Here is a 56,081-nt window from a genome sequence, read left to right as displayed (position 1 = left end):
TGAAGCGGTCCTCGGCGGGCGGCTGGCCCTCGGCCGGCGGCGGCGGATCGGTCACCTCGACGGAGATCTCGGCCGGCGAGCGGCCCGAGCGGGTCTCCTTGGCGACCACCCGGTACGGCCCGAGCATCGCCTGCGGCACGTCGGACTTGCCGTTGCCCTGATCGCGAGCACCGCCGAGCCGCACCACGTAACAGTTGCCGCCGCCGTTGAGGAAGTAGCCGTACACGGCGTGGGCCAGGTAGCAGCCCTCGACGAAGTCGCCGAACTGCTCGGTGAACTGGCTCCAGTTGGAGACCAGCGTCGGCGTGTTGAACGGCCCTTGTGACGCGAACCCGATGAAGCCGGCGACGGCCGTGCCGACCCCTTCGATCGGCCGCGAGCCGGAGCTGACCTCCTCGACGTACACGCCGGGGGACAGGTAGGTGGGCATGGCGCCTCCAGGTCTGGGCTGGTTCTCTCGATGGTTTCGCCGAATCCGGGGCTGCGGCATGGCCGTCGGGCCGCCCGTGAGTGCACATGCGGTGCCCGTTGGGGCAGGCGGTCAGCACACGACCTGGAGGTGGAACGGGGCGTCGGCGAGCGCGGGGACTCCCGTGCCGGGGTCGAGCTTGCGGGTGTGGATCTGCACGCTGCTCGGGCGGGACCCGCTCGCCGCGTAGACCACTCCGCCGAGGTCGGCCGCTCCGAGCGAGGCGGCGTAGGAGCACCTCGACACGTCGCGGTTGAAGTTGACCTCCCACACGCCCTGGTTGCCCCGGACCACCTCGTCGACCCCGCGGTCCAGCACCGTCCGGCCGTCGGCGTCGACAGTGACGAAGAGTCCCGAGCACCGGCTCTGCAGATGGAACGGCATGTCGGCGCGTTGCCCGTCACGGGTCCTGGTCTCGACGAGGATGGCCTTCTCGTTCTGCCGCCCGGCACCGACCGTGATGAGCCCGGTCGGTGGGTCGCCGGTGCCCGGATCGCCGATCGTGGCGACGTACGAGCACTCCCGCATGTCGCGGTTGAAGCGGACCTCCCACTGCCCGTCCTCGGTCTGCTCGACTCTCTGCCGGTCCGTGCCGCGGACCGCCCGGTCGCCGGAAACCACCGCGGTCTGGCCGACGGTACAGCGGACCTGCAGATGGAACGGGTGGGCGGCAGGCGTGCCGTCGATGTTGCGGGTCTGCACGAGCACGCTGTTGCGGTTGCTGCCGCTCGCGGTGAAGACCAGACCGCTTTCCGGTACGGGCTGACCACCGGACGCCGCCACGGTGCCCAGGAAGACGCAGCCGTCGACGGCCCGGTCGAAGGTGACCTCGAACCGCCCGGTGCCCAGCGGCGTGACGGTCGTGTCGCCCTGGGCGGACACCAGGGCGCCGCTGCCGTCGACGACAGCCCACGGTGTGTCGCTCTTCTTCGCCGGCGCCGATGTGGCCGGCTGTGACTGCTTGGCGGGGCCGGAACCGACAACGGGCGGGATCTGGGGCGCGCTGGTGACGGCCTGAGTGACGGCGGCCGTGGCCCCGGCCGGATTCGCCGAGGCCCCGCCTCCAGCGGAGGCCCCATCCCCGGAGGATCTGGCGAACAGCGCGATGGCCGCGGCGGCGATGCCCAGGGCCAGCAGCCCGGTGGCCACCTTGGGGATCCAGCCGGCGATCAGCGGCACGACCTCCCGGGTGCCGTCGAGGCGTACCGGGGTGACCGGCGGCCGCGGCGTCCCGATCACCTGGAAGGGCAGGCCGGCCGGCCGGCCGAAGAAACGCCACGGCGGCCGGACCGACATGTCGATGCTCTGCGACCCGGGCGGCACCGGCAGCTCGCCGGCGGGCAGCGAGAACTTGATCCGCCCGGCCGGGTCGGTCGCCTTGAGCTGTACGGGCTCGACGACGTTGCCCTCGTTGGTGAGCTGGATCCGGTGGCTGGTCTGCCAGCGGCCGGAGGTGGTCTGCGGGGTCAGCGTGGCCGTCAGGGCCCGGAACTCGGCGACGTCCAGCACGCCGGTCGCGTGCACCTGCAGCCCGCGGTGCAGGATCGACGCGGCCCGTACGGTGAACGGCGCCCGGCCCGCCGCGGTGCTCGCCTGCCGCGGCGGTGACCAGCGGATCACGGCCTCGGCGCGGGCGTCGGGGTAGACCGCGAGCACCGCCGGCTCGATCTCGGCCCAGCCGGCCGTCGGCCCGAGGACCGTGACGGCGAACTGCTCGACCTGCCCGCCGCCGTTGTGCACCGACACCGTGGTGCTGACCGTCTCGCCGGGCGTGACGGCCAGGGTCGCGTCGGTCAGCGTCATGCTGGCGGCCACGTCGCTGTGGCCGTCCACGCTCGCTCCCCAGCGGGTGGCGTCACCTTGCCGGGGCAGCGGCCGGGCCGGTTCCGGGCGCGGCGGCTGGACCGGCGCTCCGGCGTTCGGATCGGTCCAGGCCAGGAAGGCCCCGCAGTCGCGGTTGGTGCAGAAGCGCGAGCCGTCCGGGTTCCGGTGCCCGCACTGAGCGCAGATGATTGCCATGGTCAACTCCCGCCACGCAGTTCACGGACCACGCTGTCCCGGGCGGGACCGGCCCGGCAGGGCGGACCGTGCCCTCGGGCAGGCAGTCGACGGTGCCCCATCGGGCAACGGGCTACGGCGCCTGGTCCTCCTGCTCCTCCTCCTCCTCGCGCTGGACGAAGGTCTGCGCCGGCGCTTCTTCCTCCTCCGGCGGCGCCTCGTCGCGCTGGACGGTCGCCGTGCCGGTCGGGGCATCCGTGGTCCGCTGGGCCGCGGGCGCCGCGGGCTGGGCCATGGCCCGCTCCGCGTTGGCGACCGCCGCGCGTTCGAAGCGGTCGGACGGGTCGCTCACCCGTACGCCGGTGCCGGTGTCGGTGCCGTCCACCGGTCCGCTGCGCTGCTGCACCACGTGGGTCAGCTCGTGCGCGAGCATGAGGCGGCCGTCGGCCGACGCCGGGTCGTACCGGTCGCGCTGGAACACCACACTCGAGCCGACCGTGTACGCCTGCGCGTTCATGGCCCGCGCCGAGTCGTGCGCCGCCTGGTCGGTGTGCACCCGCACGTCACCGAAGTCGGCGCCGAGCCGGCCCTCCATGTCGGCGCGGGTGCCGGCGTCCAGCGGGCTGCCCCCGCCGGAACCGACGACCGCGCCGACGCCGGCGTTGCCCACGGTCCGTTGCAGATCCAGCAGCCCGCCGGCGCCCAGCGCCTCGGTGCGGCCGGCCGCCGCCGCTCGGTAGGTCAGGTCCTCGCGGCCCGGGCCGACCCGGTCGCCCCGGGGCCGCAGGCCGGCATCGGTGTCGCTCTCGTGGTCGTGCGCGCGCATGACCGCCCCCTTCCGGACAGCTCCAGGATCGCGGCGCCGGCCCGGGCCGGGAAGCATCGCGGGCACCGCCGTGAGTGCAGAGCTGCTGCCCTATCGGGCATGCGTGAGGTACGGGCCGAACTCCCGTTCCAGGCAGAGCCGGCCCAGTTTGCGGTACTCACTGGCCACGGCCGCGACGACGTCGGTCATGGTCACCGCCCGCTCGCCGTCGGCCGCCCGGTAGGCCGCGGTGACCGCCGCCGAGCGGATGTGGCCGCCGGACAGCTCGAAGGCCGCCGCGAGGAAGCCGAGGTCGACGTCCGGGTCGCGCGGCAGCAGCCGGCCCAGGCAGCGGTCCCAGAGCGTACGGCGCAGCGCCTCGTCCGGCGTGGGGAAGTCGACCACGGTGTCGAGCCGGCGGGTGAACGCCTCGTCCAGATTGGCCCGCAGGTTCGTGGCGAGGATGGCCAGCCCGTCGAAGGTCTCCATCCGCTGCAACAGGTACGCGCTCTCGATGTTGGCGTACCGGTCGTGGGCGTCGCGCACCTCGGAGCGTTTGCCGAAGATGGCGTCCGCCTCGTCGAACAGCAGCACCCCGTTGACCCCGGCGGCCTCGGCGAAGATCCGTTCGAGGTTCTTCTCGGTCTCGCCGACGTACTTGTCCACCACGGTGGCCAGGTTGACCGTGTAGAGGTCGAGACCGAGCTCGGCCGCGATCACCTCGGCCGACATGGTCTTGCCGGTGCCGGAGTCCCCGGCGAACAGCCCGGTGATGCCGCGTCCCCGGCCGCCGCCCGGGCGCATCCGCCAGTCGTCGAGCACCAGGTGCCGGTGCCGGGCCCGCGCCGCGAACTCGCGCAGCTGCCCGAGCACGACCGGCGGGAGCACCAGGTCGGGCCAGTCGACGCCGGGCTGGATCCGGCGGGCGAGTCGCTCCAGCCCGGCCGCGTTCTGGCTGCGCGCGCCGCGGCGCAGGTGGGCGGCGCTGATCGTGCCGCCGTCGGAGAGCGCGTCCAGCGCCGCGGCGTCGGCCGCCCGGCGTACCTGCACCGGGTCCAGGACGAAGTGGGCGGTGACCGCGGCCGCGTCGGTGGTCACCGCCGGCCGGCCGGCGAGGGCCGCCTGCCACAGCGCCGCTCGCTGTCCGGCGGCCATCGGCACGGCGTCGAGCAGCAGGGCGGGCCGCCGGCTCCACGACGGGTCCCAGCCGGCCGCGCCGAACAGCACGACCGAGGGCACCTCGGCGAGCGCGTCCAGCCAGGCGCCCGGCCCGTCCGCGCCGACCGGGCCGAGCACGAGGCCGGCGCCGGTCAGCACCGCCTCGCGGACCAGCGCGCGGGCCAGCTCGGCCCGCTCGGTGGCGGCGGCGAAGCGGGTGGCGTCCACTCCCAGCGCGGGCCGGTCGAGCAGGGCCAGGCCGGCCAGCCCGGTGGCGAGCCCGCCGGCGCCGGGCCGCTCCCGCAGGTAGATCAGCTCGGCCCCGGCGGCGAGCGCCCGGGCCAGCCGGTCGGCGCCGGGCGGGACCGGCATGCCGGTGAGGTCCGGCCGGGCGAGGATCTCCGCGAGCGCCGGGTCGGCCCGGTCGTCGCCGAGCAGATGGGCCACCACCCGATCCGGTACGCGCAACGTGCGCGACAGCAACGGCCGGTCCGCGTGCTCCACGGTCACCAGGCAGCACCGGACGAGCGGCGCCGCCGCGTCCAGCCGGGCCCGCCCTGCCGCGGAGGCCTCCCTGACACCGCACAATCGCAGCGCCAGGCTCACGGTCGCGCGCCGCCGCGTCACGTCGTCGTTGAGGTAGCCGTAGAACTGCTCGAAGCGCCCGTCGACATCCGGCGCGAGGGCGACCAGGAGCAGTTCCTCGTCCAGCGGCGTGAGCCGGGCGGCCTGCGCCGGCGCCCCGAGCCGGGAGCCGCCGGTGGGTGCGGCGAACGGCGTACGCGGCTCGTCCAGCAGCGCCGCGATCGCCTCGTCGGAGAGGTAGAGCCCACGGAACGGGTCGTCCGGGTTCGGATCGAGCGCCCGCCGGTCGGCCACCGCGGTCCGGATCCGCCCCTCCAGCGCGGCCAGCCCGTCCAGGACGGCCGCCGGCGGGCGCGTCACGTCCGGGGCTCCGCGACCCGGCGGATGCTCACCCGGGACGGCCCGGCCGGCTCCTCGGCGACGCCCACGTGGTGCGCGACCGCGGCGTCGTCGCCGACAGTGATGCGCATGCCCTCGGTCGCGGGTGGCCCGGCCGGGAAGCGGCGGCCGGCGTCGACCGGCGCGCAGACCACGACGTCCAGCGACGGCTTCAGCTCGCCGCCGAGCGCGGTCCACACGTCGGCGAAGGCCCGGTCCTCCGGCGGCGGCAGCGCGATCGTCATCGGCACCGGCAGCCCGAGCGCGGCGAGCGACCCGGTCAGCAGGTCCACCGGCATGGCTTCATTGGCCAGGATGTTGAGCAACAGCTCGGACAGCAGCCGGTGCTCGTCCTCGGGCCGCTGGGTCCATGCGGTGATCAGGTAGGACAGCTTGATGTGCCGGGGCGGTACGTGCCGGGCCGCCACACTGCCGTCACTGGCGTACTCGTTGAGCAGGCCGCGCTGCCGCCGGCGCAGGTCCTCGCGGATGTCGTACAGGTAGAGGTTGACCGTCGGCGCGTTGCGCCGCGCCGCCCAGTCCTTGGTCGGCGCCTCGAAAGCGATCTCCACGTCGGTGCCGTGCAGCGCCTGTTCCTTGACCAGGCGCCGCAGCGCCTCGTCGACCTCGTGAATCACCGCGGGCGCCCGTCAGATCAGGCCGTTGCGCAACGCGTACGCGACGGCGTGCGACCGGTTGCGCAGCTGCAGCCGGCTGGTCACCTCGTGCAGCACGTTCTTGATCGTGCGCTCCGAGTAGGACAGCGAGACGGCGATCTCCGAGGTGTCCAGTCCCTCGGCGACCAGCTTGAGGACCTTGACCTCGCGGTCCGACAGGCCGGAGAAGGTCAGGCCGCGCGGGCCCAGCACCTGCTGCTGGAGCTGGCCGACCTGGGCGAGCAGCCGGCCGAGCAGGTCCGGCGGCACCGAGCCCTCACCGGCCGCCGCCGACCGGATCACCGTCACCAGGCGGTCGGCGGTCGCGTCGGCCCGGCGGACGAACCCGGCCACGCCGACCTCCATGAGCGCCACCAGGTCGGCGTCGTCGATCTGGCCCGCCACCACGATCAGCCGGTTGATGCCGGCGCACCGCATCGTGCGCAGGGCCCGCATCGACTCGTCGGCGATCGTGTCGGTGACCACCACGCCGACCTCGGCCCGGTCGCGTTCCCCGTCGTCGAGCACCAGCACCTCGGGCCGTGGCCGCAGCTGGCTGGCCAGCCCGGCCCGGCAGATCGGGTCGCCGGCATCCAGGTAGACCGGTATCCGTGTCATCTCCGCCTCCAAGATCGACGCCGCTGCGGGACAGCCGGACCAGGATGCGCGGCGCGACTCCGCGTGCAGTAAACGTGCACTCAACGTCAGCGAGGGCTGCCCGAAAGGCCCGAACGGCAGTGCCTGATCGGCCGACCCCGCGGGCCGTGAGCCCGGCCGCGGGTTTACAACCCGCCGCGTGGTGACGGACAGTTTTCCGGAGGCGTCACCGAGGGAGGCCGGCGTGACACAGAGCGCAGCGGTGACGCGCTCGCTGGCCGATCTCGGCGAGGTGCGCCGGATGGCCGAGCAGGCGCACCGCGGCGACCTGGTGGCCCGGCTGGACCAGCTCAGCGCCCGGCTGACCGGCGCGGACGTGCCGATCGCGGTGGTCGGTGAGTTCAAGCAGGGCAAGAGCACCCTGATCAACGCGCTGCTGCGGACCGACGTGTGCCCGGTCGACGCCGACGTGGTCACCGCGGTGCCGACCATCGTGCGGTACGGGACGCCACCCTCGGCCGCGGCGTTCGTGGGCGCCGAGGGAGAGACCCCGTCGCGGGTCGCGGTGCCCTTCGACCGGCTGCGGGAGGTCGTCGCCGGCGGCCACAACGGTCAGCCCGTCCGTACCGTCGAGGTCCGCCTCGACCGCCGGCTGCTGCGCGGCGGGATGACGTTCGTCGACACCCCCGGTGTCGGCGGCCTGGACTCGGCGCACGGCAATCTGACCCTGGGCGTGCTGCCGCTGGCCCGGGCGGCCCTTTTCGTCACCGACGCCGCGCAGGAGCTCACCGAGCCGGAGCTCGACTTCCTGCGGCGTACCGTGCAGGGCTGCCCCGCGGTCGTGTGCGTCATGACCAAGACCGACCTGCACCGGCAGTGGCGCCGGATCGCCGAGCTCAACCGCGCCCACCTCGCCCGGGCCGGCCTGCCGCTGCGCATCGTCGCGGTCTCGTCGTTCCTGCGGCTGCACGCCGGCCGCAGCGGCGACGTCGCCCTCAACGACGAGTCCGGCTTCCCCGCCCTGCTGGGGATCCTCGCCCGGGAGGTCCTCGCCGGCGCCGAGACCGCCACCGTGGCCGCGACCCGGCGCGACGTCGCGTTCGTCCTCGGCCAGCTGCGCGACCAGGTCGCCGTCGAACGCACGGCCGTGCACCACCCGGAGGCGTCCGCGGAGATCGCCGACCGGCTGGCCGAGAAGGTCCGTCGCAGCGCGCGCCTGGCCGGCCCCGCGGCCTCCTGGCAGACCGCGCTCAACGACGGCATCCAGGACCTCGGCACCCAGGTCGACCAGGACCTGCGGGAACGGTTGCGGTCCATGCAGCGGCGCGGCGAGGCGCTGCTCGAGCTGGGCGACCCCAAGGACACCTGGGCGGACTTCGAGGCCTGGGCGGCCAAGGAGGCCACCGCGGTCGCCGTCGACAACCTGTACGCGCTGGTCGCCCGGGCCGACGAGCTCGCCCGCGATGTCGCCGAGCACTTCGACCACGAGTACGGCGCCCTCGACCTGGACCTGCCCGCCCTGGCCGGCGCCCTGTCCACGGTCGACGGCCCGCGGATGCGCGAGGACCGGACGGCCGGCCGGTGGCTGGGCATGTTCACCGCGGCCCGGCTCGCCGTCGGCGGGGTGGTCGTCGCGCACGCGGTCGGCACACTGGTGGAGATGACGTTCCTCGGCCCGGTCGGCGCGGTCGCGGGCCTCGTGGTCGGCCACCGGCTGCTCAAGATCGAGCGCGGCCGCCAGGTCGAGCAGCGCCGGCAGCTGGCCCGCCAGGAGCTGCGCCGCTACGTCGACGAGGTCGGCTTCGTGGTCGGCAACGACTCCCGCGACGCCGTCCGCCGGGCGCAGCGCTACCTGCGCGACGAGTTCGCGTCCCGGGCCCTGGCCGCGCAGCGGTCGTCGGCTCAGGCCCTGGCGGCGGTCCAGGAGGCCGGGGACCTGCCCGAGGCGGAACGCGCCGGCCGGGCCCGGGAGCTGGACGGGCGGGCCCGCGCCCTCGACCGGGTCGGCGAGAGCCTCTCCCGCGGCGGCGGCCGGTCATGACGCAGCAGCTGCTGGAACGGGTCCGGGAGCTGCTCCTGCTGGCCGGCCGCGACATCGACGAGCCGGCGGCCCGCGCGGTGGTCGGCGCGGCGCTGCGCCGGCTGGACGAGCCGCTGCGGGTGGCCATCGCCGGCAAGGTCAAGGCGGGCAAGTCGACGCTGCTCAACGCGATGGTGGGGGAGGAGCTGGCGCCCACCGACGCCGGGGAGTGCACCAAGATCGTCACCTGGTACCGGAACGGGCCGGCGTACCGGGTGATCGTGCACCTCACCGGCGGGCCGGCGGAGCAGCGGCCGTTCCGGCGGCAGTCCGGGGCGATCCGGGTGGACCTGGGGTATCCGGCCGATCGGGTGGACCGGCTCGACGTCGAGGTGCCCAGCCGGCGGCTGCGTGAGCACACGCTGATCGACACCCCCGGCCTCGCGTCCATCTCGGCCGAGGTGTCGGTCCGGACGCTGGCCCACCTCGGCGCCGACGACGAGCACCACGCCCAGGCCGACGCGGTCGTCTACCTGCTGCGCCACATGCACAGCACCGACATCCGCTTCCTGGAGGCCTTCCGCGGCGACGACCTCGCGCGCGGCTCACCGATCAACGCGGTCGGGGTGCTGTCGCGGGCCGACGAGGTCGGTGGCTGCCGGCTGGACGCGATGACCACGGCCGGGACCGTCGCGGCCCGCTACCAGGCGGACGAACGGCTGCGCCGGCTCTGCCCGATCGTCGTACCAGTCGCCGGCCTGCTCGGCGCGGCCGGGGCCACCCTGCGCGAGGAGGAGTTCCGGACGCTGCAGGTGATCGCCGAGGCGCCGGGCCCGGACCTGGTCGCGATGCTGCTGACCGCCGACCGGTTCGTCGCGCCCCGGGCGGGTGTCGCGGCGACCGGGCCGGCCCGCGAGCAGGTCCTGGACCGGCTGGGCCTGTTCGGCGTACGGCTCGGCGTCCAGCTGATCCGCGAGGGAGCCGTCCGCAGCGCCGACGGGCTGGCGCGCGAGCTGACCGTACGCAGCGGCCTGGACCGGTTGCAGGCGATCCTCGCGGCGCAGTTCCTCGGGCGGCGCGAGGTGCTCAAGGCCCGCTCCGCGCTGACCACCCTGGACGACCTGCTGCGCGGCCACCGCTACGACGCGGCCGGTGACCTGGCCGCCCGGGCCGAGGAGATCCGGGCCGGGGCTCACGAGTTCGTCGAGATCCGGCTGCTGCACCTGCTGAGCTCCGGCCGGCTGCCGGGGGCCCCGGACCGGCTGGCGGAGATGCAACGGCTGCTGGGCGGCGCCGGGGCCGAGCCGGCGATCCGGCTCGGGCAGCCGCCGGACGCGCCGGCTGACCTGCTGCTGGCCGAGGCCGGTGCGGCTCTGCGGCGCTGGCGGCGGATCGCCGAGCATCCCATGTCCGTGCACGAGATGCGGGCCGCGGCCCGGGCAACCGTCCGCACCTGCGAAGGCATCCTGGCCGGCTTGAAAGCACCGCGGCCGGGTTAGGGCCGTCGCGCCGGGCCCAGCCCCCGCGTCGCGGCGCCCGGCGTGTGGACGGGTGCTCGGCGCCGGTCAGCCGCCGTCGCCGTCGCCGTCGCCGTCCGGTGGTGTGGTCAGTGTCGTGGAATCCACCGGCGGCCGTGTGGAGGGTGGCCCGGTGGTGGGCGGCTCGGTCGTCCTGGGCGGGCGTGTCGTCCTGGTCGGCTTCTTCGTCGGGCTGGTCGTCTGGCGTCCCGGCTCGGTCCGGGCCGGCGTCGGCGCCCGCTGCGGCGTACGGGTCGGCGTCGGCACGGTCGCCACCGGCCGCGACGGTGCCAGAGTCGGCAGAACGGCACCCGGCGGCGCGACCCGGAACGCGTACAGGAGCTTGCCGGCCGTGCCGAGGTACAGCACCCCGTCGGCCAGCAGCGGCGGTGCGGGCTCGCCCTTGAGGTCGTACGTCCACAGCCGGCGCCCGGTAGCCGCGTCCAGCGCGTAGAGCCGCCCGGTGGACGCCGCGACATAACTGACCCCGGCCGCCACTGTCGGGGAGCCGAACTCCTCGCCGGCCGCCCCGGGGAACCGCCAGCGCTCGTTGCCGGTCGCCGCGTCGATCGCGTAGACGATCCCGTCCTGCCCGCCGACGTGGACCAGCGCACCGGCGGCCGTGGGCGTGGACACCACCGGCGCGCCGGTCGCGAAGGTCCAGTCGGTCTCGCCGGTACGCGCGTCGACGGCGTGCACCCGCTTGTCATCACTGCCCACGTAGACCCGGCCGCCGGCCACGACGGGCGCGGTCGACGGTTTCAGCTCGGTGCTCCATCGACGGTCACCGCTCTCGTCGTCGAACGCGTACAGGGAGCCGTCGCCGCTGCCGGCCACCACCAGGCCGGCGGCGACGGCGGGTGGCTGGGAGACCGCGTTGCCGGTCTGGAACCGCCACTGCGAGCTGCGGTCGGCGGCCCGGATCTTGCGGACCGAGCCCCCCGACGTGCCGAAGTAGACGGCGTCTCCGGCGGCGCTGGGCGGGCCCGGGTCGCGGGTGCCGGTACTGATCCGGGCCCGCTGTTCCCCGTCGGCGGCGTCCACGGCGTAGAGGTGCTGGTCGTCGCCGGGCACGTACAGGGTGTCGCCGGCCAGCTGGGGTGCCGCCACGATCGCGGCCGGCGCGGTGAACGGTCGCGCCCAGGCCGGCCTGCCGTCGGCGCGCCGGAGCGCCTGGATGGTCCGGCCGGTGGTGACGAAGATCCGCTGGGCGTCGGCGGTGGCGGCCGTGCCGATCGGGCCGGGCAGCGTCGCCGCGAAGAGCTGGACCGGGCCGGCCGACGCCGACGGGGACGGCACCGGTGGCGGGGTGACGTCGGCGTCGGCCTCGGGCCACCACAGCAGGGCCGCGACGACCGCGGCGGCTGTCACGCCACCGGCGCCCGCCGCCAGCCCGCCGCGCCGGGTCGTGAGGGTGGCCCCGGTCCGGCCGGCGGCTTTGCGCAGCGAGTCCCGCCACCGTCCGCGGCGCTTGACCGGAGCGGCGACCACCACCGGTATCGACGCGGTCCCCACCGCGGGCGCCGGGGTGGGCGCGGGCGCGGCCGCCGGCACAGGAGCCGGGCCGGTGGTCAGAGCGGCCCCGAGCGCGACGCTGTGCTCCGGATGCGCGTCCAGCACCAGCGGCCGGTCGAACGCCGCGGCCAGCAGCTGTCCGACCAGCGGAGTGCGGGCGGCGCCGCCGGCCAGCAGGATGCACCGCAGCTCCTCCGGCGCGACACCGGCCGAGCGCAGGGCCCGGCGCATCGCCGCCACCGTCTGCTCCAGCGGCGGGCCGATCCGGGCCTCGAACTCCGAGCGGTTCAGCCGGACCCGCTGGTGCAGCCCCGGCAACGCCACCTGCACGCTGGTCTCGGTGTCCGCGGACAGGTTCTCCTTGGCCCGTACGCAGTCGCGGCGCAGCCGGGCCAGCCCGACCACCACGTCGTCGTCATCGAGATCCAGCTCCGCGAACGGGCCGCCGAGGATGGTCGTCACGTGATCGAGCACGGCCTCGTCGAAGTCGCCGCCGCCCAGGTGCTCGATGCCCTCCGGCTCGCCCAGCAGCTCGAAGCCGGTGGCGCGGCGGCGCAGCACCGCGGCGTCGAACGTGCCGCCGCCCAGGTCGTAGACGGCCAGCGTCTCGCCGGTGCCGAGCTGCTCGGCCGCCGCGTACTGCAGGGCCGCCGCCTCCGGCTCGGTACGGAACGCGACGTCGTCCAGCTCGGCGAGGTGCGCGGCCTGGCTCAGGAAGTCCCGTTTGAACCGGGTCCAGTTGGCCGGGTGGGCGACGGTGATGCTGCTCGGCCGCTGCTGCCGCTGCTGGGTGACGGTGTCGACGACGTGCCGGAGCAGCCGGGCGGTCAGCATGTGGGCCGAGTACGGCGACCCGGCCACCATGATCGGCACCGGGTCGCCCATCCGGCGCTTGAACTCGCGCACCAGCCGGTCCGGCTCGGCGTCACCGCGCCAGTCGGCGGCGTCGCCGATCAGCATCTCGCCGTCGGCCTTGACGAACACCATCGACGGGATCTCCGGGCGCCGGGTGCCCAGCTGGACGATCTCCAGGCGTTCCCCCACCCGCACCGCGGCCGCGGTGCAGGTGGTTCCGAGGTCGACACCCAGGCCGTACTCCACGAGGTCCTCCCGAAGCGTGCTCTTGACGGTAGGGCGTTCGCCGGGCGGCCGAAGATGGCCGGACGTGCGGCCTCGCGGGCGCGTCCGCTGCCCGATCGGGCACGACGGCGGCCCCTCAGCGGACGACCTCGCACTGCGGTGTCACCCCTCGGTAGCGGGCGCAGAAGGCATCGGCCTCCTCGGCGGAGCCGAAGCCGTCGCGCAGCACCACCCAGAAGCCGTTGGTCCCGTCGGCGATCTCGTCGGACGTCTTGCTGTCGACCAGGCGCACCGGCAACCCGACGGCGGTGAGCTGGGTCAAGGTCGCCTCGGCGGCGGTCCGGTCGGTGGGGGCGAGCTGGGGGCGGGAGTCGACCATCACGTACGGCCGGCGTACCGTGCCCGCGGGCGGGGCGGCGGTGCCGGTGGCCGGGCCGGCCTGGCGGTCGAGGAACGGGAGCCGGCCGGGGGCGAGCCAGGCGGTCAGCGCGCCGGCGGCCACGAGCACGGTCAGGACCGCCAGGACCACTGCGACACCGGTACGGGCCGGAGCCGCGCCGTCAGCCCGTACGGTCAGCACCTGCCGGCCGTCACCACCGCCGGAGAGGTCCCGGCCCGCCACCGTGACCCCGTAGGACCGGGGCCGCCCGGCCAGGCGCCGCCGCGGCCGGGTGGTGACCCGGGCGGTCGCGGTGCCGCCCGGGCTGAGCTCCACGACGGCCGGCTCCACCGTGGCCCGGCCGGTGTCCGGCTCCAGCCGCGCCGCCAGCCCGAGACTGACCGCCTTCGTGCCGCGGTTCTGCAGCCAGAGCGCGTACCGGCCGACCGCCGCCGTGCCGACCTCCGCGCTCAGCGTCGCGGTGAGGTCGTCGCGGCCGGTCAACCGCACGAGCCCGGTCGCCGAACCCACCCGGGCGTCGTCGACGGCGTCGGTCGCCCGCACGGTGAACGGCAGCAGGGCGGCGTCGGTCGCGGTGCCGGCCGGCGGGTCGAACACCACGTCGACGTCGGTGTGCCCGCCCGGGGCCAGGTCGGCGGTCGCCGGTTCGACGAGTGCCCAGTCGCCCACCCGGCCCCGGGCGACCGACAACCGCAGGCTGACCGCCGTACCGGAAGGGTTGTGCAGCTCGGCCGGCACCGTCGTGCGCGTGCCGGGCACGAGGTCGGCCGGCACGTGCGGGAGCACGATCTCGACGTGCATCCGGGAGCCTCCCTGCTCAGCCGACCGGGAAGTCGTAGGGATCGTCCAGCGGGCCGGTCGTGCCCCGGGCGTCGGTGGGGCCGAGCCGGCCCGGAGGGCCGAGGGGATCCTGGGGGGCGAGCGGGCTGCCGGGCGGGTCGGCCCCGGGGTCCGGGCCGCTCTGCAGCTCCAGCTTGTCGGCGATGCCGTCGTTGTCGCTGTCGGCCCGGGCCGGATCGAGCCCGCTGATCTGCTCCAGCCGGTTGTCGAGGCCGTCCCGGTCGTCGTCGCGCCAGTCGGCCGCGAAACTGCCGTCGAGGTGGCCGTCGCGGTCGGTGTCCGGCGAGTTCGGGTCGAGCCCGCTGGGGATCTCGAACGCGTCCGAGAGCCCGTCGGCGTCGCTGTCCGCGAGCAGCGGGTTGGTGCGGATCACCACGGCCTCGTAGCCGTCGGGCAGGTTGTCGCGGTCGGTGTCCCGGTTCGCCGGGTCGAAGCCGGCCTGCTGCTCGTAGGCGTCGCTCAGGCCGTCCGCGTCGGTGTCCGGGCCGCCGAGCAGGGGTGGCGGCTCGACCGGCGGCAGGGCGACCGGGGCCGGGACGGTGGCCTCGCCGTCGGAGATGCCGGGGATGACCGCGGCGTACTGGAAGCGGTCGCCGGAGGTGAACTGGCCGACGCCGTCGCGCGAGTTGCGGGCCTCCACGGTGGCGCCGTCACCGAGGCTGATCGCGACGTGCGCGCCCGGGGTACGGCCGTCGCCCAGGCGCGGCTCGCGGTCGAAGGAGAACAGCAGGGCGCCGGGGATGTCCTTGGCCTCCTCGACCGGCACCAGCACCCCGAGCTTCTTCAGGTGCAGGTACTGCTGGGTGGCGCCGTCGGGCAAAGTCACCCCGGCCTGGCTCGCGGCCCACTGGGTGAGCTCGGAACAGTCGAAGACCTCCGGGTCGGCGTCGTCGAGGTCGGCCTCGGAGCCGAAGACGTACCGGTCACCGATCTGGTTGCGGGCGACCTCGAGGAAACGGTCGAGGGCCGCGTTGTCGCCGGTGGCACCCTGGGCGAAGGCCGCGCCGCCGCCACCACCTGCGCCGCCGCCGGGTGCGAGCGGGTGCCCGTACCCCGGGGTGCCGGTCCAGACGCCCAGGCCGGACGGCTGGCCGGCCGCGACGGCAGCCCCCTGGGCCTCGTCCTGGTACTGCAGGTACCGCGCGGAGGAACCACCGTGGGTGACCGTCCACGGCGAGACGTCGGCCCCGCCGCCGGACACCTCGAAGGCGGCCCGGGCGTTGTGGACCGGGTCGTAGAGGTCGTAGCGGCGGGCCAGGTCCGGGTGCGCCGCCGCGTTGATCTGCCACAGCCCCCGGGAGTCCTCACCGGTCGAGTTGTGCGCGCCGGTGTTGCCCCGCGACTCGGCCAGGGCGATCGCGGTCATGGTGGCGGCCGCGTCGGGGGAGAACCCGGCGCTCAGCGCGAAGCCGTAGATCTGCTCGGCCGAATACGTCCGCATGGGGCCTCACTTCTCCACCGGGGAAAGGTCGCTGGCCGCGATCCCGCCACGATAGGAAGGGCCGGGGTGCCGGTGGCGGGCGGATCAGGCACGGCCCGGGGTGCCGATCGCTGCCCGATCGGGCAGCGCGCCGCCGGCCAGGTTCACCCCTTCGTCCTATATTGACGCACCACTTTGCCGAGGGCCGGGAGCGGTGCCGCGGGCCATTGTGGAGATCGACCGCGCGCCGCGAACAGGGAGGCTCCACCGTGACCGGACCGTCCGACTGGGTTCCAGCCGGCATCGACGTCGATCGGCCCAGCGCCGCGCGGGTCTACGACTACTTCCTCGGCGGGGCGCACAACTTCGCGGTCGACCGGGCGCTGGCTCAGCAGATCGCCGCGATGACGCCGAACATCGGCGAGACCATGCGGTCCAACCGGGTCTTCCTGCGCCGGGCCGTGCGCTACCTGGTCGAGCAGGGCGTACGCCAGTTCCTCGACATCGGCTCGGGCATCCCGACCGCCGGCAACGTGCACGAGATCGCCCTGGCCGCCGCCCCGGACGCGGCCGTGGTCTACGTCGACATCGACCCGGTCGCGGTCGAGCACAGCCGGGCGATCCTGAACGGGGTGGACCGGGCCGGCGTGATCTGCGCGGACGTCCGCGACGTCGACCGGGTGCTCGGCGAGGCCGGCAAGCTGGGCCTGCTCGACTTCGACGCGCCGATCGCCGTGCTGCTGGCCGGGGTGCTGCACTTCGTGCCGGACAGCGACGAGCCGGCTGCGACCGTGGCGGCGCTGCGGGAGGCCATGGCCCCCGGCAGCTACCTGCTCGTGTCGCACGCCACGGCCGACGGGCAGCCCAGCGAGGTGGTGGAGGCGCAACGGCTCTCCGGCCGTACCGCGACCGAGATCGTGCTGCGCACGCGGGCCGAGATCGCGGCCTACTTCGACGGGTTCTCCCTGGTCGATCCCGGTCTGGTGTTCATACCGCAGTGGCGGCCGGACCCCGGTGATCCGGCTGACGAGCACCCCGAGCAGGTCGGTGCCTACGCCGGCGTCGGCAGAAAAGACTGAACGGGATGGGCTCGCAGGGCGGGCTGACGGACTTCGCGGCGTGCTGGCGCCGGCTGGTGGCCCACGAGGGCTTCGTGCCGATGGATCTCGGTGGACTCGACGCTCTGCTGGGGAGCTTGACCGACCGGCTGGCCGAGGCGGCGCGGGCCGAGCCGTTCGACCCCGAGACGGTCGGCGCGGTCGGCTCCGCGCTGGTCGAGGCGCATCTGACCGAGCCCGCCGTGCTCGCCGCCACTGTCTCCCTGATCGGCACCCACCTGGCCGCGGCCGCCGGAGCCGGACCGGACCGGATCGTGGAGATCCAGGCCGCCCTGGCCGCCGGCTACGCGGCGGCGATCCGCGACGCCACCATGGCCGAGCAGGAGCTGCTCGGCCGGTCGGTGCTCAGCGCGCACGCCTCCGCCGAGCGTGCGCTGCGCTCCAGCGAGGCGCGGCTGCGGGCGGTCTTCCACGGCGCGGCGATCGGCATCGGCGTGAGCACCATGGACGGCCGCATCGTGCAGGTCAACCAGGCGTTCGCCGACCTGCTCGGCTACACCGCCGAGGAGATGTGCAGCCTGCTGGTGCCGCAGCTCAACCATCCCGACGACCCGCCCGAGATGTGGAAGATGTACGAGGCGCTGATCGGCGGCGAGCACGATCACGTACGGATGGAGAAGGCCTACTACCGCAAGGACCGCGCGGTCGTCTGGACCGATCTGACGGTGTCCCTGATCCGCGACGACGCCGGTGCCCCGGAGCTCACCATCGCCATGGTGCAGGACATCACCGACCGTCGCCGGCTCAAGCACCGGCTGGAGTACCAGGCCACGCACGACCCGCTGACCGGCCTGCCGAACCGCACGATGGTCGGCGACCAGCTCCAGCGCATCTTCGACACCGGCGACCCGGACGCCCGGGTCGGGCTGTGCTACCTGGACCTGGACGGCTTCAAACGGGTCAACGACACCCTGGGTCACCAGGTCGGCGACGAGCTGCTGGTGGCGGTGGCCCAGCGGCTGCGCGCGTGCGCGGCGGACTTCGGGCAACTCGCCGGCCGGATGAGCGGCGACGAGTTCGTGCTGCTGATCGAGAACTCGAGCGGGCCGGCCGAGCTGACGGCGCTGGCCGAGCGGACCCTCGCCGCGCTGGCCGAGCCGTACCAGCTGGGCCAGCACCGGATGCGCGTGTCGGCCAGCATCGGCGTGGTGGAGAGCAACGTCCACGCGACCAATCCGGCCGAGCTGATGAAGGCGGCCGACCTCACCCTGTACGTGGCCAAGTCCGAGGGCCGCAGCCGCTTCGTGATGTACGACGCCGACCGCAACGCCCGCCAGGCGGCCCGGTACGCGCTCGCCGCGGCGCTGCCCGACGCCCTCGACCGCGGCGAGTTCACCCTGGTCTACCAGCCGCTGGTGAGCCTGGCCGACCAGCGCCTGATCGGCGTCGAGGCGCTGCTGCGCTGGCAGCATCCCCAGCTCGGCGAGCTGACCCCGGACTCGTTCATCACCCTGGCCGAGGAGACGGGCATCATCGTGCCGCTGGGCCGCTGGGTCCTCGAGCAGGCGTGTGGCCAGGCGGCCGACTGGTCCCGCCGCTTCCCCCGGGTACGCATCTCGGTCAGCGTCAACATCACGGTCTCGCAGGCCCACGAGCCGACGCTGCCGGCGGAGGTGGAGAGCATCCTCACGCGTACCGGGCTGGACCCGTCGCTGCTGGTCCTGGAGCTGACCGAGAGCGCGATCATGGACACCAACGGCCCGCTGCAGGCGCTGTCCAGCCTGGCCGAGCGCGGCATCCGCATCGCGATCGACGACTTCGGCACCGGATACTCGAACTTCGCGTACCTGCGCCGGCTGCCGGTGCACACGCTGAAACTGGCCGGCCCGTTCGTCGACGGCCTGCGCGACCCGGCGGGCGGCGACTCGGTGGACGAACGCATCGTGGAGACGATCATCCGGCTGGCCCACGCGATCGGCATCAGCGTGACGGCCGAAGCGGTCGAGACCCGGCTGCAGGCGGACCGGTTGCGGGCGCTGGGCTGCGACACCGGCCAGGGCTGGCTGTTCGCCCGCCCGATGCTCCCGGCCGGCGTGGCGGACCTGCTGCGCGAGGAACCCGTCAGCTGAACGCGGCGCGGTGTTCGCTCACCCAGCGGGCGAAGGTGCGGCCCGGACGCCCGGTCACCTCCGGGACGGTGGTCGTGACCGTGGTCTCGTCGACGATGCCGTCCGCGAAGAACGCCTCGAAGGCCGCGGCGTACTCGGCGGGCAGGGTCGCGTACAGCTCGTCATGGGTCTGCTCCCGGGTCTGGCCGACCGCCCGCAGCGGCCGGCCGAGCACCTCGGCGAGAACACCGACCCGGTCGGCGGGGGTGAGGGCCTGCGGCCCGGTGAGCCGGTAACGCCGCCCGGCGTGGCCGGGCTCGGTGAAAGCCCGGACGGCGACATCGGCGATGTCCCGGGGATCGATGGTGGACACCGCGACGTCGGGGAATTGCGTGCTGATGGTGTCGCCCCGGTCGAGCTGGTCCTTCCACTGCAGGGTGTTGGTCATGAAGCCGTTCGGCCGCAGGAAGGTCCAGGGAATGCCACTGCCGGCGACGGCCCGCTCGGCGGCGAGGTGGTAGCGCGCCACCGCGTTGTCTGTGTCGGTGGCGAGGACGGAGCTGCTCGACAGCAGGATGACGTGCCCGACGCCTGCGGCTCTGGCGTCAGCCAGGAGTTGTTCGACGTTGTCGTAGCCGCTGAGGAGGAAGAGGCCGTCGATGCCGGGGAGGGCGGGGGCCACGGATCCGGGATCGTTGAGGTCGCCGGTGGCCAGGTCGGTGCCCGGGGGTAGGCGGTCGGCGGCCTTGGCGGGATCACGGACGAGGGCGCGGACCGGTACGCCGGTGTCGTGCAGGGCCTGGACCACCGCGCTGCCGATGGTGCCGGTCGCCCCCGTAACCAGAATCATGCCGTTCCTCTCGGTCGGGTGTTCGTGGTGCCACCGACTACTCTGGCGGAACTCCCGGGGGAAGGGCAGCCATGCCGAGGACCGATGGCCGATAACCCGCTGATCGCGGCGCCGTCGGCGCAGGGCCCGAGCCCGTGGGCGGGCGTCTGGATCGCCGAGGACGTCGAGCAGATCATCTCCGGCGTGCAGAACGGCTCCTGGATCGACGGCACGCTCGGGGTGGTCGGTGCGGGGCTGGACGGGCTGGCCCTGGTGTCGGATCCGGTGGGGGCGTTGCTGCAGTACGGGATCGCGTGGCTGATCGAGCATGTGAAGCCGTTGTCCGAGGCTCTGGATTGGCTGGCGGGAGATCCGGCCCAGATCGCGGCGCACGCGCAGACCTGGCGCAATGTCGCCGCCGGTCTACGCGACGAGGCCGATGAGCTGGTGCGCTCGGTTCGCTGGGACGTCGAGGGGTGGACGGGCGCGGCCGGCGACGCGTATCGCGGTCACGCTGATCGCCGGGCGAAGAACCTGGGAACCCTCGGCCTGGCGGCCGACGGGATGGCCCTGATGACCGAAGCCGCCGGAACTCTGATCGGCACCGTACGGATCATGGTCCGCGACGCCGTCGCGACCGTCGTGTCGCGGTTGATCGTCTATGCGGGCGAGCTGATCGCCACGGCGGGCCTGGCGACGCCGCTGGTGGTGGAGCAGGTGACCACGCTGTGTGCCGCGTGGGGCGCGCGTATCGCCCGATGGCTCAAGGGCCTGATCGCCAGCCTGCGCAAGCTCGGCGACGCGATGCGCCGGCTCGGCGACCGTGTCCACGACCTCAAGGTCAACAGGGCCGACGCGTCCGCGGGCAAGGGCGAGCAGGGCACCGGTGCCGGATCCACCGGCTCGTCCTCAGGTGCCGCCGTTCCGCCTCCGGGACCACCATGGCCCGTTCGCGATGACGTCCCTGGCGCTGCGCGCGGCAAGGACCTCAAGCCGCCGAACAAGCGCCACACAGTGACCGGCGCCGCGCACGGCGAGGTCAGAGGCGACAACAGCGTGATCCTGCGCGGGAACGAGGGCCCGATCCGCGACGACATCGCGCAGATCGCCGCCGGCCGGGCCGAGTGGCTTCCCGAGATCAACCGGTACGAGATCAACGGCCGAACTTACGGCATCGAGCAGAGTGGCACCGTGTTCCCGGACTCCGGCCCTGGCATTGTGAAACTGGACCGCAACGAGTTCGCGGCGTTGAAGGAGATCGCTCGGGCGGGAGGCGACGTGGACAGCGTGCGTGTCTTCACCCGTGACCCCCGTTACGTCAGCCATCCCGAAGCCATCGCCAAGGCGAAGTCCATCTACGACGGGACCTACCCGGAATGACCTACGACCTGCTCCTGGCCGGTGACCTCGACACAGCCCGGCTCAGCGCGGCGCTCGCCGGCCTGGCCTCCGTCCCGCTGGAGTCGGTGGACGTCGCCGCCGCGGAGGCTGAGGAGCGCGACTGGGACGCGGCTGTCCTGTGCACCTATCGAGCTGTGCAGGGTGATCTCTCCTGGTCCTTGGATGTCTACCTGGCCGTTCCTGAGCCGCCGGGTGCGGTGCAAGCCGCGGAATCGCTCGCCGTGTCCCTGGGGCTCCCGGTGTTGTACCCGGCCGAGCCGTTGCCGCCCAGCGCGTACTGGATGGCACTGCCGGACGGCTCCCGGACCCGGGCCCGCGTCTACGAGCAGGACAAGGAAGGCGAGACGGTGCTCGTTATCGATGCCGTGGCGAAGCCGGTCGCGTGGCTGCCGGGGATCCGGGTCGAGGCGCAGCCGGAGGTGATCCGGGAGCATCGGATGCCGACCCCGGTCACGGCCGAGTTCGAGGGCTGGCTGGCTTGCGAGATGATGATTCCCGAGCGGGAGGACGTGCTGCGGTCCGCGTGTGGTCGGCTCGCGGCCTGGGAGGCGCTGACCGTACGGATGGAGTCGGGCTGGCCGCCGGACGGTTGGTATCCGGAGGCCTACTACCAGGAGGATCTGGCGAACCGGGACGACCTGGCCACCGACGCCGACCGGATCCCGCCTGCGGTTCAGGGCCACTTCACCGAGGCGCTCACCCGGGTCGACGACGCGTTTCGCGCCGCCACCCGTGACCAGCCGGTTGCGGCCGAGGGGCGGGCCTGGTGGTGGCAACGGGTGCCGGACCCCGTGCCGTGGCCCAGCGCCGGTTGACCCGGTCACAAGTGGCATATGTCGATAGATCTTGGTGGTGCGGGGGTTCTAGGCTGCCCGCATGCATAACGGGGACCTTCATCGATTCACCTGGCGCCGGCGGGTCATCGTCGGCGTTCTGACCCTTTCCGTAGCCGGCCTCACCGCCGCCTGCAAGACTCCCACCGCCGAGCCCGCCTCGGTCGCCGGTGCCGGACCGGCCGCCTCCAGTGCGCCGGCCGTCAAGTACTTCGGCCCGGATTCCTTCGGCAAGCTGACCATCACCATGTCCGAGAAGGACGCCCTCGCCACCGGGGAGTTGCAGACCGAGCCCGTCTCGACCGTGCTCGGCAAGAACGTGTACTCGTTCGTCGGTGGCCCGAAGCCTGATCCCAAGCGGATGGCCGCTGACGAGAAGCTCGAGAAGGCTGTCGAGAAGGCCGACGCGGGCACCGACACTTCCGCGGCCGGTTCGGCCCGGGCCGCCAAGGCGTACGCCGATTCCACGCAGCGCATGGTGGAGCGGCTGGAGGCGTACCTCAGAGCCGGGGGTGCCTCCTTCCGGGACGGCAAGCTCAGCTCCATCGCCGCGCCGAAGGATGCCGTGACGCCGGCCGGGATCAAGCGGGGTTCGTCGGTGGCCGAGCTGAAGGCGGCCTATGACGGCAAGGGGCTCAAGAACACTTCCAAGACCGCGTACGAGCTGCCGGTCGAAGGCCACACCGGCTGGACCATCCTCTTCGAGCTCAAGGGCGACACGGTGCAGTACATGTCGATCGGCAAAGCGGGCTAGTTCAACGGTACGGTGGAGCGACGCTCATCGATCAACGTCGATCAGGGGGAACCCGGATGAAGTCGCTCACCGCCGCCGTGACCGCTGTCCTGCTCAGCACCACTCTGCTGGCCGCTCCTGCCCGGGCGGGCACCTCCGCGCCTGCCGCACCGGCCGGCGTGGCGGAGGTGCCCGCCCGGCTCATCCCGGCGCGGCCCAGCCCGGACGAGGTCCGTCGCTCCCTCGCACGCATCGCCCGGGACAGTGACGGCCGGGTCCGGCTCGGCGTCATCGGCCGCAGCAACGAGGGCCGGGCGTTGCGCCTGGCCAGCGTCGGCCACGGCCCCACCCGGCTGCTCTACGTCACCCAGCAGCACGGCGACGAGCCGCTGGGCACGCCTGCCGCCGTACGCCTGTTGTGGTCTCTCGGGGTGCCCCGCACGGCCTGGCACCGCTGGCTGCTCTGCCGGGTCACCATCGATGTCGTGGTGCAGGCCAACCCGGACGGCGCGGTACGCAACCAGCGCTACAACCACGACCCGGCCGCCACCGGTGACTACACCGAGCCGGGCGTCGGGTACGACATCAACCGCTTCCACAACCCGCTCACGCCCATCGGGGACAACCCGGTGCCCGAGTCGCGCGCGATCCTGCGGCTGTGGCGGGCCACCCGGCCGCAGGTCGTGATCGACTACCACATGCAGGGCCGCTACCTGCAGCCCGACGGCCGGGAGACCACCGCGTCGATCCTGTGGCCGACCAGCCCGCTGGCCCCGGCTCCGGCGGTCACCGCGGCGCGCCGGCTCGCGGTGGTCAACGACACCGCGATGACCCGGGTGGCCGGGGCCAACGTGACGCGCTATCCCGGTGGCGACTACGAGGGCATCGCGCGCAACGCGTACGGGATCCTGGGCAGTGCGTCGCTGCTCGTGGAGCTCTCCGATCTGCCCGCCGAGCAGGTGGAGTTCCAGATCCGCACCGCGTTCGTGTCGATGATCGCCACCGCGCAGGCGGCGGCGGACGGATCACTGCGGCAGGCCGATCCGGCGCGGGCGGACGCGATCCCGGCCCGTGGCCCCGCCCTGCCGGGTGTCCTGTCCCCGCTGGCACGCGTCGACGCCGCCTGACCCGAACCGGGTTCCACCGGCGGCCCGGCCGGGCCGCCGGTGGAGCTCAGTTGTAGAACGCCAGGACCTGGTCGGCGATGCAGGCCGGCTTGGTCTGCCCCTCGACCTCAGCCGTGATCCGGATGGTCGCCAGCGCCGACCCGGCCATCCGCCGCGACGTGAGCAGCGTCGCGGTGCCGCGCAGCCGCGAGCCCACCGGCACCGGCGCGCGGAAGCGGACCCGGTCGAAGCCCACGTTGATCGCCCGGGTCACGTCGCGGACCTGGACGATCTCGGTGATGAACGCCGCGCACAGCGACAGAGTCAGCGCGCCGTGCGCGACCGTGCCGCCGAACGGGCCTTCCTTCGCGGCCCGTTCCGGATCGACGTGGATCCACTGGTGGTCGCCGGTGAGGTCGGCGAACGTGTCGATCCGGGCCTGGTCGATCAGCTGCCAGCCGGAGGTTCCGAGCTCGTCGCGGGCGAGCAGGTCGTCGATGCTGTCGAAGGCGGTCATCCGGTCAGTGTGACCGGTACGCCCTCGGCAGGCGCATGCCGCGCGCGGCCATCAGGTCGCGGACCCGGTTCGGATAGTTGGTGATGATGCCGTCCACGCCGAGGTCCATCAGCGCCGCGACGGTTGCCGGGTCGTCGCAGGTCCACGGGATCAGCTTCAGGCCGCGCTCGTGGGCCCGGCGCACCATCGCCGCGTCCGGGTAGAAGCGGAAGCCGGGGTCGCCCAGCTTGCCGTTCTGCGGGAAGCCGTACACGGGGGACAGTGCCGTCACGCCCGGGATCGCGTCCGCCGCCCGGACGAAGTCGCCGGCGTAGTCGTCGGCGTCGAGACCGCCCAGCCAGGGTGAGGCGCCCGGCAGGCCCACCTGCAAGAAGTCGTGGTTGGTCAGCGCGACCAGCGGCCAGCGGGGCGCCAGCCGGTGCATCTCACGCAGGGCGCCCCAGTCGAAGGACTGGATCGTCACCTGCCGTTCCAGGCCGGACCGGCGGATCTCCTCGAAGACGCGGCGGACGAACAGCTCCCGGGGCGCGGTCTGCTCGGGGGCGCCCGCCTCCACCTTGGTCTCGATGTTCAGCTTCACGCCGTGGGCCCGGTAGCGCTTGACGAGGTTGAACACCTGGCGCAGCTCGACCATCCGCAGGCCCTTGATCTGCTCCTGCTCCGGGAAGCCGGGCAGCCGCTGGAAGCCGCAGTCCATCGTCCTGAGCTGCGCCAGCGTCAGGTCCTTGACGTACCGGCCGACGTACGGGAACTGCGGGTCGCCCGGCGTGACCGGCGCGGTGTCGCGGCACTTCTGCGCGCTCACCTGCCGGTCGTGGGTGACCACGACCCGGCGGTCGCGGGTGAGCTGGGTGTCCAGCTCCAGCGTGCTGACCCCCAGCCGCAGCGCCTTGCCGAAGCCCTCGAGGGACTCCTCGGTGGTCATGCCGATGCCGCCGCGGTGCGCCTGCAGGTCGAAGCGGGCGGCGGGGGAGGCCTGGGCGGCTCCGGGCACGGCCAGCACCGGTACGAATGCCAGGGCGGCGAGCAGATGGCGCAGTGGCATCGGGGCCTCCGCCTTTCCGGGATTTGAGCCTGCGACGCTAAGCCGCGGTGGTTACCGGACCGTAAACGTAACGGGAATGCATTCTCGGGCACCAGTGAACGGCCGGGCCCCGATTCGGCCGGCCGTTTTCGCGTTTCCCGGGCGGAGAGGTTCGTCAATGGTCGCCGCGCCGTCGTGTGACCGGAAAAGCCTGTCCCAACGGTGGATACGGCCATGGCCCGATCGACCTCTAAACCCGTGAATTTTCGGTGGCTGATCACCCCTAGTTGATCATCTGAGGGGTGCGGACGCTCAGCGGGCCATGATCCACTGCGCCCCGTCACGCTTCCGCTACATGTCTGGTTTATTACGCCTTCATTAAGATCACTTAAGGGAATCCCCATGTCAGTCGATGCTTAACAGTTCAGTCAGTAATGTAGACGGACGTGAAAACAGCGCCGATAAATTGACGGCGCTAGCACTCCTACGTGGACCGGTCAACGGCCGAACCGGGTCAGCCACGGGACATCGAATGTCCCGACGATCGTTGCTACCGTCCATCGTGGCTTCATCGTGGGCCACCTCCGGGATCGCTCTGTGTCAATTTCCTTAACGGCACCTGTGGTGATCCTTCCCTGCTCTGGAGGTACTGGATGGTCCCCACTCGTCCCGCGCGCCGTCGACCGACGCGCATCGCCCTGGTCGCGACGGCAGTCGTGACAGTGCTGCTCGGCGCCTCGAGCCCGGCCGCCGCCCAGGCGACCGGCGCGCTCGGCAAGCCCGCCGTTCAACCGCCGAACGTGCCCGGTCTGGCCCAGGTCGCCCGGCCCGTCGAGGCGCGTCCCGCCCCGCTGCCCAAGCGCACCGGCAGCGTCAAGGTCGTCAAGCCGGCCAAGCCGGCCCGGGCCGCCGCCGCGGCGGCCGGTCTCAACGACCAGGTCGCGCTGCGCGCGCTGGTCATCGGCACCGACGCCAACGACTTCGGCGTCGCCACCTGGAAGACCACCTTGGACCGTGTCGGCGCGTCCTACGACGTGCTCTACGACGCCACCACGCCGCTGACCACCAGCACCCTCGTGCGTCCCGACGGCGTCGGCCGCTACAACGCGATCCTGCTCACCAACAGCATGCAGGTGTACGAGTCCAACGGCAGTTACCTCAGCGGCCTCGACCCCGCGGAGTGGAACATCCTCTGGGCGTACGAGCGCAACTTCGGGGTCCGCCAGGCCGCTCTCTACACCAGCTACGGCACCTGGCCGGAGAACTACTGCCTCACCTCCAACGGTGAGACCGGCGTCGGCAGCACCCCGATCAACCTGTCGCTCACCGCGACCGGCGCGGGCGTCTTCGACTACCTGAAGAGCACCGCCCAGATCCCGCTGGTGCAGTCGTACGTCTACCGCACCGCGATCACCCCGGGCTGCGGCGCCGAGGCCACCATCACCAACGGCTCGGACGTGCTCGGCGTGCGCACCACCTCCACCGACGGCCGGGAGCGGCTCGCGCTGACGTTCACCTCGAACCAGTACCTGACGCACTCCGACCTGCTGGTCTACGGCATGCTGCGGTGGGCGAGCAAGGGCATGTTCCTCGGTGAGCAGCGCCACCACCTCAACGTCGACATCGACGACTGGTTCAACACCTCGGACCACTACTACCCGGACGGCCACGTCGAGTACACGCCGGGCTTCCAGGTCAGCGGGCACGACACCGTCAACCTCGACAACCAGCAGACCGCGCTGCGCGCCGCGCACCCGCAGGCCGCCGACTTCAAGCTCAACATCGCGTACAACGGCGCCGACATCGACCCGTTCGCCGGCAGCGCCTGCAGCCCGAACGGCGGCATCGCCGAACTGACCGCGACCACCAAGTGCCTCAAGGACAACTTCCGCTGGGTCAACCACACGCTGAACCACCCGGAGCTGAACAACACCAGCTACGCCACGTCGTACGCGGAGATCAACGACAACCGGGCGGCGGGCAACGCGATCGGCCTGAACGCTCCCGACAGCGTGCTCAAGACCCCGGAGTACTCCGGCCTGGGCGTCTACAACCCGAACCCGGACGACGACACCAGCCCGCCGGTCGACCACGGCCTCGCCGGCTCCAACCCGGAGCTGCTGCGCGCGGCCAAGGACCTGAACGTCCGGTACCTGCACGGCAACATGTCGTTCGCCAGCCACGTGCCGGCCAACCTCAACGCCGCCAAGGTGCACCCGCTGGAGCCGAGCATCTCGGTGGTGCCGGACTGGCCGACCAACATCGCCTACTTCGTCACCACCCCGCAGGAGGAGACGGCGTTCTACAACTCCTTCTACGGCCCGAACGGGCGCTTCCCGTACTGGCCGGCCAACCTCACGTACGAGCAGATCATCGACTACGAGGCCGGCGTGGCCCTCGGGCACGTGTCGTCGGGCGCGATCTACTCGCACACCTTCCACATCGGCAACGTCCGGGACTACGGCGCCGGCAAGACGCTGCTGACCGACTGGATCGACGCCGTGATGACCAAGTACGAGGGGTTCTACTCCGTACCGCTGCTCAACCAGGACTGGCCGGCGCTGGCGGCGTACACCTCGACCCGGACCGCGCACTTCGCGCAGCTCGGCGCCGGCGTGGACCCCGTCTACGACCGGTCCACCGGCACCATCACGGTCACCTCGCCCGCCGCCGGCACCGTGCAGATCAGCGGCGCCCAGGGCACCGGGGCCGGCACCTACGGCACCGATGTGACGACGACGCTCGCCCTCGCGGCGAACACCGCCGTCACGGTCACCGCAGTCCCGCACCTGTGACGAGCAGGACCTGGTAGAGGGGGGCCGGTGAAGATCGCGCTGGTGTCGGAGGGCACCTACCCGTACGCGATGGGCGGCGTCAGCGTCTGGTGCGAGCAGCTCATCAAGGGCATGCCCGACTACCGCTGGGATGTCGTCGCGCTCACCGTCGACGGCGCCGAGCAGTCCGTCTTCCCGGCCCCCACCAACCTCGGCCAGGTCCACTCGATCCCGCTGTGGGGTGCGCGGCCGCCCGGCCGCCGCTCCCGGCGGGGGCCGGGCCGCCGGCCCGGAGCCACCTTCACCGAGTCGTACGAGGTGTTCCTGCGGGCGCTCGTGACCCCGCTGGAAGCCACCCGTTCCGAGCAGAGCGCCGTCAGCCGCAGCATGTTCCTGCTCGCCCTGCGCGGCATGTTCGAGTACGCCAGCGACGGCGGCGACCTGAGCGGGGCGCTGCTGTCCAACCAGGCCCTGACGATGATGCTCGACGCCTGGCGTGACCTGCGCGTCGACGAGATCGGGCCGGCGCCCACGGTGGCCGACGCCGTCGAGGCGGCCTGGCTCATCGAGCACATGCTGCGCCCGCTGAGCGCCACCCCGGTCCAGGCCGACATCGTGCACTCCTCGATGAACGGGCTGGCCACGCTCGTCGGCATGACCGCCAAGTGGAAGCACGGCACCCCGCTGGTCATGTCCGAGCACGGCATCTACCTGCGCGAGCGCTACATCGCCCACCTGCACGACGACGCGTCGCACCCGGTGCGGGTGCTGGTGCTCAGCTTCTTCCGGCAACTGGCCGGCGCCGCGTACCTGATCACCGACGTGCTCGCACCGCACTCCATGTACAACCGGCGCTGGCAGCTGCACAACGGCGCCGACCCGGAACGCATGTGGACCATGTACAACGGCGTCGAGCCGGAGGAGTTCCCGGCCGCCACCACCGAGCCCGAGCTGCCCACGATCTCGTACATGGGCCGGGTCGACCCGCTCAAGGACCTGCACACCCTGATCCGGGCGTTCGCGCTGGTCCGGGCCGAGATCCCGGAGGCCCGGCTGCGCATCTTCGGTGGCACCCCGGCGGTCAACCGGATCTATCACGAGAGCTGCGAGCGGCTCATCGAGGAGCTCGGTCTCACCGGCGCCGCCGTGCTGGAGGGCCGGGTCGGCAACGCCGTCGACGCGTACCACGCGGGCAGCATCGTCGCGCTGACCAGCATCTCCGAGGGCTTCCCGTACACGGTGGTGGAGGCCATGGCGTGCGGGCGCCCGACCGTGTGCACCAACGTCGGCGGGGTCGCGGAGGCGGTGGGGGACACCGGCTTCGTCGTCCCGCCCCGCGACTATGCGGCCGTGGCCGAGGCGTGCGTGAAGCTGTTGCGCGACAACGAGATGCGCCGCCGGCTCGGCATCATGGCCCGGGCCCGGGTGCTCGAGCACTTCACCCTGCGGCGCTCGCTGGAGATGTACCGCAACGTCTACGAAGGGCTGGCCACGCCGCTCAAGGCCTCCCCGCCGCCGCGGCACCTGCGCGGTCAGGCCCAGGGCCGGGTGGCCGTCCCGGCCCAGCGCGCCGCCGAGCAGCAACTGCAGCTGGACGGTGAGTCCAGGTGAGTCTGGACAGCGAGCTCGATCCGAACCGGCAGCGGCTCGGCTCGATCATGGCGGCCGCGGCGAAGAACCGCGCCGCCGGGCCGGGCGAGCACACCGTGCTGCTGCCCAGGATCTCCACGGATCCGCTGGACGACCTGGTGGAACGGGTACGCCCCCAGCTCGGCCAGGCGGTCGACTCGCTGCACGTGGCCGCCGCCCTCGAAGCCGACGGGCTCACCGACCGCGGCGCCCGCGTCGAGTACGGCTACCACGACGTCTTCGCCCTGGCCACCGAGGTGTTCCGCCGGCTCGGCCCGCAGCTGCCCAAGCCCCGCGAAGCGACCGCCCGCGACCCCAGGGCCTGGCGGGAGAGCCTGCGCCTGATCGCCCACGGCCCGCTGTACGTGCTGCCGAGCACCGCGTTCCCGGCGGTGCTGGCGATCGTCGGGCGGCGGTCGCTGGTGCTGGGCCTGGTCCTGGCCAGCACGCTCGGCTGGGTGTGGGCCGGTGCCGCCGCGCACGGGGCGTACCGGATGCTCGGTCTCGGCCGGCCCCGCTCCGCCGCCCGGATCCTCACCGTGGCCGCGGGGTCCGCGCCGGTCGCCGGCGCCCTCGCCGGCGGCGCGCTGGTCTGGTTCACCGGCGGCGGCCCCGCGCTGATCGCCATGATCACCTGTCAGGTGGCCTACCAGCTCACCAGCACCGTGCTGGTCTTCTACCGCCGGGAACGGTGGCTGGCCCTGGCCATGACGCCGGCCTTCCTGGTCGGCGCGGCCTACCTGGTCCTCGGGTCGGGGCTCAAGCTCTGGTCGGTGGGCGTGGCAGCCGGGTGTGTGCTGGCCGGGTTCCTGATCGCGATGCTGCTCGCCGTGCACCACGGCCGGGTGCCGGCCGTGCAGGAGCCCTCGCTACGGGTCGCGCTGCGCCCGGAGGTGCCGGCACTGATCGGGGTGAGCGCGTACGGGCTGTGCTCGGCGGCCCTGCTGCTGCACGCCGAGGCGCCGTATCTGCTGGGCCGGCTCGACATCGCCATCGCCGCCGCGCCGCTGATCCTGACCATGGGCGTGGTCGAGTGGCGTGCGGAGCGGTTCCGGCCGCAGGCGGTCGCCCTCGTGCGGCGGGTCGAGCGGCCCCGGGAGTTCGTCCGCGGCGTGTGGCTGCTGCTGGCCCGGGAGGTCGCGATCTGCCTGCTCGCACCCGCGCTCCCGGCGGCGGCGATGGTGGCAGTGCTGTTCTGGACCGGTCTGTTGTCCAGCGCGGGGGTCGTCATGACGGCCGCCCACGTCGCGCTCGGCGGCGCGTACCTGCTGGCCTTCCTGCTCGCCGGGCGCGAGCGCTTCGGCTGGCTGTGCGCCTCGATGCTCGCCGCGATCACCGTCCACGTCGGCCTGGGCGCGCTGCTCGGCGCCGCGCCGCTGCTGGGCCGCCCCGGCTCCGCGCTCGTGGACACCTCGCTCTACCTGGGCAGCGTGCTGCTGCTCCAGGCGCTCTTTGTGCTCGGCCTGGCCCCGATCCTCGGCCAGGCCCGGCACTACCGGTAGTTCCGACACGTGGGGAGGCAGGTCAGCGATGCACGCAGTGATCCTTGCCGGCGGCAAAGGCGTCCGGCTGCGGCCGTACACGACGGCGTTGCCCAAGCCGCTGATGCCGATCGGTGACAACCATTCGATCCTGCAGATCGTGCTGGATCAGCTCGCGTCGTTCGGCTTCACGTCCGTGACGCTGGCGATCAACCACCTCGGCCCGCTGATCAGGGCGTTCGTCGGGGACGGGGCGCGCTGGGGGCTGCGCATCGACTACGTCGAGGAGAACGTGCCGCTGTCCACCATCGGGCCGCTGTTCGGCATCAAGCACACGCTGCCCGACCACTTCCTGGTGATGAACGGCGACATCCTGACCGACCTCGACTACGCCGCGCTGCTCACCGAGCACATGCTCGGCGGCGGCTCGCTGACGGTGGCCACCGCCGCGCAGACCCACAAGATCGACTTCGGGGTGCTGGACGTGGAGGAGGGGCGCATCGTCGGCTTCCGGGAGAAGCCGGTGCTCAGTTATCCGGTGAGCATGGGCGTCTACGGCATGTCCCGCAAGGCGCTCACGCCGTACCCTCCGGGTCTGCCGTTCGGGTTCGACCAGTTGGTGCTCGACCTGCTGGACCGCGGTGACCACCCGGCCACCTATGCCTTCGACGGCTTCTGGCTCGACATCGGCCGGCCCGAGGACTACGACGAGGCCAACCGCACCTGCGACACCCTGCTGCCGATCCTGCTCCCGCGCTCCAAGGAACCCGTATGAGTCAGCGGGTCGTCCTGTTCGGTGCCTCCGGCTTCATCGGCGGGCACGTGCGCGCCGCGCTGGAGGCCGATCCTCAGGTCAGCGCGGTGATCTGCCCCGGCCGCCGGGACCACGACCTGATCGACGGCGACCACCGCGGACTGGTCCGGGTCATCCTCGACGCCGCACCCACCGCGATCGTCAGCTGCGTCGGCCGCCTCGGCGGCACCGACTCCGAGCTCATCCGGGGCAACACCCTGGTCGCGACCAGACTGCTGGAAGCGGTCGCCGCGGCCCGGCCCGGCGTGCGGCTGGTCCGGCTCGGCTCCGCCGGGGAGTACGGCGTGGTCCCGCACGGGCATGCCGTCACCGAGGACGATCCACTGCAACCGGTGGCCGCGTACGGCGTCAGCCACCTCGCCGGGACCCGGCTGTTCCAGCTCGCCGGGGAGAACGGCCTGGTCGACGCGGTGTCGCTGCGCGTGTTCAACCCGATCGGCCCCGGCATGTCGGCGGAGAACATGCTCGGCCGCGCCGCCGAACGGATCCGGGCCGCGCTGGCCACCGGGGCGGCCGGGATCACCATGGGACCGCTGTCGGCGTACCGGGACTTCGTCGACGTCCGCGACCTCGCCGCGATGGTCCCGGCCGTGCTGCGCCCGCCGCAGCTGCGGCACCGGGTCTTCAACGTGGGCAGCGGCCGCGCCGTTCGCTCGCGGGCCGCCGTGCAGCTGCTGGCCGAGACGGCCGGCTACCGCGGCGAGATCCGCGAGCAGGGCTCCGGGCCGCAGCGGTCGGCGGCGGTGGACTGGATCCAGGCGGACGTGCGCCGGGCCCGCGAGGAGCTGGGCTGGGCGCCGGGCCGTGACCTGGCCACCTCGATCAAGGACATCTGGGCGGCGGGTGAGGCCGGATGACCCGCCGGCGGCGCGGGATCGTGCTCGCGGCCGTGATCGTGGTGGCGGCGCTGGCGGTCAGCGGCATCCTGGTGACCCGTACCGGGACAGACCGTGCACCGACCGCCGCCGGCTCCCCGACGCCCGCTGCCTCCGCACCGCCGGTTACCCTGCCGCCGGTCTCCGCGCCCGCGGCCTCCGTGGCACCCCTGCCGCTGCCGTCGACGTCCGGGCCGGGGCGGATCTCCAGCTGGGCCTATCAGCTCCAGGGGTACGCCGGGGGACGGCTCGACCGCATCGCCGCCGGGCCCTACCAGCTCGCCGTGGTCGACCTGGCCCGCGACGCGCACGCCGACTACTTCCGGGCCGACGAGATCCGCACGGTCAGGCGGGCCGGCAAGCGGGTGCTCGCGTACTTCGAGATCGGCAGCATCGAGGACTTCCGGCCGGAGTATCCGGCGCTGCGCCGCGACGCCGCCGACCTGATCGCCAACGAGTGGACGGACTGGCCGGGCGAGCACTTCGTCCGCTACTGGGACGAACGCTGGTGGGACCGGGTCGTCCGGGGCCGGGTCGACCAGGCCCTGCGGGCCGGCTTCGACGGGGTCTACCTCGACACCCCGCTGGCCTACGAGCAGATCGACCCCGGCTACGCCCAGGGCCGCGACCGCGCGGCGCTGGGCCGGGAGATGGCCGCGCTCATCGCGCGGATCAGCGCGTACGCCAAAGCCCGGCAGCCGGGTTTCCTGATCGTCCCGCAGAACTCGCCCGAGCTGCGCCGCCACCCCGGCTACACGGCGGCGATCGACGGCATCGCGATGGAGGAGCTGTTCTTCCTCGCCACCGACGAGCCGTGCACGCAGGACTGGTGCGCGGAGAACCTCGCCGACACCCGGGCGCTGCGCGACGCGGGCAAGTTCGTGCTCAGCGTCGACTACGCCACCCGGCCCGCCGACATCCGCTCGGCGTGCGGCCGGTACCGCACCGAACGTTTCGCCGGCACGGTCACCGTGCTCGAACTCGACCGGCTCACCCCACCCTGCTCCTGAACCTGCATCGGAAGGAATGGCACATGCCGCCCACAACCATCGGCGTCGTCGGCCTCGGCTACGTCGGGCTGACCCTCACCGCCGCCCTGGCGGACAAGGGCTTCGTCGTGCACGGCTCGGACGTGTCGCCCGGCGTGCTGGAGACGCTGTCGCACGGCCGGTCGCACATCTTCGAGCCGGGCGTCGAGGAGGTGTTCGCCGAGCACATCAACACCCGCATCCACGTCGGCACCGAACTGCCGCCGGACACCGTCGAGGTGGCCGTGATCAGCGTGTCGACGCCGGTCGACGACAGCACCCGCCGGCCCAACCTGGCCAACCTGGCCGCCGCCGCCCGCAGCGTCGCCGCGCGCTGCCGCCCCGGCACGCTGGTCGTGGTCCGCAGCACCGTGCCGGTCGGCACCAGCCGCCGGGTGGTGCTGCCCGAGCTGCGCGCCGCCTGGGGTGACGACGTCAAGCTGGTGATGGCCCCCGAACGGACCATCCAGGGGCAGGCGCTGCGCGAGCTCGTCGAGCTGCCCCAGGTCATCGGCGGTCTCGACGAGGCCAGCCTGCGGGCCGGCGTCGAGTTCTTCAGCGGCCTGGCCCGGACCGTCGTGGAGGTCTCCGACCTGGAGACCGCCGAGCTGGTCAAGCTGTCCAACAACTGCCACACCGACCTGATCTACTCGTTCGGCAACGAGATCGCGCTGATCGCCGAGCGGCACGGGCTGGACCCGCTGGAGGTCATCCGGGCGGCGAACGCGGACTACCCGCGACCGGACCTGTCCAAGCCCGGGTACGTCGGCGGCGGGTGCCTTTCCAAGGACCCGTACATCATGATCGACAGTGCCGGCGGCCGGGAGCCGTTCCTGGTCGGACGGGCCCGCGAGCTCAACGAGTTCATGCCGGTGCACGTGGCCGAGACCGTGGTGCGGATGCTCCAGGAGACCCGCGGCGAGACCCGGGGGACGCGGCTGGCGGTGCTCGGCTGGGCGTACAAGGGCTGGCCGCCCACCGACGACATGCGCGGGACCCCGATCGCCGCGATGATGCCGGCCTTCTCCGCCGCCGGGATCACCGTCACCGGCCACGACCCGATGGTCACCGACGACGTCATCCGCCAGTACGGCGGCGACCCGGTCAGCCTGGACAAGGCGTTCGCCGACGCGGACGCGGTGCTGGTCATCAACGACCACCCCGACTACCGGGCGATCCGGATCCCGGACATCCTGGGCGAGGCCCGGCCGGCGTTCATCTACGACTCGTGGCGGGTCCTGGACGCCGACGCGGTCACCGCGGCCGGCATCCGGTACGCGGGCCTGGGTTACCTGCCCCGCTTCAACTCGGCGGTCCCGGCCAACTCGGCGCCGGTCAGCTCGGCGGTGACGGCCAACTCGGCGCCGGTCAGCTCGGCGGTGACCGCATGAGGGCTTTGTTGCTGGGCGGCGCCGGGTTCATCGGGCTGCATCTCGCGCGCCGGCTGGTCGCCGAGGGCCACGAGGTCACCATCGTGGACGACTTCTCCCGTGGCCGGGAGGACCGGGACCTGAACGAGTTGCGCGCTGCTCCCGCCGTACACGTGATCTCCGGTGATCTGACCGATCCGGTCACCTTCGCCGGGCTGCCGCACGGCTGGGACCAGATCTACCTGCTCGCGGCCGTCGTCGGCGTCCGCAACGTGGAGGCCGACCCGGCCCGCGTGGTCCGCGTCAACACGCTGTCGGCGATGCACCTGCTGGACTGGGTGGCGCCGGGGGAGCGGGTCTTCTTCGCCTCCACCAGCGAGGTCTACGCCGGTGGCGTCGACGCCGGCGTCGTCGCGGTGCCGACCCCGGAGGACATCCCGGTGATGATCTCCGACATCACGGCACCCCGCTTCGCGTACGCGGTCAGCAAGCTGCTCGGCGAGGCGGCGTTCCTGCACACCGCCCGGGCCAAGGGCTTCGACGCGGTGGTCGGCCGCTTCCACAACGTGTACGGCCCGCGGATGGGCGCCGACCACGTGATCCCGGAGATGTCGCTGCGGGCGTTGCGCGGCGACGACCCGTTCAAGGTGCCGGGTGCCGACCAGTTCCGCGCCTTCTGCCACGTCGACGACGCGGTCGAGGCGATGCTGCGGCTGATGGCGGCACCGTCGGCGGCCGGGCAGATCGTGCACATCGGCAACGACCGCGACGAGACCAACATCGGCGACCTGGCCAAACTGGTGCTGCGGCTGGCCGGGGTGAGCCCGGCGATCGAGCCGCTGGCCGCACCGGCGGGCTCGGTGCCGCGCCGCTGCCCCGACCTGACCCGGCTGCGCGAGCTGACCGGCTACGAACCGGCGGTGCCGCTGGAGGAAGGCGTCCGGAGCACGTACACCTGGTACCGCGAGAACGGATGGCCGTCATGACGGAAAGACCACCGATCTGCTTCTACTACGGCGACAAGCGCCTCGACGAGCTGGCCACGTACCCGCGGGTGGTGCTCCAGCCGGAGTTCTACACCCCGCAGGAGCTGGCTCAGCTGGCCGACAAGGGCGTGCAGACGCTGGGCTATCTGTCCCTGTCGGAGGACCAGGGCCCGCCGGCACCGTGGCAACGCCAGGAACGCAACCCCGACTGGGGCGGCGCGTTCGTCGAGGTGGGCCACCCGCTGTGGGTGGAACACGTGGTCGGCCAGGCCAGGGACGCGATGGCCGCCGGCTTCGCGGGCCTGTTCATGGACACCCTGAACGTGGAGCTGACCTACCCGGAGGACGTCCCGCACCTGCTGACGCTGGTGGCGGCGATCCGTACCGAGGCCAAGCCGGGCTACCTGCTGGCCAACCGGGGCTTCGGCATGCTGCCGAGACTGGCGGAGCTGGTGGACGGAGTGGTCTTCGAATCGTTCTCGGCCCGCTGGACGGACGAGGGCTACGCGCCGTGGCCGGCGGACGTCCTGGAGTTCCACGCCCAGATCGCTGAGCAGCTGCTCCAGCTGGAGGTGGACCTGTACGCGCTGGACTACGCGGACTCACCGGGGCTGACGGACTTCGCGATGCGGCGGGCCCGGCAGTTCGGTATGCAGTGCGTGGTGAGCGACCGGGCGCTGTCCCGGGTTTGAAAGCAGTGGGCCCGGCTTGCCGGCCGGGCCCCGCTCACCCTGCGTCTCATATGATCCCGCGATGACCTCAGCCCTCGGGAAGCTCTCGGCGCAGCAGCGGGCGCTGGTGGATCGGTGGCTTCCCGGCGCGGTCGTCGAGAAGGATCACAGCTGGGGCCTGGTGGACACCACGGTCCTCGAGATGACCCGCGCCGGGTCCCGGTTCATCGTCAAAGCCGGCGGTGAAGACGACCATCACATCGCGCGGGAGCTCCACGCTCACCTCAACTGGCTACGGCCCTGGACCAGCCGGGGCCGCGCACCGACCATGGTGCACGCCAGTGCGGAGGCGAAGATCCTCGTCACTCGCTACCTCCCCGGTGAGCTGGTGCTCGGCAGCACGCACGCCGACGACCCCGGCACCTACCGGCAGGCCGGTGAGCTGTTGGCCCTGCTGCACTCCCAGACCGCCGTCACGGACGACGACTACGAGAGGCGCGCGAGCGAGAAGGCGCTGGCCTGGCTCAACGGACCACACCGCATCCAGGCGAGCATCGTGGCGCGGCTACGAGCGGAGATCGCTGCGTGGCCGACGCCACCGGCGACCCTGGTACCCACTCATGGTGACTGGCAGCCTCGGAACTGGCTCGTCCACGACGACGTCGTGGGCGTCATCGACTTCGGCCGAGCGGCGCTGCGGCCCGCACTCACCGACTTGGCTCGGCTGGCCGTACAGGACTTTCAGCGCGATCCCCGCCTCGAGGCCGCCTTTCTGGACGGGTACGGGACTGACCCGCGCGAGGCGGGCGCGTGGCGCCGCAACCAGGTCCGCGAGGCGATCGGAACCGCCGCGTGGGCCTACAAGGTGGGGGAAGAGCCGTTCGAAGCCCAGGGCCACCGGATGATCGCCGACATTCTCACGTCCTGCCCCATGGAGTAGACGGGCGCCGTCGCTGATCGAAAATGTCAGAGGGTGACGGCATCATCGGGGTATGGCTGAACCCGCCACCCCGTTGCCGCATCCACGCCTGGAGTTGTCGCTGGTGGAGGCTCGCACGCGCTTCGTGCAGCTCGCCCGGCTCGCCGGCCTGACCCACCAGACCACCGTCGTGACCGAGGACGGCCGCCCGCTGGCGGCGATCGTGCCGGTGGACGCGACCCGTCCTGCCGACTTTCCTGCCGCCGACCGTCCCGCCGACTTTCCTGCCGCCGACCGTCCTGCCGACTTCCCTGCCGCCGACCGTCCGGCCGCCGACCGGCCGAACCAGGCTGCCGCCGGCTGGATCAGGCGGATCGACAAGCTGCGCGCGGAGTTCCGGCGGCAGCACGTGGGGCTGGAGCAGGCGCTGGAGGATGCGTGGCAGGAGCTCGACCGGCTGAGCCCGCCGGGCACCGACAAGCAGGTCGACGGCCTGCGCACGGCCCACGCCGACCTCCGCCGCCGCCCGGGTCCGACCGGGTGACCTAGGGAGCACCCTGACCAATCCGCTGATTGCCTCGGCCGCGCCGGCCGGGCCGTCACCGTGGGCCGGTGTCTGGACAGCCGAGGACTGCGCGGGGACGCGGAGGAGGTCGAGAGGCTCGTCCGCTGGGATCTGTCCGAGTGGAGCGGGAGAGCTGCGGAGGCTTATCGCGCTCATGCGGATCGGCGGGTGCGGTCGCTGCTGGTGACCACCCTGTGCGCCTCGTGGGCCGCACGGATCGTCCGCTGGCTGAAGTCACTGATCGCCAGCCTGCGCAAGCTCGGCGATGCCATGCGCCGGCTGGCGGAGGACGTGGCGAAGCTTCGCGAGGGCCGCGGCGGCAGTGGTCCGATGGAACGCGACGCGATCGGCGTGGGCGCGATCAGAACCCCGGTGCGCACCCGCGAACTCCGGCCCGGCCCACGGATGACCACCTGGCTGCCGGTGATCCCGTCTATCACGGCGAGAACAGGACGGCGATCGGCTACGACTCGTCGACCATGCTCACCTTCGACACGGCCCGGATACCACGATGTCGTGGTACATGGCGAGCCCAACGGACAGTCCGGCCCGGCGTCATCGGTGAGAACGGCGAGGACTTCCCGGGCAACTTCACCCACGCTCAGCAAGTCGCGGATGCCGTGGGCAACAGCCCCCACTACGCGGGTGGGCCGGTCCGGTTGGTGTCGTGTCACACCGGCCGGGTCGAAGAGGGACTTGATGCTCTGCCCGCGGCGCAGCAGGTGGCCGATATCTCCGGGTGCCGGTGCTGGCACCGACTCAGCCGGTCGGCGTCAGCCTGCGGGGCGGCCCGGAACGGGAACTGACGGTCTTCAACGGCGGGGTGTGGAAGGTCTTCGAACAGGGAGGGGGAGGATGATGAAGCTGGCAGGCATGTTCGTCGAACCGGGACGGCTACGGCCCCCGACGCCGCAGCCGAGCATCCTGGCCAGCGTCGCGAGTGCTCCGCTGTCTGATGGGGACGCGGTGGTCACGTACCTGCGGGGTGGCCACAAGCTGATCGCTGCGATGGATCCGCAGGACGACGTGTTCGATCCGTCGCACCAGATCCTGAACGGCTCCTCGGTCCTCACGGACGGCGACTGGCTGTGGCGGCATGACTATGCCCACTACGTGGGCCGGCACGACGTCGAGGTGCCGCCGGAGTTCCCGGACCTGATTCGGAGCCGTGACTATGCGGTGCCTGAGCTCGACGACCCGACACTCGACATTCAGGGTTCGGCTCAGCGGACGAAGAGCAGGAACAATCCCGCCCAGGTGTAGCCGATCATCAGCAGAACCACCGGCAGTTCGTCGGCCAGCGTGGCCAGCGGCGGGCGTTCCGGTGCCGCCGTCAGCGCCATGTCGTGGGCCACCACCACGCCCAGCACGTGGCCGATCAGGATCAAGGTGATCTGCGCCGCGGCGATCACGCCCGGCGTCGGCGCCACGTTCCACTCCACGCCCTCGGCCGCACCCCACTGCTGCACCGCCAGCAGCACTCCTCGCGGCGCCTCGACCAGCAGCAACGACAAATAGTGGGCCAGCGTGTAGCCGACCGCGATCGGGATCAGGGAGGCGGTCATGTCCAGCGGGCGCGACAACAGGCGGACGCTCACGAGCACGATCGTGCACAGCAGGATCAGCCCGGCACTCCCGTACAGGATCGGGTTGCCCGCCTTTTGCAGGAAGGCCGCCCAGGCCGGCGAGCCGGACGCGCTGTCGAAGATCGTCGAGCCCCACCACACCGCCAGGAACGCGGCCAGGCCCGGCCCCGGCATGGTGTGGGCCACGCCGGCGAGCGGGTTGCGGTGGCGCAGTGGGCTCAGCCGGCCGGCCAGGTCCGAGTAGACCTCGAAGCAGTCGCCCCGCGCGAACCACTCCTCGCCGCGCACCGCCGCGCATGCCAGCTGCACCAGGCCGTACCCCAGCAGCCAGCTACCCACCACGACCGGCTCGCCCCGGTGCGGCGCCACGAGTTCGAGCCAGACGAACGCCAGCAGGGCGACCGCCGCCGGCCATCGGCTCGTCGGCCGGGCCGGGGAAGTCGGCCGAGCTCGGGAGAGCGGCTGGGTCGGGGACAGCGGCTGGGTCGGGGACAGCGGCTGGGTCGGGGACAGCGGCTGGGTCGGGGACAACGGCTGGGTCGGGGACAGCGGCCGCAGGCCGGCGGCCGGCAGCCGCAGCAACCGGAACAGCGTGCGCAGCGGGTTGACCTGCCGCCAGACCGGCCCGAACACGACGCTGACCGGCACCAGCCCCACCCACAGCCACACGAACAGCGCATGCCCGGCCGGGTTCTCCGGCCCGCGCGGCCCGAGAAGCGCGTTGCCGACCAGGTACAGCGCCACCGCCAGGACGAGCCACCGCAGCCGGCTCTCCCGGACCGGTCGCTCGGGTCCATCGGCGAGGCGCAGGCGGGGGCGTTTCCACCAGACCGCCACGACCAGGAACGAGACCACCACCGTGGCCGCGCCCGCTTGCAGGACCAGGTCGAGCGGCAGGGGAAGGTCCTGCGACTGGCCGACCCCGTGGGCGAGGACCGTCACCGCACCTCGAGCTGCACCAGCAGCGTCTCGGGGTGCGCCTCGACGTCGAACAGGCCGCTGCGATCCGCCACGAAGCTCACGCAGCCGGCGCTTCCGGGCCTCGCCTCGGTCTCCAGGTCGTACCCGTGGACGTGCACCTCCGCGTCCGCGTCGGCCTCCACCCGCAGCAGCACCGCGCTGCCCAGCGGCACCTTGACCCGGTGCGGAGCCGGCTCCGCCCGGCCATCCCGGACCGCCGCGGTCACCACGACACTGTCGGGTGCGGCAGAGGCGCAACCAATCGTGGCCGGCTGCGCTGCGGGGCTGCTGCTGCAGCCGGCGAGCAGCGTGATGACAAGCAGGCGTTTCACGCGCGCTCCCCGGCGAGGGACCGCTGCGCGAGGGTACGCAGCACAGAAGCGCCCGCCACCGCCACACCCACCCCGGCGCCCAGCGTCACCACCACCAGGAGTCGCTCGACGACCGCCGGGCCCGCGAACGGCAGCACCGCCCGATGCAGCGAGGTCACGTCGGGCAGCACGAAAACCGCGGTCAGCGCCGCACCGGCACAGATCGCGAGCACCCCGGCGGGCCGGCCCCGCAGCACCGCCACCGCTCCGCCCACGATCAATGGCCAGTTCAGCAGGTTGATCCCGCACGCGCTGAGAAACGTTCCCAGCAGCGGCGCCGACTCGACCGCCATGGTCGAACCGGCGACATGTACCACGGACGCGGCCATGGCGGCAAGACCGGCCGCGGCCAGCGTCAGGTCGGGGCGGCGCAGGCGACGCGACACCAGGGGTACGGCCACAGCCGTCACCAGCACAGCCGCCCACCACGGCGCGGGTGTCGGAGGTTGTTCACCGACGAGTTCCCCGGTGACCGTCACGGGCGTACCGCCGGCGTCCAGGACCAGCGACCAGGCTTGCGTGCTTCCCGCGCGGACCTTGCGCCCGTCCGCGGTGCTCCTGGTGTCGATCCAGGTCAACTCCCGTCCGGGCGCGACCACCGCGGGGGTCGCCGGACCGCCACCACCGGGCACGGTGACCGGGGACGCCGTGCCGTTGCGCAGCCGCAGCCGGGCGCCGTCCTCGATCGCGGTGATCACCAGGCCGGGAAGGGCGGGTGTCACGGCGACCACCCGGCTGCGGGCGTCGGTGGCGGTGAGACCTCCGGCGTGGGCCGCGGCCGGTGACGCTGTGGTCAGCAGGAGTCCACTCGAGACCATGAGCAGGAAACCGAGGTAGCGCAGCAGCCTCACGACGCCGGCACACCGGTCCGAGACTCGTCGCCGGCCGTGGCAGTGGTCGGTGCGCCTGCGGCTTTCCCGGCAGGCGCCGCGATGCCGGCGTTGCCGGAAATCCCGGCGGACGATTCGGCTGACGCCGATCCGGCGGGTGGCTGAGCTGCCACCGTGGCCGGTGATCCGGCTGTCTCTGGGACTGGTGATCCGGCTGATGCTTGAGCCGGCGAGCCGGTCAGGTATGCGGCCTGTGCGGGAGCCGGCTGCACCCGGCGGGCGACCAGCGCGGTCAGCCCGCCCGTGATCGCGACCAGCGTGAGGAGCCCACTGACCATGTGCACATTCCATCCGACCCCGACCGTCTGAGCCGCCGCCGCCAGCACAGTGCCCCACACGATCAGCGGCGCCACCAGGCCGGCCGCGAACCAGCGGGCGTCCGCGGACCACCGCACCGCCCGCCCGGCCAGCCGCAGCACCAGCTCGGCCCCGGCCGCCGCGCCGGAGACCGTCAGGGCCAGCCACCAGCCCTCCTCGGAGGAGAACATCAGGTGCATCAGCACCGCCGGCACCGCCACCAGCAGAGTCGGCACGCCGATCGGCAGCCGCCAGCGCCGGCCCATGATCAGGATGGGCAGGAACAGCAGCACCGTGCTGAACAGGTACCCGTGCATCACCTGGGCGTCGAACGAGAAGATCCGGACCGTGCCGTCGCCGGGCTCGCCGTAGTACATGGTGCCCAACGCGGACGCGTGCAGCGAGTAGATGTGCAGCGGCAGCACCGACAGCAGCGCCGAGATGGTGGCCAGGGTGCCGTCCGCCACGGACAGGCCGCGGCCCGGTTCGCCGGCCAGCATCAGGGCCGGTCCGGCGGCGACCAGGGCCATGCCCAGGATGATCAGCTCGTGGCTCGGGCTGACGAAGATCTCCAGGCCCTGCTCGATGCCGAAGACGTTGTGCCACAGCGTGTCCACCCCGCCCCCGACCAGCAGCAACGCCATGCCGGCGATCGGGATCCGCAGGGCGTTGGGCAGGGCCAGGATCGTGCTGTACGTCGGGATCAGCGGCAGCCGCGGCCGCATGAGCCACACCAGCGTGAACCCGGAGACGGCGATGCCGGAGTAGAGCACCCCGTGCCACGGCGTCCAGAACGTCTCCAGCTCGGGCGTCGTCGCATGCGCGTACGCGTCGAGCTGCAGCCCGCTGACCAGCCACGCGCTCGCGACCAGCAGCACCCACCGCTCGCGTGCGCCGAAAGACCCCACGGACTTCGTCACTCGATCACTCCCTTGTCCGACGAGCGGGCCGTGACCCGGTGGTGCTCGGTGAGCTCCATGTCGATGAAGGCCTGGATCATCGCCCGGTAGATCCGCTCGACGACGTCCGGATCGGCACCGGCAGCGGTGGCCTGCGCCCGGGCCCGGGCGACGACCTGCTCGACGCGCCCGGGAGCCTGCACGGCGCGCGCATCCCGCTTGCGGGGCGCGGCCTGCCGCACCAGGCTCTCGCGACGGGCCAGCAGCCGCACCAGGTCGGCGTCCACGGCGTCGATCGCCGCTCTGATCTCGTCCAGCGACGTCGCATCGACCATGGCGGACATCCTCCCACGCCCACCGACCCGGCAGGGGGCACCGGGGTGCGGGGGTGGGCAGGACCGCCGGACCGGCACGGCCCGACGTGGCTGGCGGGCCGTTCGTACCATGCCGCGGATGGATCATGAACGGGCTCGATCGAAGCCGCTGGCCGGTCTGTGGGCCTGCGTCATCGGCGGCCTGCTCCTGGCCGCGCTGCTCGTCTTCCTCGATCCGGTCAGCACGCAGCGGGACTGCCCGAACTACGGCGGGAACGGTAACGCCAGCGCCTACCCGAGCCCCATCTGGGATCTCCTCTTCCCCGCGCTGGCGCTGCTCTGGGTGGGGTGCGTCGTCACCGAGCAGTGTCTGGCCGAGACCTGGCAGGGCCGCTCCCGGCTCGAAGGTGCCGTCCGTGCCTCCGTAGCGGTTTTGGTGTCGATGTACGCGGCGTTCTTCATGGTCGCGTCGTTCGCGTTCGTTTGTCGATGAGGCGCACGCGCTCCACCAGCCCCCGGCGCTCACTCACCGCGCGCTGCAGCGCCAGCGGCGGCACCCGGATCTCATGCCCCTCCCATCGCACGACCTCCAGCCGCCCGGCCGCCACCGGCCCGAAGTCAGAGATCTCGGGCTCGTCGGCGCCCGGCCCGACCCCTCCCACCCACTCCACCCGCGCCCCGAGCACCGCCCGCCCGAACCACCGGCAGAACCAGTCGACCCGGGCGACCGGCTCGATCAGCCCGTCCAGCAGCAGGTCACCGACCCGCCGGGCGTCCGCGTCGGCGACGACCAGGTCCAGGTCGACCGGCGAGATCGGCAGACCGCGGACGGCCAGGGCCGCGCTCCCGGTCAGCCACCAGTCCACCCCGGCGCCGTCGAGCCGGTGGCAGACCTCGGTGACGGTCCGCCGCCAGGGGACCGGGTCGAGCCCGGCGATCTGGCGCAGAGCCGGCTCGATCAACCGCTGGAAGTTCGCCCAAGCGGAGTCAAGGTGCACGGCGTCGGCCGGGAAGCTCCTGCTCCAGTAGCCCTCACCGGCGGTGAAGGCCGCCTTGCGGACGGCCGGCACCAGCTCGTCGGGGACGTCGAGGAGCCGGAACTCGGTGTCGTGTCGTCGGTAGCGCACGAGAAATATCCGACCACGGTGGTACGACAAGAATGCTTGACCCGGCCCCAGGGGCGGACGGTTCGGTGGGGTGATCGCAACACGGGAGGAGACGGTGATGGTCACCGAATGGGTGGAACCGGGCGTCATGACGGCCGCCGGCAAGTACGCGGGCCTGCTCGACGGGCTTCCGGCCGACGCGGCCGGGATCGCCCGGGTCGTGCAGGGCCTGCTGATCCACGAGTTCTGGGCCGACGCGTACGGCGTGACGCTGGCCGAGCCGGACCGTGACCGGGTCAACCTGCGACGGGTCGAGCAGGTCCTCGACGCGGTCAGTGCTCGTGACGACCGGCCGCTGGACCTGCCGCGCGCGCCGGAGCGGCGGATCGCCACGAACTGCCGGGGGTTCTCGGTCATGGCTGTCGCCCTGTTCCGGGCGCGGGGTGTGCCGGCCCGGGCGCGGTGCGGCTTCGGGGCCTATTTCACGCCCGGCTGGTTCGAGGACCACTGGGTGGCCGAGTACCTCGACGGCGGCCGGTGGAAGCTGCTCGACGCGCAGATCGACGAGTTGCAGCGCAAGCACCTCGGGCTGGGCTTCGACCTGACCGACGTGCCGCGGGACCAGTTCGTGATCGCCGGGGACGCCTGGACGCGGACCCGGACCGGTCAGGCCGATCCGGACCGTTTCGGGCTGACCGGGCTCAACGAGGCCGGGGCCTGGTGGATCGCGGCCAACCTGATGCGGGACGCCGCCGCTCTCGACAACGTGGAACTGCTGCCCTGGGATCTCTGGGGCGCGATGCCGGAGCCGGCGGACACCGTGGAGGTGGCACTGTTCGACGAGCTGGCCGCCGCGACCGCCGGGCCGTCCATGGCGGACGTCCGGCGGCTGCTGGCCGATGAGCGGTTGCGGGTGCCGGCCGAGGTGTTCAACGTCCAGCACGGGCGCAAGGAGGCCCTGGTCTAGCGGTATCCGGGCGCCTCGGTCTCGTGCACGGCCAGCTCCTCGGCGCTGGCCCCGCCGCCCGCTGCGCCCGCGTCGTACGCCACGTTGTCCGGCTCGGCGTCGTAGCCGTAGCCCTCGTCCGGCTCGACCAGCCGGCCCACCGGTTCGGGCGAGGTGCCGTCGAGCTGGCCGTGGTCGTAGAGCGAGACGGGGGAGTCCGGGTCGGAGGTCGGGCTCTCGCCGTACACGTCGGCGTCCAGCCGGGCCTGGGCCGCGCCGCGGGCGTCGATCGCCTCGTCGGCCAGCGGGCCGGGGGACTCCAGCGGCTCCTCCGGCTGGATGTCCGGCTGCTCCTGGGCGAGGCGGTAGTCCAGCGACTCACCGGCGCGCTGTTCCTCCGCGGTGGTGCCGTACCGGTCGACCGCCATCGGGTGGTCGGCGGGCAGCGCCGCCGGGTCCGGGCCGTCGGCCCACCGGCCGGTCTCGACGTCGTCGTAGGCGGTCGAGTCATCGTCCGCGGTGCCGGGCAGGCCCTCGGCCTCGGGGTCGGACGCCGGAGTGGGGTAGTCGTTGTCTCGCATGCCAGGTGCGTACCCGTTCGGCGGGCGGCCATGCATCCGGACGTACCGGACAACCGGTCAGGGCGCCGGGAGGTCGAGCGGCGCGCGGGTCGGTGCCGAGACCGGCTCGGCATCGGCATGCGGGGGCGCCGGGCTCAGCCACTGCGCGATCAGGATGGTGGCGTCGTCCTGCAGAGTGCCGTGCTGGTGGTCGAGGATGGCGTGGACCAGCCGGCGGGTGGTCTCGGGCAGCGACACGTCCTCGGCGACGGCCCGGCACGCGAAGGTCACCAGCCGGTCGAGGCCGAACTCCTCGCCGCCGGGGGAGCGCGCCTCGGTGATGCCGTCGGTGTGCAGCAGCACCATGTCGCCCGGGACCAGCTGCTCCTCGACGACCAGCGGCGGCCGCTGATCACCGAGGACGACCGGCAGGGCGGTGGGGGTGGGCAGCACCTTGACCACCCGGCCGCGGCGCAGCACCATCCCGCTCGGGTGGCCCGCGGAGATCACCCGCAGCCGGCCGGTGCGCTGGTCCAGCTCCGCGAGCACGGCGGTGATCAGGCCGGACCGGTCGTGGTCGCGGATCGCGGCGTCGATGTGGTGGTACGTGGCGATCAGGTCGAGATCCAGGCGACGGGCATTGCGGTACGCCGCCAGCGCCAGCGACGCCAGCATGACCGACCGCATGCCGCCGGCCGACCCGTGCCCGGTGGCGTCGAAGAGTGCCAGATGCGCGGTGTGGCCGTTGACCGCGTAGTCGAAGGCGTCCCCGCCCACGTCGTAGCACGGCTCCAGCACTCCGCTGATCATCACGTGCCCGGTGGAGAACGACAGTGGTGGCAGCTGGCTGCGCAACAGCTCCGCGGCCAGCTGCATCGGCTTACGACGGCGTAGCTTCTCGACCTCGTCGCTGTACTGGGCGCGGGTGATCAGCAGTTCGGCGAGCAGCGAGGCCAGGGTCATGCAGTCGTCGATCGCCCGGTCGTCCAGCGGCGTGCCGGCGGCGACCTCCAGCACGCCGAGGCGCTCGACCCCGTCGAGGATCGGCACCCACAGCCCTGCCCCGTGATCGCCGGCGGGGCAGGGGACCGATTTCGTGAACGCCCGCCCGGCCCGGGTGCCGTCGATGGTCAACGGATTCCGGGCCGGGGTCGAGCCGCCCAGCAGCGGGCGCAGCTCGTGCTGCTGGTGATCAACGACGTAGATCACCACCGCGGTGGCGCCGACCTGCGGCGCGACGCGCATCGCCATCTCCGGCAGGTCCTGCGGGCGGGCGTGATGGGCCTCCTGCAGCAGTTGGCGCAGTGAACCCAGCCCGCTCATGCCGATCCCCTTCGCCGTCCGTTCAGGGTGATCGTTCCCCGGCGGCGGCTTCCTCAACCGCGCGCGACTCAGTTCAGCGGCTTACCGCCGGTCACCGCCAGCACCTCACCGGTGATGTAGCTGGACTCCTGCGAGGCGAAGAAGACGTACGCCGGGGCCAGCTCGGCCGGCTGCCCGGCGCGGCCCATCGGGGTGTCCTCGCCGAACGACTCGACCTTCTCCGCCGGCATGGTCGCCGGGATCAGCGGGGTCCAGATCGGTCCCGGCGCCACGGCGTTGACCCGGATGCCCTGATCCGCCAGGCCCGCCGCGAGCGCCCTGGTGAACGCCACGATGCCGGCCTTGGTGGTGGCGTAGTCGAGCAGCTCGGGCGTGGACTGGTACGCCTGGATCGACGCGGTGTTGATGATCGTGGAGCCTGGCCGCAGGTGCGGGACGGCCGCCTTGCTCAGCCAGAACATCGCGTACAGGTTGGTCTTCATCACCCGGTCGAACTGCTCCGTGGTGATGTCGGTGATCCCGCCGGGCTGGGCCATCTGGTACGCCGCGTTGTTGACCAGGATGTCCAGCCCGCCGAGCTCACCGACGGCCTGCTCGACGAGTGTGGTGCAGTGCTGCTCGTCGCGGATGTCGCCCGCCACGGTGACCGCCTTGCGGCCCGCCTTCTCGACGAGCTGGGCGGTCTCCCGGGCGTCCTCTTCCTCGTCCGGCAGGTACGCGATGAGCACGTCGGCGCCTTCGCGGGCGAACGCGATGGCGACCGCACGCCCGATCCCGGAGTCGCCCCCGGTGATCAGCGCACGCTTGCCGGTGAGACGCCCGCTGCCCCGGTAGCTCTCCTCGCCGTGATCCGGCTCGTCGTCCATCTGCCGGGTGACTCCGGGGTGCGGGATCTGCTCGCTGTCCTGCTGCTCGGGACCCTTGAACTGTCCCTGCGGGTCCTGCTGGCCGTACTGGTCCTCGGGCACGGTGCCATCCTTTCGACGAAGCGGATGACCGCGGTTTCCCCCGGATGCAGCGACTATGCGCGGGTCCCGGAACTCCCGACCGACTGCCGGACCACCCGGCGCGCCCAGCGCATCCGCTCGGCCGCCAGGTCGGGGTGTTCGCCGAACTCGTACGCCATCCGGGCCGAACAACCGCGCGGCCCGTCCTGCCGCAGCAGATCCGTGACCGTCCGGTCGACGATCTCGGTGTCCTTGACGTCCGCTGCCTGCAGATCCGAGGCGAACAGCGCTTCGGCGCGCGTGACGTCGTCAGCGGACTCCTGCATCTCCTTCACCTCCTCTCCTTTTCCTGTGCTTCAACTGTGCCCCGGCATCGGTGAATCCCCTCGTCGCGGTGAGGGCTGACACAGCACCGCAGGCGTAGCGGGGGCCGCACCGGGTAGGTCGCGGGGACCACCGTCGGAGGAGGTACCGAGATGTCCAAGCCCCTGTCCGAGCAGGTCGTCGTGATCGTCGGCGCGTCCAGCGGCATCGGCCGCGCGAGTGCGCTGGCCTTCGCGGCCCGCGGCGCCAAGGTCGTCTGCGCCGCCCGCGGCGTGCAGGCCCTGGACACTGTGGTCGGCGAGATCCGGCAGGCGGGTGGCAGCGCTGTCGCGGTGCCGGCCGACATCGCGGATCCGGCGGCGGTGCGCGCGCTGGCCGAGCTGGCCGAGCGGGAGTACGGCCGGATCGACACCTGGGTCAACGTGGCGGCGGTCGGGGTGTGGGGCCGGGTCGAGGACATCACCGATGCCGAGTTCGACCGGGTGATGCGGGTCAACTTCCTGGGTCACGTGCACGGGGTGCACGCCGCGCTGCCGGCGTTGCGGCGGGCGGGCGGCGGCACGATCATCGGCGTCTCGTCGGCGGAGGGTGTGCGGGCCGTGCCGTTGCAGGCCCCGTACGCGGCCAGCAAGTTCGCCCTCCGCGCGCTCTACGACTGCCTGCGCTCGGAACTGGCGCAGGACGGTGAGCCGATCGCGGTGACCACGATCCTGCCGGCCTCGGTGGACACGCCGTTCTTCGAGCACGCCCGCAGCAAGCTGGGCGTCATGGTCAAGCCGCCACCGCCGGTGTACGCACCAGAGGTCGTGGCCGACAGCATCGTCTACGCCGCCCGGCATCCCCGTCGTGAGATCCCGGTCGGTGGCGCCGCGGCAGCGCTGATGCTCGGCCAGCGGCTGTCGCCCGCGCTGACCGACGCCGTGCTGGCGATCCGCCGTTTCGGGGTCTCGTCGCAGCGCACCGACCGCCCGGACAACGGGGTCGACAACCTCGACGAAGCACTCGACGGTCCCGGGCGGATACACGGCAGCCACCCGGGGATCGTGCTGCGGCACAGTCCGTTCACCCGGCTGCTCGGCCGGCGACCGAGGCCGGGTGACCTGGCGACGGCCCTGGTGCGCCTGCTGCACCGCTCTCCGCACCGGGAGCCGGGGCGGGCACCGGTCTGACCTGGTCATAACCGCGGGTGCGCCTCCTCGATGGTCGGTGCGTTCAGGTACAGCAGCAGGGCCTGCTGGTCGCCCGGATCGAGGTCGGCGAAGCGCGCGTACGCGAGCCGCCGCGAGCGCGTGGTCTCGGCGGCGAGCAACGCCGTGATGGCCGCCCACGAGAGCGTCACCAGGTGGAACAGCCGGCTCTCCTGCAACGGGGGCAGCCGGCTCAGCTCGCCGAGCGCGGTCACGGCGGCGTCCTCGCTGCGGGCCCGCAGCGCCAGCTCGAAGACGGCCCGGGCCCGGTACGGCGTACAGCCCCAGGCCAGCGCCTTGAGCTGGGTCACGGACATGCCGTGCACCCACAGTTCCGCGGCGCGCGGCGAGGCCGGTGGGCTGCTCAGGGCCCGGCCGTGCAGGTAGCGACGCATCTTGAGCGCGCCGGCGCGGGTCGCGAACGACCGGGCCGGCGGCCTGACGGAGTAATTCATGGACAGTGCCTCACTGCAGCGGTTGGCAGGGGATGGAGTGACGGCACCCCACGCGAGGGGCGGGCGCGTGGGACGCCGTCACCTGTTACCGGCTCGCCGTGCTCAGGCGAGCTTCGTCGCGATCCAGTCGGCGACCTGGCCGGTCGTCGCGAAGACCGCGCCGTCATGGTTGGCGCCGCTGACCGGGACGAAGTCCACGGTCGCCGTGTGGTACGCCCGGAGCTGCTCGACCAGCACGTCGGCGGTGAGGAAGTAGGGGACCGCCTCGTCGTCGGTGCCCTGCACCAGCAGCACCGGAGCGGTGGGGGCGGACTGCGCCGGGTTGACGTAGGAGGACAGCTTGGCGAGCACCGGGTCGGGCAGGGCGCCGCCGATCAGCAGCTGCTCCGGTGTCAGCTCGTCGTAGGCGTCGAGGATCGGGTAGAGGCAGTCGGTCTGCAGGACGCTCGCGCGCTGCTGGGCCGGCGGGGCGAGCACCGAGTTCGGGTTGAAGGAGGGGTCCACCGCGCTGAGGCCGTACAGGGCCATCACCAGGTAGCCCTGGCCGGGCGTGCCGGGGACCAGCGGGGCGAAGATGTCGGCGTTGGAGACCGGGGCGATGGCCGCCACGCCCTTCAGGACCAGTGCACCGTCATAGCTCGGGGCGAGCTGGCCGGTGAAGAGCGCGCCCTGGCCGCCCTGGGAGTGCCCGTCGACCGCGTACGCCGTGGTCAGCTTGTTGTCCAGGTTCCGCGCGGCCTTGACGCTGTCGATCATGGAGCGGGCCTCGCTCAGGCCGATCAGGTACTGGTGGGCCGAGGGCGTGCCCAGGCCCGGATAGTCGGGGGCGGCCACGGTCCAGCCCTTGGCGAGCAATGCGGCGATCGCGGCCCGCGCCTCGGGCCAGAAGACCGCCTGATTGGCCGAGGGTGCGCATTTGTCGGCCAGCCCGGTGGTGCCGTGTCCCCACACCACTGTCTTGTTCTTCTTGTTGGCCTTCGGGGTGATGATCAGCCCGGTGGCGGTGATCGTGCTCCCGGTGACGGAGGTGGAGACGTACGCGATGCGTCTTGCGGTCGCCAGTCCGGAGAGCTCGGCCGGCAGGGTCGCGGTGACGTTGAGCAGGACCGTGCCGGGCGCCACTGCTGCCTTGGCCGGTGAGCCCGCGAAGAACAGGATGGCGGTGCTCAGCAGTGCCACCTGAAAAGCGGCGACCCAGGCATGGAAACGGGCAGAGTTCATCTACGGATCCCTTTCGAGGACGGTGAATCCGGGCGTGCGGGGGCCCGGACCGAATTGCGGAAATGGTGGAAAGGAGCGGAGGAACGGGTCAGGCGAAGTGGTCAGCCACCCGGCGCAGAGCGGTGATGGTCTCGCGGTCGCGGCGTTCGTCGTCCTGGGTGGGCCAGGCGCTGCACTTGACGATCACGACGTCGGCGGTGGGGTCGACGAAGAGGTACTGGCCGTGCACGCCCAGGCCGGTGAAGGCGTTGAAAGAGCTCTCGCCCAGCGTCCACCACTGGTTGGCGTACCCGTAGTGGTCGTAGCCGCTCGGGCCGAGCGCGCCCACCGCCAGCTGGGGCAGGTCGCTGCCGCGGCTGCGGCGCACCCAGTCGCGGGGGACGACCTGCCGGCCGGCCACGACGCCGTCGTTGGCCATGAGCAGCCCGAGCCGGGCGACGTCGCGGGCGGTGGCGTTGAACGAGCCGCCGCCGATGGCGGTGCGCGGGCGGGCCCGGGTGAGCCAGTAGTAGGCGTCGCGGTCGGCGCCGAGGTGGCTCCACAGCCGCTCGGAGGCGTAGGCGGCGAGGCTGCGGCCGGTGGCGGCCTCCAGCACCCAGCCCAGGATCTGAGCGTCGAACGTGGAGTAGTTGAACGTCTCGCCCGGCGCGGTGCGGCGCGGTGCGGCGCGGATGATCTCGGCGACGTCGCCGCCGCCCATGACAGCCTGCTCGAAGCGCTTGATGCCGCTGTCCGGCACGTCCCACACCTCGGCGTCACCGACGCCGCTGGTCATGTCGAGCAGGTCGGCCAGGGTGGACTCCTCGTAGGCGGTGCCGCGGAAGTCGGGCCGGTAGTCGGTGATCCGGTCCTTGACGCTGCCGATGGCCCCGTCGGCCAGCGCGATGCCGATCAGCATCGAGGTCACCGATTTGGAGATGGAGAACAGCTGCATCCGGCTGCGGGGGCCGGCGAAGGCGCCCGGGTACGTCTCGTGCACGATCTCGCCGCGGTGCAGCACGACGAACGCCGTGGTGTTGGTGCGGCGGTGCAGCTCGGTCAGGGTGTGGTCGCGGTCGTCGAAGCGGTAGGTCAGGTCGAGCGGGCACGGGCTCAACGGCAGCGGCAGGTGCGGGCCGCCGCGGGGCACGTACTCGGTCGGCATGAGCCAGTTCATGTGGGTGAACGTCCACTCGTTGAACGGCCGGCGCATGATCAGGTCGCCCTGCCGGTCCCACCACGACGGTTCGTGCGCGGCTCGCACGATGCTCGGCTCGACGGTGCTGGTCATGTCAGTCCCCGCTGTCGTCGGAGGTGTGCTGCTCGGCGGAGCGCGGTGCGGGTGCGTACCGCTCGAACTCCTCGCGCAGTGTGAGGCCGCTCGACTCACCCGCGGGCTCGAGATAGCTGTTCATGATCGCGAGCACCGCCATGCCGATCAGGTTGTCCCGGGTGTGGTCGTCGCCGACGATGCCGGCGTTCGGGTCCCCGAGGTGGTGCACGGCGAAGCCCTCGGTGATCGCGGCCAGGATGTTGGCGAACTGGTCGATCGTGATGCCCTTGCGGAGCTGGTAACCGCGGGCGGCGATGGTCGCCTCATAGATCTTGGTCCACGGCCCGAGGGCGCCGGCGTACTGGTTGGCGATCGCGTCGTGGATGCCGTCGTTGCGGTCCGCCGTGGCCACCATGATGAGTTGCAGGCGGAACAGCGGCATCCGGCAGATGGCCAGCAGCTCGTGGTAGGAGGCCCGGTCGAGGGCGTTGGCGAAGTCCGGCTCGGTGCTGATCAGCCAGTCGCCACGGGTCTCCAGGTCGGCGCCGTACTGCGGGTCGTAGTTCATCGCGTGGAACAGGAAGGTCAGCAGGTCGTTGAGGTAGTCGTCGTGGCTGGCCCAGGTGGCCCGGTAGGGGCCGTCACCCTTCTGTCGCAGGAACGGCGGCTCGAGACTCTCCATCTCGCGGGACAGCGCGCGCTCGGTGAGGAAGCGCAGGCCCGACCAGTACGGCTTCCGGCCACCCTCGTCGGTCGGGAACGCCGAGTCCTTGGCGCCGAGGTTCTTCTCGACCAGGTTCGCCCCCGCCTTGAGGTAGGAGGCGACCTTGGGCGAGTTCACCAGGGCGGCACGGGTCGACTCCCGGACACCTTTGACTCTCGTCACGATGCCGGAAAAGTCCTGACAATAGGGGAAGGGGAGATCCTTCTTGCCGTACGTCATGAGTCGATTGTTGTCCGCGGGTGCGCTGAGACAAGTGCGCACGTGCGTAGTACTCGGAGTCTAGGCCTCGGGAATTCAGAGAATGTGCGGAATATGACTTTGAGTAAGTGAGTGATAACGCAGCGAAATCACAATCTGGTCATTTTCTACTCCGGCTCCGGATCACCGCGATCAGGCCGGCCAGCCAGGGCGGGATGGCGATCACCGCCCCCTTGGGACCTCCGAAGGCGATCAGCAGGACGGCGGCGGCGCACAGGGTGATGCCGATCAGCAGGAGCATCCGACTGCGACGCCGGCCGGAATCGGCCTCGCCGGGGGCGAATCGGGGATCCTCGCGGCGCAACTGGGAGACGATGCGGGCGAAGGCGCGGGACTCGTCGTTGTCGGGCACGTCGCCACCTCCCGGGCCGCGCTGGATCAGCCGACCGTACCCCCATCGCGCGCCCGTGGCGCCCGGCTCAGGGCCGGGTGTCGCCGAAAGCGAGGCTCAGCACGGCGTGCGCCACCCAGATCGCCTGCGCCTTGTTGTCGTACGGCCCGACCCGCAGCTCGACCGCTTTGTCGCCGAACAACGCGCGCACCGTCCAGCTGTTCGGGTGGCGGTCGTCCTCCCGGCTGTGGTTGACGATGACCTGGCTGGCGCCCCGGATGTTGACCACCGACCACTTCTCGTCCCCGGTGGGCCAGGCCCGGAACCAGCCGGGGGCGACCGCGACGGCCTCCTTGCCGGCCTCGGCCAGCGCCCACTGCAGTTCCTCGGGAACCACGATGTCCGGTTGTGCGTGCGTCATCTCGCCGCCCTGGGTCGACTGCGGGGAGACTCAGGATAACGGCAAAGCGCCCGTAAGGGGCCTTTATCCCTACGAGAGGGACACGCGCGCGACGGCCTTCTCGGTCAGGCTCCCCAGCCAGAGGGTGTCGCCGTGCTGACGGACGCCGGTGGCCATCACGTACCGGCCCGCCGGTCCGTGCAGGACGCGCAGCACCGTGCCCTCGCCGTCGACCAGGGCCGCCATCGAGTACGGCACCGGCTGCGGTTGCAGCCGGGCCGGCAGGATGGCGGCGATGCGGCGCAGCTGCGGGTGCGGCAGGAGCTTCTCGGCGAGCACGACCCGTGGGCTGGCCAAGGCGATCCAGTAGGTGCCGTCGCCGACCGGCGCCATGTTGTCCGGGTACGCGGGCAGGTCACCGAGCACCTGTACCGCGCCGTCCGGCAAGGAGACCCGGACCAGGCGGTGCGCCACGGTCTCGCAGAGCAGCAGCGCGTCCTCCCGCGGGGTGAGGGCCACGCCGTTGGGGAAGTGGAAGCCTTCGGCCACCACGTCGACGCGGCCGGACGCCGGATCGAACGCCAGCACCCGTCCGTTGGGCCGGTGCTCCAGCAGGTCCCGGCGCCAGTGCGAGACCGGGAAGCGGTTCGAGCTGTCGGTGAAGTAGACGACGCCGTCCCGCGCCACGGCCGCGTTGTTGCAGAACAGGATGCGCGTGCCGGCGACCCGGTGGGCCAGATCGGTGACCGTGCCGTCGTCGGTCACCCGGAGCAGTCCCCGGTACGCGTCACAGACCACGAGGCTGCCGTCCCGGGGATCGACCTCGATGCCCAGCGGCCGGCCCCCGGTGGTGGCGAGCAGGTCCGGGGCGGTGCCGGCGTGAGCGTCCGCGGGCCAGCGCCAGAGATGCCCGTCGTCCGTACCGGAGTAGATCTGTCCCTCCGCACCGACCGCGACGTCCTCGGGGCCGTGCCCGGTGGGCACCGCCAGCACTTCGACGTCGTCGAGCCGGGTGTCGGCGGGCGCCCAGGCGCCGGTGAGCTCGGGCGGCACGGTGGCGGGCAGCTTCACGGGCCGGATCAACCAGGGCGCGGGCGGGCGGGGAACCGTCATCGGGTCATCGTGGCCTGCGCGAGGGCTCCCGGCCAGGGCTCGAAGTCTCGGAACATGTGCGCAAGTTCCGGAGTGCGGGGGTGCTCGGTGCGGCGTTACTGAACCGTGTAGGTGGCTCTGGCCTGATGGAATGCCAGCCTCGCCTGGGCAAGGGTGCCTGACACGGGCCGAAACATCACGGCAAACTTCCGGAACGAGTTGTTGACGTGCCCGGAAACGGGACCGAACAATGACGAGTGACGGCCGTCGATCACTGACCTGGCCGTCCCTGCGGTGCCACGCGGTATGACGCTGCCGCCCGGCACGGAGGACGGCCCCCGGAGCGGGGGGGGGGGGGGGGGGGGGGACCACCACCCCCCCCCCCCCCCCCCCCCCCCCCCCCCCACCCCCCGAACCCCGGTCAAGTGCGGGGCGCCCCAATCGAGGTGGGGGGTTTCCCGGTCCGTTAGGTCGATGGC

General features: G+C 72.5%; 52 protein-coding genes (1 of these 52 running past the window's edge). 23 read left to right on the top strand and 29 right to left on the bottom strand.

Going from position 1 to position 56,081, the window contains the following annotated elements; genetic code table 11:
- From ACZ6S4_RS32045 to ACZ6S4_RS32020, 6 genes are all read right to left on the bottom strand, one after another.
- Positions 1–430: the start of a phage tail sheath family protein gene (locus ACZ6S4_RS32045; RefSeq protein WP_465478490.1), read on the bottom strand. 1,121 nt of this gene lie to the left of the window's left edge; the window shows 430 of its 1,551 coding nt (coding positions 1–430); its start codon is at positions 428–430; its stop codon lies off the left edge, out of view.
- A 111-nt stretch (positions 431–541) separates the two neighbouring features.
- Positions 542–2,488: a hypothetical protein gene (locus tag ACZ6S4_RS32040; protein WP_465478489.1), complete on the bottom strand. Its 1,947-nt coding sequence runs from the start codon at positions 2,486–2,488 to the stop codon at positions 542–544.
- Positions 2,489–2,600: 112 nt separating this feature from the next.
- The gene (locus ACZ6S4_RS32035) at positions 2,601–3,293 is read right to left on the bottom strand and encodes an eCIS core domain-containing protein (RefSeq protein ID WP_465478488.1); all 693 of its coding nucleotides are present in this window, start codon (positions 3,291–3,293) and stop codon (positions 2,601–2,603) included.
- A gap of 90 nt (positions 3,294–3,383) precedes the next feature.
- The gene (locus ACZ6S4_RS32030) at positions 3,384–5,375 is read right to left on the bottom strand and encodes an ATP-binding protein (RefSeq protein WP_465478487.1); all 1,992 of its coding nucleotides are present in this window, start codon (positions 5,373–5,375) and stop codon (positions 3,384–3,386) included.
- The gene (locus ACZ6S4_RS32025) at positions 5,372–6,031 is read right to left on the bottom strand and encodes a Pvc16 family protein (protein WP_465478486.1); all 660 of its coding nucleotides are present in this window, start codon (positions 6,029–6,031) and stop codon (positions 5,372–5,374) included. Before ACZ6S4_RS32025 ends, ACZ6S4_RS32030 begins: the two co-directional genes overlap by 4 nt.
- A gap of 12 nt (positions 6,032–6,043) precedes the next feature.
- On the bottom strand, positions 6,044–6,667 hold the full coding sequence (locus ACZ6S4_RS32020) for a helix-turn-helix transcriptional regulator (protein WP_465478485.1): 624 nt from the start codon (positions 6,665–6,667) through the stop codon (positions 6,044–6,046).
- A gap of 223 nt (positions 6,668–6,890) precedes the next feature.
- Between ACZ6S4_RS32020 and ACZ6S4_RS32015 the strand changes: the two genes are divergently transcribed.
- Together ACZ6S4_RS32015 and ACZ6S4_RS32010 are read left to right on the top strand one after the other, a co-directional pair.
- Positions 6,891–8,687 (top strand): dynamin family protein, encoded by a 1,797-nt coding sequence (locus tag ACZ6S4_RS32015; RefSeq protein ID WP_465478484.1) that lies wholly within the window; start codon positions 6,891–6,893, stop codon positions 8,685–8,687.
- Complete coding sequence (locus ACZ6S4_RS32010; RefSeq protein ID WP_465478483.1) at positions 8,684–10,165, top strand: dynamin family protein; 1,482 nt, start codon at positions 8,684–8,686, stop codon at positions 10,163–10,165. Before ACZ6S4_RS32015 ends, ACZ6S4_RS32010 begins: the two co-directional genes overlap by 4 nt.
- A 66-nt stretch (positions 10,166–10,231) precedes the next feature.
- On the opposite strand, the gene ACZ6S4_RS32005 is transcribed toward ACZ6S4_RS32010, so the two are convergent.
- From ACZ6S4_RS32005 to ACZ6S4_RS31995, 3 genes are all read right to left on the bottom strand, one after another.
- Positions 10,232–12,799 carry an Hsp70 family protein gene (locus tag ACZ6S4_RS32005; protein WP_465478482.1) on the bottom strand — a complete coding sequence of 856 codons (2,568 nt, stop codon included), beginning with the start codon at positions 12,797–12,799 and terminating at the stop codon, positions 10,232–10,234.
- A 115-nt stretch (positions 12,800–12,914) separates the two neighbouring features.
- Positions 12,915–13,979, bottom strand: a complete 1,065-nt coding sequence (locus tag ACZ6S4_RS32000) for a COG1470 family protein (protein ID WP_465478481.1) — start codon at positions 13,977–13,979, stop codon at positions 12,915–12,917.
- A gap of 16 nt (positions 13,980–13,995) precedes the next feature.
- A complete protein-coding gene (locus tag ACZ6S4_RS31995; protein ID WP_465478480.1) occupies positions 13,996–15,459 on the bottom strand; it encodes a phage tail tip lysozyme in 1,464 nt (487 codons plus the stop codon).
- Between the two features lie 248 nt (positions 15,460–15,707).
- Here ACZ6S4_RS31995 and ACZ6S4_RS31990 point away from each other — a divergent pair, with 248 nt between their 5' ends.
- On the top strand, positions 15,708–16,517 hold the full coding sequence (locus ACZ6S4_RS31990; protein ID WP_465478479.1) for an SAM-dependent methyltransferase: 810 nt from the start codon (positions 15,708–15,710) through the stop codon (positions 16,515–16,517).
- Between the two features lie 5 nt (positions 16,518–16,522).
- Positions 16,523–18,625, top strand: a complete 2,103-nt coding sequence (locus ACZ6S4_RS31985; protein WP_465478478.1) for a putative bifunctional diguanylate cyclase/phosphodiesterase — start codon at positions 16,523–16,525, stop codon at positions 18,623–18,625.
- Here ACZ6S4_RS31985 and ACZ6S4_RS31980 read toward each other — a convergent pair.
- The gene (locus ACZ6S4_RS31980; RefSeq protein ID WP_465478477.1) at positions 18,618–19,454 is read right to left on the bottom strand and encodes an SDR family oxidoreductase; all 837 of its coding nucleotides are present in this window, start codon (positions 19,452–19,454) and stop codon (positions 18,618–18,620) included. The two genes, ACZ6S4_RS31985 and ACZ6S4_RS31980, sit on opposite strands and share 8 nt — an antisense overlap.
- A gap of 84 nt (positions 19,455–19,538) precedes the next feature.
- On the opposite strand from ACZ6S4_RS31980, the gene ACZ6S4_RS31975 reads away from it, so the two are divergent.
- The 4 genes from ACZ6S4_RS31975 to ACZ6S4_RS31960 all read left to right on the top strand — a co-directional run bounded on the left by ACZ6S4_RS31975 (position 19,539) and on the right by ACZ6S4_RS31960 (position 23,527).
- Positions 19,539–20,813, top strand: coding sequence for a WXG100 family type VII secretion target (locus tag ACZ6S4_RS31975; protein WP_465478476.1), 1,275 nt, complete (start codon positions 19,539–19,541; stop codon positions 20,811–20,813).
- The gene (locus tag ACZ6S4_RS31970; RefSeq protein WP_465478475.1) at positions 20,810–21,649 is read left to right on the top strand and encodes a hypothetical protein; all 840 of its coding nucleotides are present in this window, start codon (positions 20,810–20,812) and stop codon (positions 21,647–21,649) included. Before ACZ6S4_RS31975 ends, ACZ6S4_RS31970 begins: the two co-directional genes overlap by 4 nt.
- Before the next feature lie 61 nt (positions 21,650–21,710).
- The gene (locus ACZ6S4_RS31965; RefSeq protein WP_465478474.1) at positions 21,711–22,421 is read left to right on the top strand and encodes a hypothetical protein; all 711 of its coding nucleotides are present in this window, start codon (positions 21,711–21,713) and stop codon (positions 22,419–22,421) included.
- A gap of 56 nt (positions 22,422–22,477) precedes the next feature.
- Positions 22,478–23,527 (top strand): M14 family zinc carboxypeptidase, encoded by a 1,050-nt coding sequence (locus tag ACZ6S4_RS31960; protein ID WP_465478473.1) that lies wholly within the window; start codon positions 22,478–22,480, stop codon positions 23,525–23,527.
- 46 nt (positions 23,528–23,573) lie between these two features.
- On the opposite strand, the gene ACZ6S4_RS31955 is transcribed toward ACZ6S4_RS31960, so the two are convergent.
- Together ACZ6S4_RS31955 and ACZ6S4_RS31950 are read right to left on the bottom strand one after the other, a co-directional pair.
- A complete protein-coding gene (locus ACZ6S4_RS31955; protein ID WP_465478472.1) occupies positions 23,574–24,023 on the bottom strand; it encodes a MaoC family dehydratase in 450 nt (149 codons plus the stop codon).
- A 4-nt stretch (positions 24,024–24,027) separates the two neighbouring features.
- Entirely contained in the window at positions 24,028–25,068 is a 1,041-nt protein-coding gene (locus tag ACZ6S4_RS31950; RefSeq protein ID WP_465478471.1) for a glycerophosphodiester phosphodiesterase family protein, read from the bottom strand.
- 632 nt (positions 25,069–25,700) lie between these two features.
- On the opposite strand from ACZ6S4_RS31950, the gene ACZ6S4_RS31945 reads away from it, so the two are divergent.
- The 12 genes from ACZ6S4_RS31945 (at position 25,701) to ACZ6S4_RS31890 (ending at position 39,422) form a co-directional block, all read left to right on the top strand.
- Positions 25,701–27,842 (top strand): Agd3-related carbohydrate-binding protein, encoded by a 2,142-nt coding sequence (locus ACZ6S4_RS31945; protein WP_465478470.1) that lies wholly within the window; start codon positions 25,701–25,703, stop codon positions 27,840–27,842.
- Positions 27,843–27,869: 27 nt separating this feature from the next.
- Positions 27,870–29,432, top strand: a complete 1,563-nt coding sequence (gene pelF, locus ACZ6S4_RS31940) for a GT4 family glycosyltransferase PelF (protein ID WP_465478469.1) — start codon at positions 27,870–27,872, stop codon at positions 29,430–29,432.
- Positions 29,429–30,952 carry a hypothetical protein gene (locus ACZ6S4_RS31935; RefSeq protein WP_465478468.1) on the top strand — a complete coding sequence of 508 codons (1,524 nt, stop codon included), beginning with the start codon at positions 29,429–29,431 and terminating at the stop codon, positions 30,950–30,952. The genes pelF and ACZ6S4_RS31935 overlap by 4 nt, the downstream gene beginning before the upstream one ends.
- 28 nt (positions 30,953–30,980) lie before the next feature.
- The gene (locus tag ACZ6S4_RS31930) at positions 30,981–31,706 is read left to right on the top strand and encodes a sugar phosphate nucleotidyltransferase (protein WP_465478467.1); all 726 of its coding nucleotides are present in this window, start codon (positions 30,981–30,983) and stop codon (positions 31,704–31,706) included.
- Positions 31,703–32,602 (top strand): NAD-dependent epimerase/dehydratase family protein, encoded by a 900-nt coding sequence (locus ACZ6S4_RS31925; protein ID WP_465478466.1) that lies wholly within the window; start codon positions 31,703–31,705, stop codon positions 32,600–32,602. The genes ACZ6S4_RS31930 and ACZ6S4_RS31925 overlap by 4 nt, the downstream gene beginning before the upstream one ends.
- Complete coding sequence (locus tag ACZ6S4_RS31920; protein WP_465478465.1) at positions 32,599–33,630, top strand: endo alpha-1,4 polygalactosaminidase; 1,032 nt, start codon at positions 32,599–32,601, stop codon at positions 33,628–33,630. Before ACZ6S4_RS31925 ends, ACZ6S4_RS31920 begins: the two co-directional genes overlap by 4 nt.
- A 23-nt stretch (positions 33,631–33,653) precedes the next feature.
- On the top strand, positions 33,654–35,039 hold the full coding sequence (locus tag ACZ6S4_RS31915) for a nucleotide sugar dehydrogenase (protein WP_465478464.1): 1,386 nt from the start codon (positions 33,654–33,656) through the stop codon (positions 35,037–35,039).
- Positions 35,036–36,004, top strand: a complete 969-nt coding sequence (locus ACZ6S4_RS31910; RefSeq protein ID WP_465478463.1) for an NAD-dependent epimerase/dehydratase family protein — start codon at positions 35,036–35,038, stop codon at positions 36,002–36,004. The genes ACZ6S4_RS31915 and ACZ6S4_RS31910 overlap by 4 nt, the downstream gene beginning before the upstream one ends.
- Positions 36,001–36,696, top strand: a complete 696-nt coding sequence (locus tag ACZ6S4_RS31905) for a hypothetical protein (protein WP_465478462.1) — start codon at positions 36,001–36,003, stop codon at positions 36,694–36,696. Before ACZ6S4_RS31910 ends, ACZ6S4_RS31905 begins: the two co-directional genes overlap by 4 nt.
- 61 nt (positions 36,697–36,757) lie before the next feature.
- Complete coding sequence (locus ACZ6S4_RS31900) at positions 36,758–37,615, top strand: phosphotransferase enzyme family protein (RefSeq protein WP_465478461.1); 858 nt, start codon at positions 36,758–36,760, stop codon at positions 37,613–37,615.
- Between the two features lie 52 nt (positions 37,616–37,667).
- The gene (locus ACZ6S4_RS31895; RefSeq protein ID WP_465478460.1) at positions 37,668–38,138 is read left to right on the top strand and encodes a hypothetical protein; all 471 of its coding nucleotides are present in this window, start codon (positions 37,668–37,670) and stop codon (positions 38,136–38,138) included.
- Between the two features lie 876 nt (positions 38,139–39,014).
- The gene (locus tag ACZ6S4_RS31890; protein WP_465478459.1) at positions 39,015–39,422 is read left to right on the top strand and encodes a hypothetical protein; all 408 of its coding nucleotides are present in this window, start codon (positions 39,015–39,017) and stop codon (positions 39,420–39,422) included.
- Here the strand turns inward: ACZ6S4_RS31890 and ACZ6S4_RS31885 are convergent.
- Genes ACZ6S4_RS31885 through ACZ6S4_RS31865 form a run of 5 tightly spaced genes read right to left on the bottom strand, consistent with a single transcriptional unit; the run spans position 39,383 to position 43,497 of the window.
- On the bottom strand, positions 39,383–40,687 hold the full coding sequence (locus ACZ6S4_RS31885; protein WP_465478458.1) for a hypothetical protein: 1,305 nt from the start codon (positions 40,685–40,687) through the stop codon (positions 39,383–39,385). The genes ACZ6S4_RS31890 and ACZ6S4_RS31885 overlap by 40 nt on opposite strands.
- Positions 40,684–41,037: a hypothetical protein gene (locus ACZ6S4_RS31880; RefSeq protein WP_465478457.1), complete on the bottom strand. Its 354-nt coding sequence runs from the start codon at positions 41,035–41,037 to the stop codon at positions 40,684–40,686. Before ACZ6S4_RS31880 ends, ACZ6S4_RS31885 begins: the two co-directional genes overlap by 4 nt.
- Positions 41,034–41,927 (bottom strand): hypothetical protein, encoded by an 894-nt coding sequence (locus tag ACZ6S4_RS31875; protein ID WP_465478456.1) that lies wholly within the window; start codon positions 41,925–41,927, stop codon positions 41,034–41,036. Before ACZ6S4_RS31875 ends, ACZ6S4_RS31880 begins: the two co-directional genes overlap by 4 nt.
- Positions 41,924–43,183, bottom strand: a complete 1,260-nt coding sequence (locus ACZ6S4_RS31870; RefSeq protein ID WP_465478455.1) for a hypothetical protein — start codon at positions 43,181–43,183, stop codon at positions 41,924–41,926. Before ACZ6S4_RS31870 ends, ACZ6S4_RS31875 begins: the two co-directional genes overlap by 4 nt.
- Positions 43,180–43,497 carry a chorismate mutase gene (locus ACZ6S4_RS31865; protein WP_465478454.1) on the bottom strand — a complete coding sequence of 106 codons (318 nt, stop codon included), beginning with the start codon at positions 43,495–43,497 and terminating at the stop codon, positions 43,180–43,182. The genes ACZ6S4_RS31870 and ACZ6S4_RS31865 overlap by 4 nt, the downstream gene beginning before the upstream one ends.
- A 118-nt stretch (positions 43,498–43,615) precedes the next feature.
- On the opposite strand from ACZ6S4_RS31865, the gene ACZ6S4_RS31860 reads away from it, so the two are divergent.
- Positions 43,616–43,969 carry a hypothetical protein gene (locus ACZ6S4_RS31860; protein WP_465478453.1) on the top strand — a complete coding sequence of 118 codons (354 nt, stop codon included), beginning with the start codon at positions 43,616–43,618 and terminating at the stop codon, positions 43,967–43,969.
- On the opposite strand, the gene ACZ6S4_RS31855 is transcribed toward ACZ6S4_RS31860, so the two are convergent.
- Positions 43,935–44,603 (bottom strand): nucleotidyltransferase family protein, encoded by a 669-nt coding sequence (locus tag ACZ6S4_RS31855; protein ID WP_465478452.1) that lies wholly within the window; start codon positions 44,601–44,603, stop codon positions 43,935–43,937. The genes ACZ6S4_RS31860 and ACZ6S4_RS31855 overlap by 35 nt on opposite strands.
- A gap of 70 nt (positions 44,604–44,673) precedes the next feature.
- On the opposite strand from ACZ6S4_RS31855, the gene ACZ6S4_RS31850 reads away from it, so the two are divergent.
- The gene (locus ACZ6S4_RS31850) at positions 44,674–45,549 is read left to right on the top strand and encodes a transglutaminase-like domain-containing protein (protein ID WP_465478451.1); all 876 of its coding nucleotides are present in this window, start codon (positions 44,674–44,676) and stop codon (positions 45,547–45,549) included.
- Here ACZ6S4_RS31850 and ACZ6S4_RS31845 read toward each other — a convergent pair.
- From ACZ6S4_RS31845 to ACZ6S4_RS31830, 4 genes are all read right to left on the bottom strand, one after another.
- Positions 45,546–46,109 (bottom strand): DUF5709 domain-containing protein, encoded by a 564-nt coding sequence (locus ACZ6S4_RS31845; RefSeq protein ID WP_465478450.1) that lies wholly within the window; start codon positions 46,107–46,109, stop codon positions 45,546–45,548. The two genes, ACZ6S4_RS31850 and ACZ6S4_RS31845, sit on opposite strands and share 4 nt — an antisense overlap.
- A gap of 57 nt (positions 46,110–46,166) precedes the next feature.
- Positions 46,167–47,411 (bottom strand): PP2C family protein-serine/threonine phosphatase, encoded by a 1,245-nt coding sequence (locus ACZ6S4_RS31840; protein WP_465478449.1) that lies wholly within the window; start codon positions 47,409–47,411, stop codon positions 46,167–46,169.
- A 68-nt stretch (positions 47,412–47,479) separates the two neighbouring features.
- Complete coding sequence (locus tag ACZ6S4_RS31835) at positions 47,480–48,379, bottom strand: SDR family oxidoreductase (protein WP_465478448.1); 900 nt, start codon at positions 48,377–48,379, stop codon at positions 47,480–47,482.
- Positions 48,380–48,432: 53 nt separating this feature from the next.
- Positions 48,433–48,693 carry a hypothetical protein gene (locus ACZ6S4_RS31830; RefSeq protein WP_465478447.1) on the bottom strand — a complete coding sequence of 87 codons (261 nt, stop codon included), beginning with the start codon at positions 48,691–48,693 and terminating at the stop codon, positions 48,433–48,435.
- Between the two features lie 141 nt (positions 48,694–48,834).
- On the opposite strand from ACZ6S4_RS31830, the gene ACZ6S4_RS31825 reads away from it, so the two are divergent.
- Positions 48,835–49,851, top strand: a complete 1,017-nt coding sequence (locus ACZ6S4_RS31825) for an SDR family oxidoreductase (RefSeq protein WP_465478446.1) — start codon at positions 48,835–48,837, stop codon at positions 49,849–49,851.
- 5 nt (positions 49,852–49,856) lie between these two features.
- Here the strand turns inward: ACZ6S4_RS31825 and ACZ6S4_RS31820 are convergent, their stop codons facing one another.
- The 7 genes from ACZ6S4_RS31820 to ACZ6S4_RS31790 all read right to left on the bottom strand — a co-directional run bounded on the left by ACZ6S4_RS31820 (position 49,857) and on the right by ACZ6S4_RS31790 (position 55,623).
- On the bottom strand, positions 49,857–50,324 hold the full coding sequence (locus tag ACZ6S4_RS31820) for a hypothetical protein (protein WP_451910245.1): 468 nt from the start codon (positions 50,322–50,324) through the stop codon (positions 49,857–49,859).
- Positions 50,325–50,426: 102 nt separating this feature from the next.
- On the bottom strand, positions 50,427–51,545 hold the full coding sequence (locus ACZ6S4_RS31815) for an alpha/beta fold hydrolase (RefSeq protein ID WP_465478445.1): 1,119 nt from the start codon (positions 51,543–51,545) through the stop codon (positions 50,427–50,429).
- Between the two features lie 88 nt (positions 51,546–51,633).
- The gene (locus ACZ6S4_RS31810) at positions 51,634–52,815 is read right to left on the bottom strand and encodes a serine hydrolase domain-containing protein (protein WP_465478444.1); all 1,182 of its coding nucleotides are present in this window, start codon (positions 52,813–52,815) and stop codon (positions 51,634–51,636) included.
- 1 nt (position 52,816) lies between these two features.
- Positions 52,817–53,683: a hypothetical protein gene (locus ACZ6S4_RS31805; protein WP_465478443.1), complete on the bottom strand. Its 867-nt coding sequence runs from the start codon at positions 53,681–53,683 to the stop codon at positions 52,817–52,819.
- Between the two features lie 196 nt (positions 53,684–53,879).
- Entirely contained in the window at positions 53,880–54,131 is a 252-nt protein-coding gene (locus ACZ6S4_RS31800) for a DUF3040 domain-containing protein (protein WP_465478442.1), read from the bottom strand.
- Positions 54,132–54,198: 67 nt separating this feature from the next.
- The gene (locus tag ACZ6S4_RS31795; protein ID WP_465478441.1) at positions 54,199–54,531 is read right to left on the bottom strand and encodes a hypothetical protein; all 333 of its coding nucleotides are present in this window, start codon (positions 54,529–54,531) and stop codon (positions 54,199–54,201) included.
- Positions 54,532–54,600: 69 nt separating this feature from the next.
- A complete protein-coding gene (locus tag ACZ6S4_RS31790) occupies positions 54,601–55,623 on the bottom strand; it encodes an SMP-30/gluconolactonase/LRE family protein (RefSeq protein ID WP_465478440.1) in 1,023 nt (340 codons plus the stop codon).
- Positions 55,624–56,081: the final 458 nt, after the last annotated feature.

It is taken from the genome of Actinoplanes sp. NPDC051405, assembly GCF_055586185.1.
Note: the sequence above shows the minus strand (reverse complement) of the source record. Positions and strands in the feature narration are given on the sequence as shown.

Excerpts from the sequence above, each read along its gene's own strand:
- ACZ6S4_RS32040 (WP_465478489.1), bottom strand. The coding sequence starts at position 2,488 with ATGGCAATCATCTGCGCTCAGTGCGGGCACCGGAACCCGGACGGCTCG.
- ACZ6S4_RS32035 (WP_465478488.1), bottom strand. The coding sequence starts at position 3,293 with ATGCGCGCGCACGACCACGAGAGCGACACCGATGCCGGCCTGCGGCCC.
- ACZ6S4_RS32020 (WP_465478485.1), bottom strand. The coding sequence starts at position 6,667 with ATGACACGGATACCGGTCTACCTGGATGCCGGCGACCCGATCTGCCGG.
- ACZ6S4_RS32010 (WP_465478483.1), top strand. The coding sequence starts at position 8,684 with ATGACGCAGCAGCTGCTGGAACGGGTCCGGGAGCTGCTCCTGCTGGCC.
- ACZ6S4_RS32000 (WP_465478481.1), bottom strand. The coding sequence starts at position 13,979 with ATGCACGTCGAGATCGTGCTCCCGCACGTGCCGGCCGACCTCGTGCCC.
- ACZ6S4_RS31995 (WP_465478480.1), bottom strand. The coding sequence starts at position 15,459 with ATGCGGACGTATTCGGCCGAGCAGATCTACGGCTTCGCGCTGAGCGCC.
- ACZ6S4_RS31985 (WP_465478478.1), top strand. The coding sequence starts at position 16,523 with ATGGGCTCGCAGGGCGGGCTGACGGACTTCGCGGCGTGCTGGCGCCGG.
- ACZ6S4_RS31980 (WP_465478477.1), bottom strand. The coding sequence starts at position 19,454 with ATGATTCTGGTTACGGGGGCGACCGGCACCATCGGCAGCGCGGTGGTC.
- ACZ6S4_RS31975 (WP_465478476.1), top strand. The coding sequence starts at position 19,539 with ATGGCCGATAACCCGCTGATCGCGGCGCCGTCGGCGCAGGGCCCGAGC.
- ACZ6S4_RS31970 (WP_465478475.1), top strand. The coding sequence starts at position 20,810 with ATGACCTACGACCTGCTCCTGGCCGGTGACCTCGACACAGCCCGGCTC.
- ACZ6S4_RS31965 (WP_465478474.1), top strand. The coding sequence starts at position 21,711 with ATGCATAACGGGGACCTTCATCGATTCACCTGGCGCCGGCGGGTCATC.
- ACZ6S4_RS31960 (WP_465478473.1), top strand. The coding sequence starts at position 22,478 with ATGAAGTCGCTCACCGCCGCCGTGACCGCTGTCCTGCTCAGCACCACT.
- ACZ6S4_RS31955 (WP_465478472.1), bottom strand. The coding sequence starts at position 24,023 with ATGACCGCCTTCGACAGCATCGACGACCTGCTCGCCCGCGACGAGCTC.
- ACZ6S4_RS31950 (WP_465478471.1), bottom strand. The coding sequence starts at position 25,068 with ATGCCACTGCGCCATCTGCTCGCCGCCCTGGCATTCGTACCGGTGCTG.
- ACZ6S4_RS31945 (WP_465478470.1), top strand. The coding sequence starts at position 25,701 with ATGGTCCCCACTCGTCCCGCGCGCCGTCGACCGACGCGCATCGCCCTG.
- ACZ6S4_RS31930 (WP_465478467.1), top strand. The coding sequence starts at position 30,981 with ATGCACGCAGTGATCCTTGCCGGCGGCAAAGGCGTCCGGCTGCGGCCG.
- ACZ6S4_RS31925 (WP_465478466.1), top strand. The coding sequence starts at position 31,703 with ATGAGTCAGCGGGTCGTCCTGTTCGGTGCCTCCGGCTTCATCGGCGGG.
- ACZ6S4_RS31920 (WP_465478465.1), top strand. The coding sequence starts at position 32,599 with ATGACCCGCCGGCGGCGCGGGATCGTGCTCGCGGCCGTGATCGTGGTG.
- ACZ6S4_RS31915 (WP_465478464.1), top strand. The coding sequence starts at position 33,654 with ATGCCGCCCACAACCATCGGCGTCGTCGGCCTCGGCTACGTCGGGCTG.
- ACZ6S4_RS31910 (WP_465478463.1), top strand. The coding sequence starts at position 35,036 with ATGAGGGCTTTGTTGCTGGGCGGCGCCGGGTTCATCGGGCTGCATCTC.
- ACZ6S4_RS31905 (WP_465478462.1), top strand. The coding sequence starts at position 36,001 with ATGACGGAAAGACCACCGATCTGCTTCTACTACGGCGACAAGCGCCTC.
- ACZ6S4_RS31900 (WP_465478461.1), top strand. The coding sequence starts at position 36,758 with ATGACCTCAGCCCTCGGGAAGCTCTCGGCGCAGCAGCGGGCGCTGGTG.
- ACZ6S4_RS31895 (WP_465478460.1), top strand. The coding sequence starts at position 37,668 with ATGGCTGAACCCGCCACCCCGTTGCCGCATCCACGCCTGGAGTTGTCG.
- ACZ6S4_RS31890 (WP_465478459.1), top strand. The coding sequence starts at position 39,015 with ATGATGAAGCTGGCAGGCATGTTCGTCGAACCGGGACGGCTACGGCCC.
- ACZ6S4_RS31865 (WP_465478454.1), bottom strand. The coding sequence starts at position 43,497 with ATGGTCGATGCGACGTCGCTGGACGAGATCAGAGCGGCGATCGACGCC.
- ACZ6S4_RS31860 (WP_465478453.1), top strand. The coding sequence starts at position 43,616 with ATGGATCATGAACGGGCTCGATCGAAGCCGCTGGCCGGTCTGTGGGCC.
- ACZ6S4_RS31845 (WP_465478450.1), bottom strand. The coding sequence starts at position 46,109 with ATGCGAGACAACGACTACCCCACTCCGGCGTCCGACCCCGAGGCCGAG.
- ACZ6S4_RS31840 (WP_465478449.1), bottom strand. The coding sequence starts at position 47,411 with ATGAGCGGGCTGGGTTCACTGCGCCAACTGCTGCAGGAGGCCCATCAC.
- ACZ6S4_RS31825 (WP_465478446.1), top strand. The coding sequence starts at position 48,835 with ATGTCCAAGCCCCTGTCCGAGCAGGTCGTCGTGATCGTCGGCGCGTCC.
- ACZ6S4_RS31820 (WP_451910245.1), bottom strand. The coding sequence starts at position 50,324 with ATGAATTACTCCGTCAGGCCGCCGGCCCGGTCGTTCGCGACCCGCGCC.
- ACZ6S4_RS31815 (WP_465478445.1), bottom strand. The coding sequence starts at position 51,545 with ATGAACTCTGCCCGTTTCCATGCCTGGGTCGCCGCTTTTCAGGTGGCA.
- ACZ6S4_RS31810 (WP_465478444.1), bottom strand. The coding sequence starts at position 52,815 with ATGACCAGCACCGTCGAGCCGAGCATCGTGCGAGCCGCGCACGAACCG.
- ACZ6S4_RS31795 (WP_465478441.1), bottom strand. The coding sequence starts at position 54,531 with ATGACGCACGCACAACCGGACATCGTGGTTCCCGAGGAACTGCAGTGG.
- ACZ6S4_RS31790 (WP_465478440.1), bottom strand. The coding sequence starts at position 55,623 with ATGACGGTTCCCCGCCCGCCCGCGCCCTGGTTGATCCGGCCCGTGAAG.